Source organism: Halomarina pelagica (assembly GCF_024228315.1).
Taxonomy (GTDB): domain Archaea; phylum Halobacteriota; class Halobacteria; order Halobacteriales; family Haloarculaceae; genus Halomarina; species Halomarina pelagica.
Genome location: NZ_CP100454.1, coordinates 1,606,783 through 1,659,392 on the forward strand (window position 1 = coordinate 1,606,783; position 52,610 = coordinate 1,659,392).

The following is a 52,610-nucleotide window of genomic DNA, read 5'->3' on the forward strand; positions in this document are numbered from 1 at the left end:
CGACGAGGATCAGCGTCGTGAACGAGCCGAAGCTGAGGACGTAGAGCGACCCGGCGACGGCGTGGGCGAACCAGCTCATCCACCCGGAGACGAACGCCTGCGAGCGACCGAGCGCGGTCCGCACCCAGAGGTACCCGCCGCCGGGTTCCGGGATGGCGCTCCCCAGTTCGGCGTACACCATCCCCGTGAAGATGGTGATGAAGCCGTTGAGCGCGAACGCGAGCACCAGCGCCGGGCCGGACTCGCCCGCCGCGATCCCGCTCAACACGAAGATGCTCCCGCCGATCATCGCGCCGACGCCGATGAGCGTCACGTCGAACAGCGTCAGTTCGCGGGCGAACTCCGTCCCGCCCTCCTCGACGCCCTCGAAGGGGGAGTCGTCAGCGCTCATCGCGTTCGCGCCTCGCCTCGGCGTGCGTCCTGACGTGCCGCCGCGCCCGCCGTCGGACGTTCGCGCGGCCGGCGGCGACGGCGATCGCCAGACCAAGCCACGCGAGCACCGTCAGTGCCACGCCGAAGTACACGTCAGCACCGACCACTCCCGGTCACCTCCCGATACGACTCTCCCACTGCGTCGACCGCGACGCCGTTCATCCTCCCGACGATTGGCCCGCAGACACCTTGACAGTTTTACATCTTTGGCGGAGTGAACGGATCGCCTGTGACTCACGAACGAACGAACGTGTGCGGGAGACAGACGTAGCGGGACAGTCATCGCGGGCAGAGCGAGGATTGACGCCCTCGTGAGACGTATCCGGGCCGTGGCGACAGGGGTCAGAACCCGTCTCGGCCGCGCCTCCGTCGGGGAACTGCTGCCCGTGACGCGGTGGCTCCCGTCGTACGACCGACGGTGGTTCGACGACGACCTCCTCGCCGGGGCGACGGTGGCGGCGGCGCTGCTGCCGGAGAGCATGGCCTACGCGACGCTGGCGAACGTACCGCCCGAGGTCGGGCTGTACGCGAGCCTCCTCGCGGCGGTCGTCTACGTGTTCGTCGGCACCTCGCGTCAGTTGATCGTCGGCCCGACCTCGGCGCTCGCCGTCCTCGTCGCGGCGGGTGTCGCGCCGCTTGCGGCCGGGGAGCCGGGTCGGTACGTCGCGCTGGTGTCGCTGACCGCCCTCCTCGTCGGCGTCATCGCGCTCTTCGCGAGGCTGTTTCGCCTCGGGTTCCTCGTGAACTTCGTCTCCGAGTCGGTCCTCCTCGGGTTCTCGGCGGGGGCGGCGCTCTACATCGCCTCGACGCAACTCGGTTCGCTCGCGGGCATCGAGGGGGGAAGCGGCGAGTTCTTCGAACGACTCTGGTACGTCGGCGCGCACCTCGGCGCGATCCACCCCCCGACGCTCGCGCTCGGGATCGGGGGCGTCGTCCTGCTGGCGCTCGCAGAGCGGTACGCCCCGTACCTCCCCAACGCACTCCTGCTCGTCTCGCTGTCGATCGTCGTGACCTCGGCGGCGAACCTCGCCGACCGCGGCGTGTCGGTCGTCGGCTCGATCCCGTCCGGCCTTCCGACGTTCGGCGCGCCGACGGCGGATCCCGCGACCGTCGAGGCGCTCCTCCCGCTCGCGGCGGCGTGCTTCCTCCTCTCGTACGTCGAGGGGATCGGCGTCGTCGAGACGTTCGCCGCGCGCCACGACGATCGGAGCGACCCGGACCAGGAGCTGGTGGCAACCGGCCTCGCGAACCTCGCCTCGGGACTCGCCGGCGCGCTCCCCGTCGGCGGGAGCATGACCCGCTCGGCGCTGAACGACGGCATGGGTGCGCGGACGCAACTCTCCGGCGGCATCGCCGCCCTCCTGCTCGGGGTCGTACTGCTGTTCCTGACGGGGGCGTTCTCGAACCTGCCGAACGCCGTCCTCGCGGCGATCGTCGTCGTCGCCGTCGGCCGCCTCGTCGACGTTCGGGGAATCCGGCGCGTCTACCGCGTCAACCCGACCGAGTTCCCCGTCGTCGTCGCGGGCTTTCTCGGCGTCCTCCTCTTCGGGATGCTCGCGGGCGTGCTCGTCGGCGTCCTCGTCTCGGCGCTGATCGTCCTCGGCCACGCCGCCTATCCGCACACCGCCGTTCTGGGCCGCGTTCCCGGCACCGACCTGTTCGCCGACCACGAACGCCACCCGGAGTACGACCCGATCGAGGGCGTGCTCGTCTATCGCGCCGGCGCGGAGCTGTTCTACGCTAACGCGAAGACCGTCGAACGCGATCTGCTCGCGACCGTGGACGCCGCGAAGACGCCGCCCGACCTCGTCGTGCTGGACCTCTCGTCGTCGCCGACGCTCGACCTGACCGCGGCGGACGCCCTCGCTCGGCTGTGGCGTCGACTCGACCGTCGCGGCGTCGCGTTCCGGATCGCCGAGGCGGACGGACCCGTCCGGGACGTGCTTCGCGCCCACGGCGCGGGCGAGCGCCTCGGCCCGCTCGGACCGAACCGGACCGTCGCGGCGGTCGTGGACGACTGGCGACGCGACCGCTAACAGAAGTTCTGGGTGACGTACACCGTCGCCGGGAGGCCGCCGTCGACGGCGACGCCGATGCCCTCGCGCCGCCAGAACTCGGCGAGCAGGTTGCGCCGGTGGGGCGGCGAGTCGAGCCACCCCTCGACCGCGCGCCGGGCGATCTCCGCCTCGTCGAGCGTCGCGGCCGAGAACCGGACGTAGAACAGGTTCTCCCCGGCCGTCGCGTACTCGAACGCGTCCGTCGGGACGCGACACTCGTAGTCGAAGCGGTCGTACCGGTCCGCGACGGTCTCGCCGTCGGGCGACGTGTGAGCGAAGTACTCCCGCTCGGCCATGTCGGCGCTGTGGTAGCGCGCGATGCGTCGCAGGTCGACGTCGAAGGCGAGCGCCCCGAGGTCGCGCGCGGTGCGCGCGGCGTTCGCCTCGTCGTGGACGCGCCGTTCGAGCGCGACCGGGTCGATGCCCGCCGTCGGCGTCGGTCGCGGGACGCGAGGGGACCGGTCGTCGTCCCCCGACGCCCTCGGGAGTTCGGGGAGCGAGGGACCGCCGGGAGGAACGTCGAGGTCGGCGCAACCCGCGAGCGACGACGCGCCGCCGGCGAGCGCGGCGAGGAAGGTCCGGCGTCGCATCCGCTCACTCACGCCGGTCGCGGTCCCACCACTGGAGCCACTCCGCGAGCGTGGTGCGCATCCCCTCCACCCGGACCTTCACGGTGCCGTCGAAGCGCCAACTGGCGTGCTCGGTGTCCGGGCCCATCTCCAGCGGAACGTCGACCCGCACGTCCGAGAACGTCGCCTCGAGTTCGTCCGCGTCGTCGATGTTGGCGTCGAGGAGTTCGTCCACGACGTCGAGCCACGACGTCGTCCCTCGGGCACCGTCCGCGGGGGTGGGTTCCGCCAGCGCGTCGTCGTTCCGTTCCATACCCCCAGTACGACCTCCCCACCGATATGTCTCACCCGCGGTCGGCCCGCCGCGGCGACGCGCTCGAATCGGCGACAGACACGCGCGACGACCGGAGACGCGCCCCTTTTCACGTCGTTTGCCATACAGTGACACATGAGCGTAGCGCGCGAGGCGGCCGAACGCGTCCGCATCCAGATCGATCGGGCAGAGGCGGGGTGGTGGCTCCTGGCGCTCGTCGTGGCGGGGGTACTCCTCCTCGTGGGCTACCGGTTCGTGGGAACGCTCGTGCTGGGGCTGTTCGCCTACTACGCGGCGCGTCCGATCAACCGACGGCTGGCGGCGCGGATGGGCCAGACGAAGGCCGCGACGGTGACGCTGTTCGTCCTCGTGGTACCGTTTCTGGCGCTGCTCGCCGGACTGGTCGCCGCCGCGATCGGACAGCTCCAGGCGCTCGATCTCCTCGACCTCGGCACGTACGCCCAGTTCGTCGAACCGTACGCTGACCTCTCTGCGCTCTGGAACGATCCGCAACAGCTGTTCGCGCGGGCCCAGGAGCTACTGCGGGAGCCGATCGTCAAGCAGGGCGTCGACACCGCCTTCGGAGTCGTCGGGACGCTCGGGAGCGTCTTCCTGCACACGACGCTCGTGCTCGCGCTCGTCTTCTACCTCCTGCGCGACGGCGACGAACTGGCGGCCTGGTTCCGGAGCGAGGTGGCGAAGCCGGGGACGGTCCTGGAGCGCTACCTGGAGAGCGTGGACGAGGGGCTCTCGGCGGCGTACTACGGGCAGATGCTCACCGTCATCGTCGTGATGTTCGTCGCGGCGGTGGTCTACGTCGGCCTCAACCTCGTCGCGCCGCCCGGGCTGAGCATCCCCCAGCCGGTGCTGCTCGCCGTCCTGACGGGGCTGGCGACGTTCATTCCGCTGATCGGACGGGGCATCGTCTACACCGCCGTCGTGCTCCTGCTGGTCGCCCAGGCGCTCCGGCGGGGCGACCTCGCCCTGCTCTGGTTCCCCGCGCTGTACTACGCGGTGACGTTCTTCGGCATCGACTCGCTCATCCGGTACTTCGTCCGCCCGTACCTCTCGGGGCGGTCGCTACACACCGGCCTGATGCTGTTCGCGTACCTCCTGGGAGCCGCGATCTTCGGCTGGTACGGCGTCTTCCTCGCGCCGCTGGTGCTCGTCGGATCCGTCGAGTTCGTCCGGATCGTGTTCCCGCGCCTGCTCGCCGGCGACCTCGGCGCGGAACCGATCGCGAACGACGGCACCGCGCCGCCGGGCGCGGCCGTCGAGCGGGCCAGCCCCCCGCCGACCCGTCCGGACGACGAGGAGACGCCCGCGCCGGGCGACTGATCGAGGCGCGGCGGTCGTCAGTCGGAGAACGCGCGGAGCGACCGGCCGGCCGATTCGCCGGAGTGCACCTCCGCGGCAGGTTCTCCTCGAACGTCGACCGTCCCGTCGCTCTCGACGCGAACGAGGTAGCCGCGGTACTCGAAGGAGACGGCGAGGTCGGCGGGGCTCGACGCGCAGAGGTCGTCGAGCGCGTCGGAGTCGACGACGTCGTGGAGCGGTGGGTCGAGTTCGAGGGGGTCGGCCCCCTCGAGTTCGGCGATGCGTTCGACGAGCGCGACACTCGGGCGTATCGACTCGGCTCTCGGCGGTGAATCCATACGCGATAGTCGCGGGAAGAGCCACATAAACGCGCTGTCAATACGTATTGCGCGTCGAGGCGAGCCGACGTCGGCCCGCGATCGCCGACTCGCGCCGCCGCGTCCCTCAGAACGCTGAGAAGAACTCCGCCGGGGGCGGCGCGCGTCAGCGTCGACGGAGCGCGACCAGCGCGACGGCGAGCGCGGCCAGCGCGACCCCGCCGGCCGTGAAGCCGGGACCGCTCTCCTCGACGGTCCGCCGCTCCGGCGTCCGCAGTTCGACGTCGGACCCGTCGGACCCGTCCGTCTCCCCTCCCGCGGGCGATGCGGTCGTCTCGCCCGACGACCCGCCCTCCGTCCGCGCCGTCGCGTCGGTGCTCCCCGACGCCGTCCGCTCGGACGACTCGGTTGGCGTCGGGTCGGGAGTCGCTTCGGGCGTCGGCGTGGCGGTCCGGGTCGGTGCGGTAGTCCCGTTCGGTGTAGTGGTCCCGTTCGGTGCGGCGGTCCGGTTCGGCGTCGGCTCGGGCGTCGGAGTCGGGTCCGGGGTGGGCGTCGGGTCCGGCGTCTCCGTCGTCCGTCCCCCTCGGAGCGCGAAGTTCACGACCGTCCGGCCGCCCGCCCGCCACTCGACGGTCCGCGAGCGATCGCCGACGGAGATGGTGACGTCGCTCCCGTTGCCGTCGACCGCCCGCGGCGGGACGTCGAGGGCGTACCGCCCGCGGGCGTCCGTGACGGCGGTGGCGACGACCGAGTCGTCGTGCGTCGCCGTCACGATCATGCCTGGTGCGCCTTCGCCGCCGGAGTAGGTAACGGTGCCCGAGTAGCGGTGCGGTGCTGCGGCCGACGCGACGGCGGACGCGGACGCGACGGCGACGAACAGCGCCAGCGCCAGCGCGACCACCCCGCGGAACCGCGTCGGACGTCGCGTGCGTTCTTCGGTCATGGTAACGATGGCGGGTGGCGAACGACGGCCCCGCGGACCGGCCGCCGTCGGTGACCGTCCCGGGGTCGTGATCTACCTTCACGCTGGGAAACCGTCGACATGAACGAACCGGTTCCGGGATAGCCACAACGGTTATGAACTCGCTCACGCCGCCGGCGGACGATCGCTCCGACGGTGCACTTTACCCGTCCGGGCGGGAAGGAGGCGTATGACGCCGTTCGAACGTCGAGCGCGGGCCTGCCAGGAGCGACTCGACGCGCGCGACGCGGCTGCAGTCGTGCTGTTTCCGAGTCGCAACCTCTACTACCTCACCGGCTTCAGCGAGACGCCCGGCGAGCGCCACCTCCTGTTCGTCCTCCCGCGGTCGGGCGACCCCGTCTTCCTCGTCCCGGAACTCTACGGCGAGCAGGTCCGAGAGGGGACGTGGGTCGCGGACGTCCGGACGTGGGCGGACGACGACGACCCGCTCGTACACCTGGAGCGGGTCGTTGCGGACTGCGACCTCCCCGGCGGCCGCGTCCTCCTCGACGACACGATGTGGGCGCGGTTCACCCAGGACCTCCGGCGCGTCCTCCCCGACGCGTCGTTCGGGCTGGCGAGCGAGGCGCTCGCACCCCTCCGAATACGAAAGGACGAGGCGGAGGTGGACGCCCTCCGCCGCGCGGGGGCGACCGCCGACCGGGTGGTCGAGGAGGTGCGCGCGCTCGGCCCGGACGCCGTCGGGCTGACGGAGGCGGAACTCGCGCGGGAGATCGAGCGCCGCCTCGCGGACGCGGGGGGCGAGGGCGTCTCGTTCGAACCGCTCGTCGGCAGCGGTCCGAACGGGGCGAAGCCCCACCACGCCCACTCCGATCGTACCATCGAGGCGGGCGACCCCGTCGTGCTCGACTTCGGGACGCTGGTGGCGGAGTACCCGAGCGACCAGACCCGCACCGTCGTCTTCGACGGCGAGCCGCCGGAGCGGTTCGTCGAGGTACACGACGTCGTCCGCGAGGCGCAGGAGGCCGCAGTGCGAACCGTCGCGCCGGGCGTGACGGCGGGGGCGGTGGACGCGGCCGCCCGCGGGGTCATCGAGGACGCCGGCTACGGGGAGCGCTTCGTCCACCGGACGGGCCACGGCGTCGGCCTCGACGTGCACGAGGAGCCGTACCTCGTCGCCGGGAACGAGCGCGAACTGGAGCCGGGGATGGTCGTGAGCGTCGAGCCCGGGATCTACCTCCCCGGCGAGTTCGGCGTCCGAATCGAGGACCTGGTGCTCGTCACCGACGACGGCGCGGAGCGGCTGAACGACGCGGACCGCGGGTGGCGCTGTCCCGCCCCGAGCGCCTGATCGCCGGTCGACGGTCGAGAGTCGTCAGTCGCCTGCACGCTCCGTGACGCGCTCAGGCGTACTGTTCGGGGCTCTCCTCGAAGTCGTCCTGACAGTTCGGACAGCAGACGTAGTACGTCCCCCCGTCGCGTTCGATCTTCTCCTCCATGAGCTGTTCCTCGAGCGTCTTGCCGCAGACGGCGCATTCGGGCATACGGGCGAACCGTCTCGGGCCGCGGCCCTCAGTGCGGTGCCTTCAGATGCAGGCGCGAACGCGAGTCGACGACTGCGAACGCGTGAGCAGGCCGGGGGGTTTTCACGACGGCCGGTGAGTACGGACTATGTCGAACACCATCGGCTGGTCGCTGTTCAGCTCCGGCGTCGTGACGCTGCTGTTGCTCTGGCTGCCCGGCGACTCGCTCTACTGGGGGATCGGCCTGCTGATCGTCGGCCTGCTGCTGCTCGCGCGGCGGCTGTGAAAACGGAAAACGGAAAACGAAAGCGGGCTCGTCCTACCGTTCGTTGACTTCCAGCACCTTGCCGGCGGCGATGGTCTGGCCCATGTCGCGCACCGCGAAGCTCCCGAGTTCCGGGATCTCCGAGGATGGCTCGATGCTCAGCGGCTTCTGCGGGCGCAGCGTGACGATGGCCGCGTCGCCGCTCTTGAGGAAGTCGGGGTTCTCCTCTGCGACCTCGCCGCTCGCCGGGTCGAGCTTCTGATCGAGCGATTCGAACGTGCAGGCGACCTGCGCGGTGTGGGCGTGCACGACCGGCGTGTAGCCCGCCGTGATGACCGAGGGGTGCTGCATCACGACCAGTTGCGCCTTGAAGGTCTCTGCGACCTTCGGCGGATCCTCCGCCGGACCGCACACGTCCCCGCGGCGGATGTCGTTCTTCCCGATGCCGCGGACGTTGAACCCGACGTTGTCGCCCGGTTCCGCGCGCGGCACCTCCTCGTGGTGCATCTCGATGGTCTTGACCTCGCCGCTCACGTCCGAGGGCTGGAACGAGACGCTCGCGCCCGTCTCGAGGACGCCCGTCTCGACCCGTCCCACCGGGACGGTCCCGATGCCGGAGATGGTGTAGACGTCCTGGATCGGCAGCCGTAGCGGCGCGTCCGTCGGCGGCTGCGGTTCGGGCAGGTTGTTCAACGCCTCCAGGATGATCGGTCCGTCGTACCACGACATGCTGCCCGTGCGCTCGGCGACGTTGTCGCCCTCGAACGCCGAGCAGGGGATGAAGCTCGCGTCGTCGGTCTCGAAGCGGACCTGCCCGAGGAGCTTCTTCACGTCCTCGACCACGGCCCGGTAGCGATCCTCGTCGTAGTCGACGAGGTCCATCTTGTTGACCGCGACGATGAGGCGGTCGATGCCGAGCGTGCGCGCCAGGAAGACGTGCTCCTGGGTCTGTGGCTGGACGCCGTCGTCGGCCGCCACCACGAGCACCGCGTGATCCGCCTGGCTCGCGCCCGTGATCATGTTCTTCACGAAGTCGCGGTGGCCGGGCGTGTCCACGATCGTGAAGTAGTACTCGTCCGTGTCGAAGCGCTGGTGGGCGATGTCGATGGTGACGCCGCGCTCGCGCTCCTCCGCGAGGTTGTCCATCACGTAGGCGAACTCGAAACCGCCTTTCCCCTTCTCCTGGGCCTCCTCGCGGTACTGCTCGATGACGTGCTCGGGTACGTTCCCCGTCTCGAAGAGCAGCCGACCGACGAGCGTGCTCTTCCCGTGGTCGACGTGCCCGATGATGGCGAGGTTCTGGTGTGGCTTGTCGCTCATGGGTACCTCCCGTCGCGGGTCGCCCCGCTGGGTCGTATCGTCCATTGCGTAGCCGCGGGCAAAACGGTTGTGCAGATTACAGGATCAATCACGCGGCGGTGACTGTCGCGGGAGGTGACGATCTCCGTCGGTCCGTCGACCCTGCCGATCCGTCGCCTCTAGGTCGGCGGGCGGAAGGCGGCCGTCCGCCGGTTCGTCCGCGAAGTAGTCCCCTACGCGACGCCCGACTCGTCGAAGAACAGGACCTCGCGGACGAGGACCTCGTGTCCCCGTCGTAGCCGCTCGGAGAGCGCCTGGTGGGAGACGTCGAGTTCGTCCGCGAGGTCGGAGAGGCTGATCCGCCGGGGGACGTCGAAGTAGCCGAGTTCGCAGGCCGCGCGGAGCGCCTCGCGCTGCTCCTCGGTCAGGTCGTCGACGCGGTAGGGCGACGGCGTGAGGTCGCGCCCGCCCTTGCCCTCGTCGTTCAGCGTGCGGACGTGCTCGATCTCCATCGAGGGACCGTACCGCGAGCAGCGTTCGAACGCCTTCGAGAACGCCTCCCGTCGCGGGAACACGAGTCGGAGGTGCCACTCCCCGCCCGTCGCCGTGGCGCTCGTGAGGGAGCCGCCGCCGCGGGTGAGCGATCTGAACGCGGCGTCGACGTGCGGTGCCCAGTCGAAATCGTAGAGCCACCCGCCCTCGAAGGACGTGAGGAACGACCAGCGATCGACGCTCAGGTCGCCCTCGAGCGCGGTCTCGAGTTCCCCGCGGTCGCCCGCGATGGCGTGGAACAGTGACAGTTCGGCGTAGTCGCACAGAACGAGCGGCTTGCACTCCAGCGTGAGACCCGGGATCGTCGCGAGACAATCGTGCAATGCCAGCTCCTCCGTCGGGACGCGGACACTGGCGATGGTCGCCATGGGTGTCCACTGGGAGGGGGAGGGGTGTAAAGCGTGTGGGCTGCGATGTGCGATAGAGCATTAATCACACGAGCGCGGCCGGGCGAACGTCCGGCGATCGGGACGGTACTCGGGGCGAGTGGCGATCCGGGCGCGCGAGGGGGGATCGCCGTCCGTCGGTCAGCGACCGAGGGAGCGTCCGGTCCGGGGCTCGGTGGCGGTCGGAGAGGGAGGGACGCTCACCTCGTCGACGAGGGGGAACGCGTCGAAGTAGCCGCGGTCGGCGTTCTCGACGAGCGTCCCGTCGCGCGCGCCGTCGCGCGCGGCGTGCTCGGCCGCCTCCCGGGTCCCGTCCTCGTCGGCGAGCGGCACCATCGTGACGGCGGTGCCCTCGGGCGAGACGTCGAGCAGGAGGTAGGCCTGCGGGAACGAACAGCCCGCGGGGGTGGTGAGGTGCGAGACGCCGTCGACCCGCGCCGCGGCGGGCCAGTGGACGTGCCCCGAGACGACCAGGTCGACCTCGTTGCGGGCGAGCGCCGCGTTGACCGCGTCGGCGTCGGCCAGTTGCAGGTGTTCGGAGTCGGAGAACGTCGGGACGTGTTCGCGGACTCGAAAGACCGGGTGGTGGAAGACGACGACGGTGGGACGGTCGGGGTCGACCGTCGCGTCGAGCCACTCGATCCCCTCGTCGCCGACGCGCCCGCCGTGGGTGTCCTCCAGGGATCCGTCGGGGGCGGCGGCGCTGTCGAGACCGATCACGTCCACGTCGCCGAAGCGCGTCCGGAAGGGGAGCGACCCCGGCGTGTACGACGCGACGAACTCCTCGAGCGGGGGCGTCTCGTGGGGATCGAACGACTTCGGGACGTCGTGATTGCCGGGGACGGCGACGTACGGAACGGCCAGTTCGTCGAGCAGGGCGTCGACGGCGGCGAACTCCGCCGGCGACCCGTCCTTGGTGAGGTCGCCGGCGAAGACGACGCCGTCGAGGCCGAGGCGGTTCGCGTCCGCGATCGCCGTGGCGAGTCGCGCCTCCGTCCGGTGGAACACCTTCCAGGTGCCCGTCTCCTCCGAGGAGACGTGGACGTCGGACACGACTGCGAGCGTTACCCCGTCTGCGGTCGGTCGCGCGAACCGACCGAGGAGCCGGTCGCGCTGCGAGGCGTACGTCGATTGCGATTCCACGTGAGACGATAGACGTCCGACGCACTATAAATACAACGTATTTTCTATATAGTGAGGTACGTAGACACGGGAAGGGACGCTACGGAGGTCCGGACGGTCGCGTCAGCGAACACGGTCGGAGAGCGGTCGTCCGCGATCTCACCGTCGCGGACGACCGACGAAACGACCGGACGTGACGGCGAAAGCGTTTTTTGTCACGGACGATATCGACAGACGAGACAGGGGTCCCATGATCGACATCACCCTCGACATGGAGCAGTACGACTGCCCGTTCATCGACGCGAGCGACGAGTGTGCGGCGTCCTTCTCCGCGTCGCAGTGGGAGTTCGACCGCCGGACGGACTGCCTCGAGACGCGGATGATCGCCGAGGGAGCGGACAGGGACGCGCTCGACAACGCCCTCGGGGTCCTGCGGACGCACCCGCACCTCCACGAGTACGAGTTGCTCTCGCGGCGCGGCGCGGCCGCGCACATCCGCACGACCATCGACGAGACGGCGGCGATGCACACCATCCGCGAGTCGGGGGGCTACGTTACGGGGCCGTTCCACATCGAGAACGGGAGCGAACTCTGGCACGTCGGGTTCGACCGCGAGGACGGCGCGAACGGGACGCTCTCCCGGTTGGAGCGGGACAACGAGTTCGACGTCGTCTCGCGACGGAGCGTCGAACTGGCCGACCTTCGGGGGTTCGTTCGGAACGCGCCCGCGGCGATGACGCTGATCCAGGGCTGTCGCGACCTCTCACCGACCGAGCGCCGGACGCTCGAGGTCGCCGTGAACGAGGGCTACTTCGAGAGCCCCCGCGGCGCGACCCTCGGAACGCTCGCCGAGCGCTTCGATGTCTCGAAGCCCGCCGTCTCGAAGACGCTGCGCCGCGGGCAGTCGAAGACCATCTCGCGCATCACGGAGGCGCTCGAGGCCCTCGAGTGACGACCCTCACGCCGGCCGTCAGTTTCACTTTCACTCCGCGCATGGCTGACGTTCAAGTCCGTTCCCGCGAACCGACAGGTATGGACATCGACGTCGTCAGGACGCGTGCCACGGGCGAGAACGGCCTCGCGGGGTCGACCGACCAGTGTCTCGATCGCATCGGGGAGACGGGCGACCGTCGCGCGATCGACGTCACCGACGTGACCGCCGCGCGCGTCGAAGAGTACGCCCGAACCGCCATCGATCACGACCGCGTCCACCTGGAGCAGAGGGGCGGTCGAACCTTCCTCGTCGCCGACGGCTGAGCGCCGAGGAGCGCCACCCCGCGGTGCGCGACCTGCCGATCGAGAGCGTGGCGATGAGACTCATCAGAGACGGTGAAGGAGGATCGAACGCGGACGCTACATGATGGACCGTTCGTCGGACCCGATGCGATCCTCGTCGAGCACCGCGATGAGGTTCGCGTAGGGAACGAACGCGATGAACTCCTCCGCCTCGGTGTAGAGTTCGACCCCGTGATCGCGCTCCTGATACTGGCTGCACTCGATGTCCCCGTCGGGGAGGATGGCACGGTACACCATACCCTGTCGTCGGACCTCGACGCACTTGAACGTACCACAACGTTCACCTACGAGGTACTATCTGACTTAGAGATGTTTTTACGGCGATGAGTCTCCGGGGGCGCTCCCCGAGTCGAGGTGTTCCGCGAGCCCCCACTCGGCGGCGCGCCGCTCGGCCTCGACGCGCGCCTCCTCGCGGATGGCGGCGATGCGCGCCTCGTCCGCGAGAAACGCCTCGAGCGCGTCGAGGCCGTCTCCGTCGTCCCCCAGCCGGTCCGCCGGCGCGCGCGCTCGCGTCCGGTCTGCGAGCGCCGGGTCGCCGGCGAGCTGTTCGGCCGGCATGCCCGGCGGGACGCGCACCTCCGGGGTGTCGTGCGCCTCGCTGAGGTGTCGCGGCGCGAGTTCGTACAGGTCGAGGCGGCAGGGACCGGAGGGCGCGAGGTCCGCGAGCGCCCGCGGGCCGCCCGCGTCGGTGCCGACGTGGTAGGCGAGCACCGGCACCCCGTCCTCGAACGTCAGGACGGCGCGACCGTCGTCGCCGAGCAGGAGCGTCTCCTGGGGGGCGAGCACAGCGTAGCCGGTCAGCGCCCGCGAGAGCGCGTCCTCGAGGAGCACCCCGACGCCCTCGATCACCCGCGAGCGGACGAGACGGCCGCGCGGGATGGACAGCGCGTCGACGCTCATGGCGTGTCGGGGATCACCGCGCTGCGGAAGCGGGCGGCCACGTCGTCGGCGTCGCCGACCCGCACGTCGAGCGCCCCGGCCGCCTCGCGGAACGCGCGGGACGCCGGGGCGTCCGGGGCGTGCGCGAGGAGGGGCTCCCCCGCACGCCTGGCCGCCCCCGCCGCGTCGCTCTCGGGGACGGTCCCCAGCGTCGGCCCGTCGAAGTAGCGCTCGACCTCGGCCGCGATCCGGTCGATCGCGCCGTCGTCGCGCACGCGGTTGAACAGCACGCCCGCCGTCCCCGTGCCGTAGGAGCGGGCGTACTCCTGGACCTTCAGCGCGTCCGACAGCGAGGGGATGGTCGGCTGGAGGACGACGACGATCCGATCGGCGAGCACCACGGGCAGCACCGCGCTCTTGCTCCCCAGCGCGGCGGGCGAGTCGAGCAGGAGGACGTCCGCGTCGTCCGCCAGCTCCGCGACGACCTCGCGCAGGCGGGTCGGGTCGGCCTCCCGGAAGGCCGCGAGGCTCGTCCCGCAGGGGACGACGCGCATCCCGAAGCGGTCGTACGTCGCGCGCTCGACCGGCGCGGCCCCGAGCAGCACGTCGTGGAGCGTCGCGTCCGCGTCGTCGAGACCGGTGTGAAAGAGCAGGTTCGCCATCCCCGTGTCGGCGTCGACGACCGTCACGTCATACTCCTCGGCGAGCGCCATGCCGAGCGCGAGCGTGCTCGTCGTCTTCCCCGTGCCGCCCTTGCCGCTGGCGACCGCGAACGCCTCGACCATGACCCTCACTGGGTGCCCGATACTACCTAAATCTTGATATTCACTCCCTGATGTCTGTCGTCTCGAGCAAGAGGTCGAGCACCTCGGCCGGGTCGTCCTCGGGGGCGAGTCGCTCGACGTACCAGCGCAGGAGGTCCGCGAAGATCGCCCGCACGTCGTTCGCGCGGAACCGCTCGTCGGCGACGCCGCGATCCGTCTTGACCGCGACGTCCACGGCGTACCGCTCGGGAACGTCGGCGAGCGAGAGGCGAGAGGTTGTAGGAACGGAATCGGGGACGGGAGCGGGAGCAGCCGGTTCGCCGTCGCGCTCCGGCCTGATGAGGAAGCGTCCGTCCCCGAGGGCTCTCGCGCGCGGATCGTCGAGCGCGAGGTCGTCCGACGCGAGGACCCCGTCGTCCCCCGGCGGACCGTCCGAAGTGCGAGCGTCGATCGGTCGCGGTCCGGGCGGGCGGGCGTCGGTCCGCCGAGCGTCGGTGGCGGTGCGGGCGTCGCCGTCCGTGCGGGTCTCGCGGTCCGGGCGGGCGTCGGCGTCGGTGTCGGTGTCGGTGTGAGTTCGCGTCATCGTCTGAGGGTGAGCGTCGTCTCGAGCAAGTCGGCGAGCGGCAGGGCGAAGGCCCGGCCCGCGCCGAGGTATTCGATCCCGGAGAACAGCGCGAAGAGCGCCATCGCCGCCAGGGAGGTCCCGAGCGCGACGGCGAGGGCGGCGTCCGCCGCGCCCGACCGATCGCCGATCCCCGCGGCGGCGGCGCAGACGGCGAGCGTCGCCGCGACGGTCAGGTTCGCCACGGCGTGCGCCTGCATCAACGCCCCCGCGGACAGTCCGGCACCGGCGAGCCCCACACCGAGGACGAGCGCCCCCGCACCGGCCGCGACGAGCGCCGCGACCCACAGCGCTCGCCAGCGGTCGGTCACCGCGCGGGACACGGGCGAGGAGAGGCACGCGACGAACAGGAGCGCCGGGACCGTCGGCGCGAGGTACCGGACCGTGACGGTCGAGTGCAGCGGCAGCCGCGGGAGGTACAGGAGGGTACAGAGGACGGCGAACGCCCCGACGAACGCCCCCGTCCCGATCGCGGGCGAGTCGAGGGGCGAACCGCCCGACGATCGTCGACGGCCGATCGCGACGGGAACCGCGGCCAGGCACGCGAGGACGGGCGCGACCTCGAGCAGCGCCAGGTCGATCGTCTCGCCGCCGGTCTGGGAGTAGTCGACGCCGGGGATACGGCCGCTGCGCACGAAGACGTGGTAGAGCCGCGAGCCGTCGGTGACGACCGCGTAGCCGCGCCCCAGCAGGCCGGAGAGCGTCGTCAGGGCGTCTCCGCCCGCGGCGACGACCGATCCGACGGCGGCCACCGTCGCGGTCACGGCGGCCGAGAGACGCTCGACGAGCGAACGGACGGGCGCGCCGTTCGACGTGCCCCCGCCGCCCCCGCCCGCGGTTCCGGGCGACCCCCCCGGGGACGCCCCGTCCGCGCCGGCCGTCGGGCTCGAACCGCCTGCGCCGATCGACGGCGCGGGCGACCCGGGCGACGCCGCGAGGTCCTGTCCGACGTAACTCGGTAGCATCCGCGGCGGGACGAGCGGGTTCCCGGCGACGAGCAGGTTCGTGAGGAGGAAGGGCGCGAGCGCGAGCGCGAAGACGCCCGCGACGACCGCCAGCCGCCGTCGGTCGTTCGAGCGTGCCGTGAGCAGGTCGAGGGGGACGAGCGCCGCGAGGAGCACGACCGCGTCGGGCGCGCTCACCCAGGCGGCCAGCGCGACGGCGGCGTACGCGAGCGCACGGTGGCCGAGCGCGTCGACGGCCCGGCTCCGGTAGAAGCCGTACACCGCGACGAGCGCGAGCAGCGCGAGCAGGACGTGGCGCTTCGGCACGACCGCCCAGAACCCGACGGGACCGAGCAACCCCGTCGCGCTCGCGGCGAACGCCGCCGTCCGACGGCCGCGAGCCGCGAGCGCGAGCCGATAGGCGACGACCACGACGAACCCGGCGGCGAGGAGCGTGCTCGCCTGGAGCGCGACGAGCGGGAGCGCCCGATCGGGCAGGGCCGTCGCGGTCGCGAGGTTCGCGACGAAGAGCGCCGAGGCGAGTCCGACGCCGACGGTCGCGGCCCTCCGCGGTCGCCCCAGTTCGCGACCGGCGAGGGCGACCGCGCCGTAGACGGCGAGCGACCACGCGCCCGCGACGGCGAGGCGCACGTCCGCGACGAGCGCGACGGCGCGCAGGAGGAACAGGACGGGCAGGGCGAGCGCCACCTGTCCGTAGTTGCGCCCGTAGCGCCGGCCGTGCGCGTAGTACGTCCCCGGCGTCGCGCCGCCGTCGGGTCCGTAGACGACCGTCTCGATCGCCAGATGGCCCCGTTCGAGGTTGGCGAGCGCGTTCGCCAGCGCGAACGTGTCGACGATGAAGACGTCGACGCGCCAGTAGAGCGCGTAGAACGCCACCGCGCCGAGGAAGAGCGCGACGCCCGCCCGGTCCCCGAAGACCGCGCGGACGAGGCGGGCACGGGTCGGTGACGCCCGGGGCGTCGGTAGCGGGAGGCGAGGAGTCACCCGCGCACCTCCACCCGGACGGTGCGGTTCAGCAGCGTCAGTTCGCGGTCGCCGTAGGCGACGGCGACGACCAGGTCGGCGTCGTAGCGATCAGCGCTCACGGCCGACGACGCCACCGGACCGCCTCCGGGGGTGAGCGCGAGCGTCCGCGAGTCGAGCGCCGCGACGCCCTCGTCCGTCTCCCAGGAGCGGTTCAGCGCGGGGATCGTCAGTCGGGCAGTCACGCGGACGGGCGTCTCGCTCGTCCGCACGGCGAGTTCGACCGTCGCGTCCCGGAGTTCGTAGCCGTCGGTTCGCCGCTCGAGCGCGACGCGCTCGGGCACGGCGATCGGCGCGGCGGAGAGGCGGTGGACGACGCCCATCGTCTCGTCGCCGCCGAAGCCCCGGTACAGGTCGTCAGGATACGTGTCCGTGGGAGTATAGTCGACGAACGGCACGAACGGACCGGACGCGACGGCGACGACGCCGAACGCGAGCGTCAAAAGAATCGCCGGAGAGCGGTCTGAGGTCATTACGTCTGTTCGTCAGGTGGTTCAGACGCTGACGTAGTCCTTGCCGGTGAGCACGTCGGGGACGTTCACGCCGTAGATGGACGACGCGCCGGACTGGTCGACGAGCTGGAGTTCGACTTCCTCGCCGGCGGCGATCCCGGTACCCTCGATGTCGTCGGCGCTGACGGTGATGACGAGCTTCTCGCCGGTGTCGAGGACGGTGTCGGACGCGGCGCTACCGTCGGTGTCGTTGACGCTGAACGCGGTTCCGTTCGCGGTCGCGGCCTGCGTCAGCGTCGCGCTCGCGGTGTCGCTGGTGTACTGGACCGTCGCCTCGGAGAGGTCGATCGGATCGGCACCGGCGGCCTTCTTCACGACGAGTTCGACGTCGTTGACGTCGCCGTTCGCGGAGTCAACGACGCCGGTCGCGCTGATGACGTCGATGTGGTTGCTGACCTGTGCCCGTGCGTCGGCACCGGTGTCCTCCGCCTGCGACTGCAGCACGCCGGACGTGTTGATGAGCACGCCCGCGGCTACGGCGGCGACGAGCACCAGCGCGATGAAGATGATGAGCGTGCCGATACCGACCTGGCCGCGCTCATCCGCGGTTTCGTTGTTGAACAGTTTCATTGGTGTACCTGTGCCGCTCCTCGACCCCGGGCGCGTTCGCCCGCGCGGGCGCGGTCCGCCCGCCGCCGCCGAAGCGGGAGCGGCGGGCCGACGGTGCCGGAGCGGAGCGGTCTTTCGGGTAGGGTTGCCCCCGGAGAGGGCGACCCCCCGCGACGTATTCAATCGGGGGACGGACTCGCGATCCGAATCGAACCCGGTATCGAGTCTCGAAACGCGACACGAGTCGGAGTCGGCAGTTATACCGCCCGGTCAGGTAGCGGGCAAGTGAGAGTCCCGCTCGTCCGCCGACGGCGAGGGGACGGGTGACACATGTTCAAGGCACTCACACAGCTCTTCGGCGGCGCGCGAGACGGCGAGGACGCCGACGGCGACGACGACGCCGACGACTCCGGGACGTCGCCGGCGGAGGCCAACGACTCCGACGGGCCCCCGGAACCGGGCCGCGACGCACCGGACGGGGAGTCCCGAGTCGGGGGAGGGGACGGCGGCGGGGGTAACGGCGGGACGATCGACGCCGAGACCGGCGACGGGACGCCGGAGGGCCCGACGACCGTGGACGACCTCGAGTACCGACTCGGCGAACTCGAATCGGAGCTTGAGGCGGCGATGCGGTCGGTCGAGCGCACCGAGCGCGCACAGGAGGACGTGGAGGAGACCGTCGAGGAGGTCGAGGACACGGTCCGCCGCCTCCTCGGCGTCTACGACCGACTGACCCGCGAGGCGAACCCCTTCGCGGACGGGGTCGCCAGGGAGGGAGGGCGGTTCGGGGTCGTCGGGCCGGTCGACGGCGATGGCGACCTCGACTCGGCCGACGGCGCTGACGAGACCGACGGCACCGACCAGACCGACGGTACTGACGAGACCGGCTCAGTCGGGCGCACCGACCCGGACGACGCGCCCGGGGCGGGGACGGAGGCGGGCGCGGAGAGAGCGGAGGGCGTGGAGAGAGCGGAGGCGGACGGAGCGCCGGGGACGGGGAGCGGCGACGGCCCACCCGGTGCGGACGCCGACGCGAGCGGGGACGAGGGTCGGCACGACGACCCCCCGTCGTCCGACGGCGTCGTCACGGTCGACGACCTCAAGCGCGCGGCGGCCGACGGCCCGCCCGATGCGAGCGACGGTCCGGTCCTGCTCGCGACGGTCGCGGAGACGTACCCCGCGGACGCGCTCGCCTTCGAGTGGCTCTCGACGCTGGTCGAGACGGCCGGACCGGCCGGCGCGGTGAAGGCGCTCGGGTACTACGAGACCGTCGGCTGGATCTCCGACGACGTGCGTTCGTACCTCGAACAGGCGGTCTCGGGACCCGGCATCGACATCGACGTCGATCCGAACGACCCGCGGGACGTCACCGCCGCGGATCACGCGACGAGCTACGACTACGTGATGAAACTCCGGGTCGTGGGCGACCTCGAGACCGCCGGCGCGGCCGCCGTCGAGGGGTGAGATGGGCTTCAGTGCGAGCGGTGCGACGGCCGTCGTCTTCGTCGGACTCCTCGTGAGCGTCGGCACCCTCGCGCCGGTACTCGACGCGAGCTACGAACGGCGTTCGGAGGCGCAGGACCGACGGGCGGAACGCCTGCTCGACCGCCGGGAGACGGCCGTCGAGACGGTGAACGCGACCTACGACAACTCGACCGGGGAGGTGACGCTCGTCGTCGCGAACGCCGGGACGACCGGGCTGTCGGTCGACGACACTGACCTGCTCGTCGACGGGCGGTACGTCGCGAACTGGACGGCGAGCGTCGAGGGTGATCCCGGGCGGACGACGTGGCTGAGCGGCGAGAACCTGACCGCGACGGCGACGGCCCCGACGAAGCCCGAGCGCGTCGTCCTCGTCACCGAGACGGGGATCCGGGCGGTCGCGACGGACGTCGTGGAGGTGCCCTGATGGCGAGCGTCTCCGTCTCGAACCTCGTGCTGTTCATCGCGGCGCTGACCGTCGCGGTCGGCGTCTCGGGGACGATGGCGTCGAGCGTGGCGGACATCAGCGAGGCGCTCGACGACAAGAGCCTCGACGTGAGCCGGGACATCGACACCGAGATCGAGGTGATCAGCGACGCCGGGAGCGACGCGGTGTACGACGACTCGACGGGGACGGTCACCCTCCTCGTGAAGAACACCGGCCGCGCGACGCTCCCGAGCGCCCCCGACCGGATCGACGTGCTCGTCGACGGGCGGTACGTCGAGGCGAGCGCGAAGTCGACCCGCGTGCTCGACGACTCCGCGTGGACGAGCGGGAGCGTCCTCGAACTGACCGTCGATCGGTCGCTCGCGGCGGGCGAACACCGCGCGGCCGTCGTCGTCGACGGTGACGAGGAGGTATTCGAGTTCCACACCGGACCATGACCGACCACTACTCCATCGGACTGGAAGCGCGCGATCGCGTGAACCACGCTATCGGCGGCGGACTCCCCGCCGGGCACGTCGTCCTGATCGAGGGACCGGACGGCGGCGGCAAGAGCGTGCTCGGCCAGCGGTTCGCCTACGGACTGGCCTGCGAGGGGACGCCGACCGCGTACGTCTCGACGGAGCTGTCGAGTTCGGGGTTCGTCGATCAGATGCACTCGCTGTCGTACGACGTGGTGGATCACCTGCTCGCAGAGCGCCTGCTGTTCGTCCGCGCCGACGTGACCGGCGAGCGCCGCCTGCTCGCGCGGCTGATGGACGACAGCCCCCTCTGGCGGGCGGACGTGCTCGTCGTCGACGGGCTCGACGCCATCCTCAGGAACGACCCCGAGGTGGTCGCGGCGCGCTCGCGCGGCGAGGACGGCCGCGTGCTCCAGTCGTTCGTCGCGCGGCTGGGGCAGGCGACGGCCGCCGAGAAGACGGTCGTGCTGACCGTGAACCCGGAGCCGGTCAGCGAGCGCGCGATGCGCCCGCTGCGCGACGCGGCCGGCGTCTACCTGGAGATCGAGACGACCCCCGTCGGCCAGGACATCAGGCGTAGCGCCCTCGTCCACCGGTTCGCCGAGATGGCGAACCCCGTGAACGACACCATCGGGTTCTCGGTCCAGCAGGGGCGCGGGATCACCATCGAGAGCCGGACCGTCGCATAATGGCGGAGTTCGGGACGCGACACCTCGGAGGGGAGCTTGCGGCGGCGGCGCGACGCCACCGTCACCTCGCGGAGCACCTGGAGGCGTTCTACGACCGGGTCGGGGAGTACCCCCTCCTGATCGACGGCCCGACGAAGGAGTACGCCTCGCGCCGCCCGAACGTCATCTACCACGCCGACGGCCCCATCTACAGCCACGTCCACGGCGACCGGGGGACGGCCACCCGCTACTACTGCGTCGAGCCGACGCTGACGGCCGAGGGGCGGGCGCTCTACGCCGAGGTGCGCGAGCGCGTCCTCGATCTGAGCGCGACTCGACCGCCGCCGAACGCCGAGGAGGCGTTCACCGACTTCGTCGACGACATCCTCGACGACGTCCTCCGGATCGACGACGGCGGGGCCGCCGGCCCCCTCGCGACCCTCCGGGACCGCCTCGGCGTCGGTCGCATCCGGGTCGACGAGGAGACCGCCTCGCGGCTCCGCTACTACCTCCGGCGGGACATCGTCGGCCTCGGCCCGCTCGAACCCGTGATGGCCGACGACGCGAACGAGGACGTCCACGTCATCGGGCCGGACGGCTGCTACGTCGACCACGCCGTCTACGGGATGCTGGAGACGACCGCGACCTTCGAGAGCGACGAGGCGTTCCAGAACTGGATCCGCAACATGGGCGAGCGGATGGACAACCCGGTGAGCGACTCCCAGCCGATCGTCGACGCCACCCTCCCGAACGGCTCGCGCATCAACGTCATCTACTCCGACGACGTCTCGATCAAGGGGCCGTCGCTCACCATCCGCCAGGGCGAGGACGTCCCGCTCTCGATCCTCCAGATCACGAAGTGGGGGACGCTCTCGCCCGAACTCGCGGCGTACCTCTGGCTCTGCCTGGAGAACGAGCGGACGGTCTTCGTCGTCGGCGAGACCGCGAGCGGGAAGACGACGACCCTCAACGCCACGTTCTCGTTCATCCCCCGCGACCACAAGATCTACACCGCGGAGGACACCGCCGAGGTGATGCCACCCCACGACACCTGGCAGCAACTGCTGACCCGCGAGGGACAGGGCGGCGGGGACGCCGACGTGGACATGTTCGACCTCGTGGCCGCCGCGCTGCGCTCGCGACCCGACTACATCGTCATGGGCGAGGTGCGGGGCGCGGAGGGACAGATGGCGTTCCAGGCGGCCCAGACCGGCCACCCGGTACTGCTCACCTTCCACGCGAGCGACATCGTCTCGATGATCCAGCGGTTCACCTCCAACCCGATCAACGTCCCCGAGACGTTCATGGGCAACTGCGACGTGGCGCTGTTCCAGAACCGCGTCAAGCGCGGCGACGACGTGCTCCGCCGGGTGACGAGCGTCCAGGAGATCGAGGGCTACTCGAAGCACGAGGGGGGCGTCATCACCCGCCAGGCGTTCGGCTGGGACCCCCGCGACGACGAGATCGTCTTCCAGGGGCGGAACAACTCCTACGTCCTCGAGGAGGGGATCGCGCCGCTGCTCGGCTACCACGACGTCCGCGAGATCTACGACGAACTCGACGAGCGCGCGGGGATCGTCCGCGCGCTCATCGACGCGGACGTGCTCGGGTACCACGAGGTGAACGCCGCCATCGAGGGCTACCAGCGCGACGGCCTGGAGGGCCTGCCGATCGACGTCGGCCGGGCGGGGGTGCGCTCGTGAACTCGGAGCGCGCGTTCGAGGTGAACCTGCGCCGGGCGGTCGCCGCCGTGATCGACTCGTACCGTCACCTCGGGACGTCCCTCCGTCGGTACGTCCTGCTCGCGCTCCTGCCGTCGGCGCTGTTCGCGCTCGGGGGCGTCGGCGCGACGGTCGCGCTGTCGCTCCCGCTCTCGATCGGCGGCCCCCTGTCCCTCCTCGGGACCTTCACCTTCGTCGTCGCCGTCGCCTACCCGAAGGTGGTGGAAGACCGGAAGCGAAAGCAGGTCCGCGAGCGGTTCCACCTCTTTCTGACCCACGTCACCGTGCTGTCGATGACGAACATCGACCGCGTGGAGGTGTTCCGGACGCTTGCGGCGGAGGAGGAGTACCGCGCCATCGCCGAGGAGATGGCGCGGATCGTCGCCCTCGTCGACACCTGGAACCAGAGCCTCGACGACGCCTGCCGGATGCGCGCCCGGCGCGTCCCGAGCGACCTGCTCGCGGACTTCCTCGAACGGCTGGCCTACACCGTCGGTGCGGGCCAGGAACTCGGCGACTTCCTCGTCGCCGAGCAGGACAGCATGCTCCAGCAGTTCGCCATCCGCTACGAGGGTGACCTCGCCAAGCTGGACGTGCTGCGCGAACTCTACCTCTCGCTGATGCTCTCGGTGACGTTCATCCTCGTGTTCGCCACCGTCCTGCCGATCATCGTCGGCGTCGAGCCGACGCTGCTCGTGGGCGGGGTCGTCGGCCTGCTCGCGGTCGTCCAGTGTGGCTTCCTGTTCGTCGTCCACACCGTCGCGCCGTACGATCCCGTCTGGTACGCCTCGGGGATCGACCGCACGCCCGCCCGGCGGGTTCGGCGGACGCTCGTCGCGGGCGTGGCCGGCACCGCGCTCGCCGTCGCGGGGGCCGCCGCGGTCCGCCTGGGGGTCACCCCCGTCGATCCCGCCGGGGTCCCCCTCGCGGCGTACGTGGCCGTACCGGTGACGCCGCTGCTCCTGCCGGGACTGGCGATGCGTCGCGAGGAGAACCGCGTGAAGGAGCGTGACGAGGGGTTCCCGCCGTTCGTCCGGGCGCTGGGGAGCGTCGAGAGCGTCAAGCAGACCTCGACCGCGAACGTCCTGCGGACGCTCCGGCGGAAGGACTTCGGCCCGCTCACGGAGAACGTCGATCACCTCTACCGGCGGCTGAACACGCGCATCGACACGACGCGCGCCTGGCGGCTGTTCGCCGTCGAGACGGGGTCGTACCTCATCCAGAAGTTCGGAGACATGTACGTGATCGGGCGGCGGATGGGCGGCGACCCGAAGCGCCTCGGACAGGTCATCAGCCGGAACATGACGGAGGTGCTCAAGCTGCGCGAGCGGCGCGCCCAGGAGACCGCGACGTTCGTCGGCGTCGTCTACGGCATCACCGCCGCGAGCGTCTTCTCCGCGTTCGTCGGCCTCGAGATCGCCGTCCTCCTGACGGACATCGCGAAGGGGTTCGACGCCGACAACCCGATGATGCACACGCTGTTCAACCCCGAACGCTACGACGTGGCGACGATGGAGTTGCTCCTGCTCTTCGTCGTCCTCCTGAACGCGCTCGTCTCGGCGGTGATGATCCGCATCATGGACCGCGGACACACGGTCAACGCCTACCACCACTTCGTGCTGCTCACGTGGCTCGGTGCGGGCGTCGCCGTCGTCACCGGAGAACTCATCGGGAGCCTGATCACCGTGTGAGCCGTCGGGAAGAAGCCGTGACGCGGTCGACTGCGACAGCTGCGTCGGCGAGGACCGTCCCGACCGCCGACTCGAACCTCGATATCGGGCGGACGTTCATACCCCGCCTGCGAGAGGCGTAGGCAGGGACACCGCCATGGGAACGACGAAGCCGTACCTCACGAACCTTCACAACTCGCCCGAGCAGACGCCGTACGTCCTCGAGTGGACCGAGTTCCTCGGCGGGACGTTCGGCGCGAGCGGCGCGCTGAACGCGCTTCAGTACTACGAGCTGCTCGGCTGGATCACCCCCCGCGTTCGCCGCCAGATGGCTGAGTACCTCCAGGGGCTGTCGACGGGCGAACTCCACACCAAGAAGTACGACGAACCGGCGGCGGTCGAACTCCCGCTGGAGTCGCTCTCCGGGACGCCGTTCGGCGTCCACGCCCGCTCGCTCGCCTACGTCGCCGCCATCGCCGGGGACAACCTCGGCTCGGAACTCGCCGCGGTCCAGGTCGCGGAGAGCCGGATCGAGGAACGGGGTCGCGCAGAGCGACGGGAGGAGTCGGCTTCGAAACGCGACGGGGTCGCGCGCTCCGTCCCCATCGAGGAAGACTAGGGACGAAGGGAGCTACGGGAGCGAGAGCGCCGCCAGGTCGACGTGCTCCCGGACGAGGCGCGCGGCGCGGTCGTACGGCGACGGCGACGTCACCGCACGGGGGCGTTCTACCCCCCGATGCGCGTAGACCGCGTCGAGGAACGCCTCGCGCGCGATCCGGTTCTCGAACAGTCCGTGGAGGTACGTGCCGAACACGCGGTCGGTCGCCGCGCCCTCAGCTCCGCGCTCCCCCTCCGCGGGGAACGGCCGTTCGATCGGCGCTCGCGGCCGCGTCCGACCCATGTGGATCTCGTACCCCGACACCCGACCCGACGCGCCGGCGAGCGGACCGCACCCCGTAAGGGTGCGCGTCACCGGTTCGACCCGCTTCGCCCCCTCGAATCGGGTCTCGACCGGGAGGAGGCCGAAGCCGTCGAGTTCGTCCGCGTCGCCCGTCCCCTCGACGCTCGCGTTCGCGAGCCGTTCGCCGAGCAGTTGATAGCCGCCGCAGAGCCCGACCACGGGCCCGTCGAAGGCGGCGAGGCGGTCGCCGAAGCCCGCCGCGCGGAGCGCGAGCAGGTCGTCGACGGTGTTCTTCGTCCCCGGGAGCACGAGCGCGTCCGCGCCGTCGAGCGGCGCGTCGAGCGGGAGGTAGGTGACCCGGACGCCCGGTTCCCGCGCGAGCGGGTCGAGGTCGGTGAAGTTCGAGATGCGCGGGAGCCGGGGGACGGCGACCGTGACCGCGCGGTCGTCGGGGACGCCGTCGTCCGCACCTCGAACCGCCGCCCCGCCTCCCGCCGGGAGCGAGACGCTGTCCTCCTCGGGGAGGCCCGGGTCGTCGTAGGGGAGGACGCCGAGGACCGGTACGCCGAAGCGGTCCTCGAAGGCCTCGACGCCGGGATCGAGCAGCGAGCGGTCGCCGCGGAACTTCGTGATCACGCAGCCGACGACCCGCTCGCGGAGGTCGTCGGGCATCAGTTCGAGGGTGCCCGCGAGGCTGGCGAAGACGCCGCCGCGCTCGATGTCGGCGACGAGGACGATCCGCACGCTCCCCGACCCGCGGTCCGCGAACCGGGCCGTCTCGACGTTGGCGAGGTCGCGGTGGTGGAGGTTGATCTCCGCGACGCTGCCCGCGCCCTCGGCGACGATCACGTCGTGGTCGGCGGCCAGCCGTCGCCAGGACGCCTCGGCCGCGGCGCGGGCGCGCTCCCAGTGCTCGTCGTAGTAGTCGCCCGCCGCGAAGTGGCCGACCGCGCGCCCGTCGATCACCAGTTGCGACTCGCCCCCGCCGCGCGGTTTGAGGAGGACGGGGTTGTGGTCGGTCGTGGCGGGGATCCGGGCGGCCCGCGCCTGCACGTACTGGGAGACGCCGATCTCCCCGAACCCGCCGTCGGGCGTCGCGACCGCGCGGGCGTTGTTCGACATGTTCTGGGCCTTGAACGGCGCGACGCGCACGCCGGCGTCGGCGAGGACGCGACACAGGCCGGCCGCGACGGTCGACTTGCCGACGTGCGAGGCCGTGCCCGCGATCAGGTACGTTCTGACCATCGATCACCGGGAGCGCGTTCAAGCGACGGGGACGTTCGTGCTCGCGACACGTCTCCGACGTGGGCGTCGGTCGGCCTGAACCTGTCGGCGCGAGCCGCACGATTCTACGGGAGTGAGAACCAGGAACCGGGTATATCCGACTTCCCGGACTACACTTATCCGTAAGGTGAGAACGATGACGAAAACGACTGCGAACCGGTTCGAGACCCGCCTCGGCGGCGTGACTGTCACCGGCCGCGCGCACGGCCTCAGCGCGTGGTTCGTCCTGGCGCTCCGGCTCATGATGGGCTACGCGTTCCTCCACGCCGGGTGGACGAAGCTGTTCGCCGCCGAACCGTTCGGCGCGCGCGGCTACCTGCTGAAGGTCGCGGCGACCAACGGCAACCCGCTCGAGGGGGTGTTCTACTGGATGGGCACCACCGACTGGTTCGTCGCGGTCGCGAACCTCGCCGTCCCGTGGGGCGAACTGCTCATCGGCCTCGGGCTCCTCGTGGGTGCGCTGACCCGCCTCGCGGCGTTCTTCGGCGCGCTGATGATGCTCACGTTCTACTTCGGGAACTGGGACGTCGCCCACGGCCTGGTCAACGGCGACCTGGCCTACATGCTCGTGTTCCTGACCGTGGCCGCCCTCGGCGCGGGCCGCATCCTCGGTCTCGACGCGCTCATCGAGCGCTACGAGATCGACGGCGAGGCGCTCATCGAGCGCTACCCCGCGCTCGAGTACGTCCTCGGCTGACCGTCGGCAGACCCTCGGCCGACGCCGGGACGACGCCGAACCGGTCGCCCCTCTTTTCCGCGGCCGAACGCGACCGTCAGTACTCCGTCCCCTTCCGGGCGCGCTGGCCGGCGTCGATGGGGTGTCGCTCCTTCGCGACGCGCGTCACGAGGTCGGCGCGCTCCGCGAGGTAGTCCGGTCGCGCGTGGCTCCCGGTGAGGACGAGTTCGAGCGCGTCGGGCTTCGACTCGACCAGTTCGACGACCGCCTCGGGCGGGACCAGGTCGCGGTCGGCGGCGTAGAGCAGTTCGTCGAGGATCAGCATGTTGACCCCCGCCTCGGGCGGCCCGTCGGGGTCGAGCGGCCGCGAGAGGTCCGCGTCCCGGGCCGCCTCGACGAGGTCGGTCGCGCGCTCGAAACCCGCCCGCGCCTCGCGCAGGTGGTCCTCGTCCGCGCTCCCGTCGTTCATCGCGTGCCAGCCGTAGTGGCCCGCGTTCTCGTAGGAGAACCCGGGGAGGGCGGCGATGGCGTTGTACTCGCCGCGGACGGCCTCGACGCTCGACGCGCCGCCCTTCATGAACTGGAGCAGGTGCACTCGATACCCGTGGCCGACCGCGCGCATCCCCATCCCGAGGGCGGCGGTCGTCTTCCCCTTCCCGTCGCCCCACCAGACCTGCACCAGGCCGAACTCCTCGGGGGCGGCGGGGTCGATAGTTCGTGCTTCGGGCGTGACACCACGCCCGGGCGTGGCGTCGAGCCGCGCGTCGCGGGCGTCGGCGTCTGGATCGTCGGTCACGGTGGGTCGGTACGGCGAGGGTCGAGATGAGGGTACCGACTGCCCAGGGCGAGTAACGAGACGGCTAACCCCGACGGCGATCGGTTACGCGTCGGATAACTATGGCCGACCGCGCTCTCCGACGTGTCGTGTCTCTGAATATTTCCATCGAATGTCCGAACTGTCGTGCGGTCGTGGAGGCCGAACCGGAGGACGCCGGATCGACGCGCCGGCTCCGCGGGCGGGAGGTCGGCTGCGACTGCGGTCACCGGATCGACCTCTACTACTACTGACGGGAGCTTCCGTGCGCGGTCGTGCACACACCGCACAACCCTTTTCAGGACCCGATGCCTACCACGGATCGAGATGGCAGATTCGATGAGCGAGTACCTCAAGCGGGACATGGAGTGCGAGGGCTTGCTCGAGTGCATTCACGGGCTGAAGGACCTGGACAGGGAGGTCTTTCGTATCCTCGTCGAGAGCGGCGAGTCGCTGACCGTCGACGAGGTGGCCGAGCGGGTCGGGCGGGAGCGTTCGACCGCCTACCGGGCGATCCAGCGGCTCCTGCAGGCGGGGTTCGTCCAGAAGGACCAGGTGAACTACGAGCAGGGCGGCTACTACCACGTCTACCGGCCGACCGACCCCGACGCGATCGCCGACGACATGCAGCGCATGCTCAACGACTGGTACGCCAAGATGGGCCAGCTCATCGGCGAGTTCCGCCGGAAGTACGACGACGCGGCCGCCTCCCCGCCGATCGAACAGTAGCGGGCGACGGGGCGACGAGCCACCGACCGAGAGACGATGGCCCGACACGACGACACCGACTCGGAGTTCGACCCGACCGGGGAGCGAGAGCGGAGCGTGGGCGAGGGGTTGTTCGACGAGACGATGAGTCCCGGATCGGCGTTCGCGCACCTCTACCGCGGCGAGATCCACCGCATGAAGTTCTGGCGCGAGCGCCTCGACCGCACGACCAACTGGGCGGTCACGATCATGGCCGCCGTCCTCACGTGGGCGTTCAGCAGTTCCGACCGACCCCACTACATCATCCTCGTCGGCGTGGCCGCGGTGACGATGTTCCTCGTCATCGAGGCGCGCCGGTACCGCGGGTACGACATCTGGCGATCGCGCGTGCGCCTGCTCCAGGAGAACGTCTTCGCCAACGCGCTCGACCCGAGTTCGGGCGTCGTCGACCCCCGGTGGCGACGGGAGTTGAGCCAGGACTACCGCCGCCCCGTCGCGAAGATCACCTGGGAGGAGGCGATCGCCCACCGCCTCCGGCGGATCTACCTCCCGCTGCTCTCGCTGCTCCTCCTCGCGTGGCTCCTCCGCGTCGTCGTCCTCACGCCCGACGCCGAGTGGCCGGCGAGCGCCGCGATCGGGGCGATCCCGGGGGCGCTCGTGACCGCCGCTGTCGTCCTGTTCTACGCGGCCCTCGCGGTCGTCGCGTTCCGTCCCCGGCGGTGGCGAGCGATGGGCGAACTCCGCCGACAGAACGTCGGCGCGTGGGAGGACGAGGACTAGAGCGAGTCGATGGACTCGACGAAGCGGTCGAACGCGCCGCTCTCGGCGTGGACGTGCGCGTAGGTCCCGAGCGTCCGGTACTCGAGGAGGCCGTCGCGCTCGCCGTCGATCCCCCGTCCGCGCGCCACGTCGAAGGCGAAGCGGGCGTCCGACCCCACGTCAGCCGCCGAGTAGTGGAACTCGTGACCGCGTAGCGTCTCGCCCGCCCGCGCGGTGGGCGCGTCCCGCCGCGCGGTCAGTTCGACGTGATCCAGCGCCTGGAATCGGTCGCACATCCGCACCTCGGCGGGGAGGACGCCCGCCATGCCGTGGGTCTCCCCGTCCACCTCGAGCGACTCCGCGAGCGCCATCAACCCCCCGCACTCCCCGAAGACCGGGAGGCCCTCCGGCGCGCGCTCCCCGATCGTCTCGAGCGCGGGGCTCGCGGCGAGCGCGGCGGCGTGGCGCTCGGGGTAGCCCCCCGAGAGGTACACCCCGTCGCAGTCGGGGAGGTCGTCGCCTGCCGTCGGCGCGAACGTCTCGACGACCGCCCGCTCGCGCAGGCGCTCGACCGTCGCCGGGTAGAGAAAGCGGAAAGCGTCGTCGCGGGCGACGGCGACGCGCGCGCCGGTCTGCGATCCCGGCTCCGGTGGCTCGGGCCGGGGCGGGGCGCGCGCCAGGTCGCGCACGCGCTCCGCGTCGAGGTGCGCCGCGGCGGCCGACAGCGCCTCCCGGCCGAGCGGCGCTTCGTCGCCCATGTGGAGGCCGAGGTGGCGATCGGGGATCTCGAGGTCCTCGCGCGGCGGGATCCGCCCGAGGTACTCGATCCCCTCGGGGAGCGCGTCGCGGATGCCCCGCTCGTGGCGGCCACCGTGGGCACGCTGGGCGACGATCCCGACCACGTCCACGTCGATCCCGGCGTGCGCCGCGTAGGCGCGGAACCCGAGCGCCGTCGCGGCGACGCTCTCCATGCCCGCCTTCGCGTCGACGACGAGCACGACCGGCAGGTCGAGGATCGCCGCGACCCGAGCCGTGCTCACGTCCCCGTCGTAGAGCCCCATCATCCCCTCGACGACGCAGACGGGGGGCGACCCCGCGCTCCCGGCGGCCGAGCGCGCCCCGCCGGCGTCGTCCGCGCCGCGGTAGTAGTTGCGACGCATCCCCTCCTCGCCCTCCAGCCACGGGTCGAGCGTCCGCGAGGGGCGACCGGTGACCGCGGCGTGGTGGCTCGGGTCGATGAAGTCCGGGCCGGCCTTCGCGGGCCTGACGTCGTATCCGGCGTCCGAGAGCGCACGGCAGAGCGCCAGCGTGGCGACCGTCTTCCCCGCGCCGGAGTGTGTCCCGGCGACGACGATACCGTCCATGGCCGGGGGTTCGCGTCGGGGGACAAGGAGGCTACGGGTCGAGGCGAAAGGTGACTTGGACTCCGGCGAAAGTGCGCTGGGATATCTGGTAAACTACTTGCGCCGGGGGACGCAAAGGGGGGTATGACAGACGGCGACCGCGACGTCTCGGTCCTGCGGAACAAGCGGGACGCCTCGCGCTACCAGATCCTCGTCGCCATCGCCGCCCGCCAGCCGGCGGTGAGCCAGCAGGAGATCGCCGACGCCGTCGGCGTCACGGCGCAGGCGGTGAGCGAGTACGTCCGCGACCTCGTCGACGCGGAGTACGTCGAGAAGCACGGCCGCGGGCGCTACGAGGTGACGAAGGAGGGCGTCGACTGGCTCATCTCCCGGACCGAGGACCTCCGCGATTACACCGAGTTCGTCACCGAGGAGGTGATCGGCCAGGTCGAATCCGAGACGGCGATCGCCGAGGCCGCCGTCGCGGCCGGCGACCGCGTCGCCCTCTCGATGCGCGACGGGACGCTCCACGCCGCCCCCGAGGGGACGGACGGCGCGCGGGCCGTCGCCATCACCGACGCCGAGGCGGGCGAGGACGTCGGCGTCGCGGAGTTCGAGGGGTTGCTCGACTACCGACCCGGCCGGGTGACCGTCGTCGTCCTCCCCGGCGTCCGCGAGGGGGGCAGTCGCGCGGTCGGCGCGGACCGCCTCGCCGCCCTCGCCGCCGACCACGACCTCGTCGCCGTCGCGGGGACGGAGGCGCTCGCGGCCGTCCGGCGGGCGGAGCGCGAACCCGACGTGCGCTTCGGAACCGCCCTCGCGGTCCAGGAGGCCGCCGTGCGGGGGCTGTCAGTCCTGCTGGTGCTCACGGCGCGCGAGCGCTCCGCGCACACCGACCGCCTGCGCGAGCACAACGTGAGCTACGAACTGGTGGACGCGAGGGAGTGAACGGCGGACGACTGACCGCGCCCCGTCGTCCGGCGCTACTCCTCGCCGGCGTCCCACCGCTGCGCAACCCGCCGTTCCACCGCCGCGAGTACCGTAGACAGGACGTCGAGCGGGTGGACCGACTCCAACGAGAGGCCCTCGACGCTCGTTCCGTCGGGCGGTCGATGAAAGTGAAGCCGAGGGTCGTGCGAGTTGGGGTGGCGATCCCACCGACAGGTCCAGCGCACGCCGTTCGCCGCCGTCTCGACGTACTGAACGGAGAAGTCGCCGCTCGTGAACCACCGGACGTCGAGCCGAGCGGCCTCGACCGTCGACGGATACCGCGCGGCGTCGAGTCGCGCCCGCAGGAGTTGCGGTTCGTACGCGTCAGGATCGAACGCCGTCGTCTCGACCAGCGGCTCGTCTGCCAGTCGTCGTTCGAGCAGGCGGAGCGTCTGTCGGTCGGGCGGACCCGTCGTCGGAGGCTCGTCGCCCGACACGACTATGCGGGGAGGAGGTGGCCGTCGTTCTGGGCGAGCCGACGCGCGAGTTCGTACAGGCGAACGTCGCGGTCGATGGCCCGCCACTCGCCGATCGCCGCCATCCGCTCGTGGATCGCCTCGTGGTCGTCCGAGTCGAACACCGAGACGGTCGTCGGATCGGTAGCCCCAAATCGCTCCTCGAACCGACGGCGGCGCTCCTCGAACCGCTCGACGCGCTCTACGATCTCGTCGATCGAGAGATCGGCGGCGATGCGACTGGCCTCCTGCCACTCTAAGTAGGCGTCGTTGCGCTCGTAGCGCGCCGGGCGACTCCCACGGTCGGCCCGGACGATCCCCATGTCCGCGAGGCGGTCGAGGTGTTTCTTCGCCGCGTTCGGCGAGCACTCGGCACGCTCGGCGATGCGGGGATACGGCGTCGGTTCCGAGATTCCGAGGACGGCGTCGTACACCCGGCCGAACGTGTCGGTCCGATCGCGCCAGCGACGACGAACCTCGTCGACGGCGTCCCGCGAGGGCACGGGATCGAAGTCGCTCATACGGGACGTACGCGCTACGTCGCAATATAGATTTAGAACGCGCAAATATCTGAGAAGAGGGCGAGGTGATCGGGGCGGAATCAGGGTCACCAGCGCCGCGGTCGACGACAGTGAGTCGACCGCGAGCGAGGCGTCCCGGCAGGAGTCGAACCTGCGGACGGATTCCCGACCGGCGGGCGGAACGCGCGACCCGAGTTCTCGATCGGGGTCACGCCTCCGCCTCCACCGTCGCCTCGATGACGCCGAAGCCCGCTTCGAGGTCGGCGGCCTCCGCGTCGGCGACGAGCGCGACCTCCGCGAGGAGGTCGACGCGGATGTCCGTCGCCGTGGGGCGAAAGCCGCGGACGTCGAGCGAGTCGACGCGTTCGATCGCCGCTACGCCTTCGAGGACGCTCCGCGCGCCGCCGGCGAGGTCGCCTGCGGCACCGCGGGGCACCCAGAGCCTGACGGCCACCGACGTGGCCGCGAGTTCATGCAGGGGCATGAGGCGTCCGCCGGGGGTCGAACCCGGAGCGTGGCCGTTCCACGCGGACGCGGCCCACTGCGCGAGTCGCGGTGACTCGCGTCTGCTCGCGAAGACTGATGTCGGGGAGAACGCTAGCGCACTCGGTCCCACCCGACACCGTCCGGACGGGGCGTCGCCGTCCGGTTACGCGAGACGGGTGGACCGAGTGCAGCGGTGCTTCGCCGCGTCGACCACGTACCCCCCGCTGACCGGGACAGCGAGCGTCGGGATGTGGTTGAACGCGGTCATGGACGAGCACCGGCGCCCTGAGTCGGGCGCGTGGCACGTCCTCTCGTATCGGCGGCACCCTCTTAGTCGTTGTGTAGGATTGACACGAAGTGACACACCCCGGCGCTTTTCGTCGTCGGGCGCGGTGTCACGGCACATGGAACCGGTCGCACACACCGTCGAGGCCCGCGACGGCCTCGCGCTGAACCTCTGGGAGCGGACCGCCGCGGACGCCGAGGAGGCCGTCCTCTACGTCCACGGGAGCATCACCTGCTCGCGGGCGCTGTTCGACCCGCCCGTGCCCGGCGACGACTCCCGCTCGTGGCTGGCCGCGACGGCCGATTCGGGTCGGACGGCGTTCGCCCTCGACGTGCGGGGGTACGGCGACTCCGAGCGCCCGCCCGAACTGGACGAGCCGCCGGAGGAGAACGACCCGCCCGTGCGCGCCGACCTCGCGGCGAAGGACGTCGCCGACGCCTACGCGTTCGTCCGCGAGGAGTACGACGCGGTCCACCTCGTCGGCGTCTCCTGGGGAACGAACACCTGCGGGCGGTTCGTCGAGCGCGACGCGCCCGACGTGCGCTCGCTGACGCAGGTCGCGCCGGTCTACGAGGTACCCTACGACGTGGAGGAGGGCCTCGCCGCGCTCGGCGTCGACCCCGACTTCGGCGCGTACTACTACCAGGAGTACGAGACGGTGAAGGAGCGCCAGGGGGAGGCCGACGACCTGTTCGAGGCGATCTGGCGGACGCAGGTGGAGTCGAACCAGGGCGTCGACGAGGACCGCTACCTCGCCCAGACCGGCGCGCTCGCGGACTACTACGACTGCGGGCGGGGCGAGCCGCCGTACGACGCGGCGAACGTCGAGGTGCCGACGCTCGTGATCCGGGGGAGCGCGGACGCCATCTCGGTGCGCGAGGACGCGACGACGCTCTACGACGAACTGGGGTGTCCGGACGACGCGGCCGAGTACCACGAACTCGCGGGCGCGGACCACTACGTCATGCACGGCCATCGTCGACGGGCGCTGTACGACGTCGTGGGGGAGTTTCAGGATCGGGTCGGACGGATCTGATCGAGGCTGGATCGCTCTCGCGTCCGCAGCGGCGGCTTCGCCGGACGACCGACGTAAATCTCGGAGCGCTGGGCGGCGGCCAGCGCCGACGGTCAGCCGAGTTCGAAGACCGCGGCCCGCTCGTCGGTCACGACGCCGTACTCCGCCGCCGCGACCGTCTCCGGGAGTTCCCAGCCGTCCTCGGCGTAGCGCGAGGCGAGGCTCGCCCTGACGGCCTCCCTGACGCACGCCCGCGCCGCGCCGCCGACCGCGGTGGCGCTGCCGGCGAACGAGTCGGGATCGTCGCCCGGCGGACAGCCGACGACCGCGGCGTCCGTCGTCGTCCCCGGAAAGCCCGTCTCGGCGAGCAGCGCGGCCGTCTTCGCCTCGACGACCACCCCCAGCAGCGACGCGAGCGCCCCCTCGGTCAGGGGCGTCTCTGCGCCGAGGAGGACGTTCACCGTCCCCGGCGGTTCGTCGTCCGACGAGGCGTCCGGCGGAGCGTTCGGTGGGGCGTTCGACGAAGCGGGAGGCGGGTCGGGCGAGTCCGCCCGGGCGGTCGCCTCCGCCGCCTCCCGCGGCTCCATCGGGAGCGACGCGGGGTTCGAGACGCCCGCCGTGGCGAGGCAGACGACCCCGTTGAGTCGCGCCCCGCGCGCGTGGCGGGTATCGACGCCGGTGAAGAGCGTCGGCCCGGGGGCGTCGAACCCCGCCCGCTCGCGGCGCGAGTCCGCGTACGCGTCGAGGTCCACCTCGGGCCAGCCCTCGGGGACGCCGACGTTGTACGCCGCGCACGCCTCGCGAAAGCCCCCGCACCACCCCGAGGAGAGCCACCGGACCCGTCGGTCCGCCCGCAGGCGACACACCCCCTCGGTCGCGTCAGTCGAGTACACCGTCCACCTCCGCGAGCGCGTCGAGCAGGCGGTCGGTCGCCTCCGCCGTCCGCACCGCCACGCGGACGTGCGAGTCGAGCCCCCGGAACGTGGTCGCGTCCCGGAGGGCGATCCCGCGCTCGCGGAGGGCGGCGAGCAGCGGCGCGGGGTCGGCCCCCACGTCGCACAGCAGGAAGGGCGCGTCGGAGGGGTACACCTCGAAGTGCCGTGCGAGCCCCTCGCGGAGGCGCTCGCGCTCGCGGGCGACCCGGCGGCACGTCTCGCGGACGAAGGCCTCCTCGCGCATGCAGCGCGCGCCGACGCGCGCGGCGGGCGTCCCGAGCGCCCACGCCGGGACGGCCGTCCGCAGGCGCTCCCCGAGGCGGCCGTCGGCGACGGCGAATCCCGCGCGGAGGCCGGGCAGGCCGAACACCTTCGTCAGCGACCGGGCGACGATCACCCCCGACGCGCCCGCGAGCGACGGGCGGTCGGTGAAGTCGAGGAACGCCTCGTCCGCGAGGAGCGGCGTCCCCGCCGCGCGACAGCGGTCGAGGAAGGCGTCGAGGCGGTCGGGATCGGGGAGGTCGCCGGTCGGGTTGTTCGGCGCGCAGAGGACGGCGAGCGCGCGCCCGTCGGGGTTGGTGTCGAGGAGGTCCGCGTGCGGGACGAACTCGGGGACGCCGCCCTGCAGGCGCACCTCGCGGGCGTACTCGCCGAAGGAGGGGTACGGGACGAGCACGGAGTCGCCCGGCGCGACCGTCACGCCGACCGCGAGGCGGATCGCCGCGAGGCCGCCCGGCGTCGGCACGACGTGCTCCGGATCGCACCCCACGTGGTCGGCGGCCGCCCGCCGGAACGCGGGGTAGTCGTCGCGGGGGTAGGTCCGGGAGGCGTCGAACGCCCGGTCGTACGCCGCGCGCGCGCCCTCGGGGACGAACGGGTTGCAGTTGGCGCTCAGGTCGAGGTCGACCGAGTCGTCGCTCCCGTGAGGCACGCGCGAGACGGAATCGACGCTCTCAGGGTCCATCGTCGGTCCCCGCGTCCCTCCCGGCGGGAGCAGGTGATTCGGCGTCCCCACCCGCGAGCAGGCGGTCGTAGACGATCCGGATCCGGTCGCGGACCGCGGGGAGCGCGCCGCGCTCGGCCGCGAGCGCCAGCGCCCCGCCCATCCCGACGCCCTCCTTGCCGACGCCCGCCAGGTAGTGGCGGGTCGCGACGTGCTCGTCGGTGAACCCGGGATCGGTGATCGTCGGGTCGAGGTCGAGCGCGGCGCAGGCCCCGCGGAGGTCGGGCGTCGAGTCCGCGACGAAGGAGGTGGTGGCGAGTTCGAGCGGCCCGTCGGTGAACCCTCTAGCGACGGCGGCCGCCGCGAGCATCTGCGTCCCGCCGCCGAGGACGACCTCGGTCCCCGAATCGAGCGCCCCCACGGCGAGGCCGGCCACGCCGGCGAGGACGGGATCGCCCACCGCGCGGACGGCGAGCAGCGGGTCGTCCGCCGCGTCCCCGGGTTCCAGTCCGGAGGCGTCGAGCCCCGAGGCGACCACCTCCCGCTTCAGTTCGAGGGGGTTCTCGGGGAGCGAGGAGGAGACGCCCGCGTCGCGGCCGAGCGCGGTGAGCGTCCCGAGAGCGGTGGTCGTCCCCCCGGGGATCGTCTCCGCGAGGACGAGCGGCCCCGGCAGGGAGCGGCCGAGGCGGCGCGCGCGGTCGAAGACCCCGTCGGCGTCGGGGACGGCCACCGGGGCGCGCACGTCGCGGCCCGGTTCCGCGCCGAGGGAGACGACCGGCGCGCCCGTCGGCGCGGCGAGGCCCGCGTCCACGACGGTCGCGTCGAAGCCGAGCACCTCGCGGGCGGCGCGGGTCATCACCGCGGGCGTCGGACAGCCCTCCGGGCTGACCGGCGTCGGGTGGGTCGTCCCGTCCGGGGCGGTGACGGGCGCGCCGTAGGTCAGGATCTCGGCGTCGGCGCTCGGCGTGTGGCGCATGAGCGCGGGGTGCGCCCCGGCGGCGCTGATCCCCTCGACGGCGGCAACCTCGGTCGCCCCGGCGACCAGGACTAGTCGCATCGTTCCTCCGCGATCCGGACGTCTCTCGGGCGGTTCACGTTGACGGCGAGTCGATCGTTTTCGGTGATCATGATGGAATCGGGGTCGTCGGCGACGACGTTGCAGCCGGTCGGGGCGAGTTCGCGCCCCTCGTGCTCGAACGCGGTATCGACGCTCGCGCCGAGGGCGCGCTTCAGCGAGGCGGGGACGCAGACGGCGAGCGACCCGCGCTCGGCGGCCGCGTCGAGCACGGCGTCGAGCGTCGGCCCGTCGAGCAGCGGGAGGTCCGCGACGACGGTGAGGACGGGCGGCTCGACCCGCGGGTCCGCGAGCGCGCGGTCGAGGTCGGCCACGTAGCCCTCGCCGGGCGTCCCGATCGACGGGAGGTCGAGGCGCTCGCGGGCGACGCGGACGGTCTGGGGGGCGTGCGGGGAGGTGACGGCGTAGGTCGCCTCGACGCGCGATGCGGCGCAGGCGGCGGCGACGCGCGCGACCATCGGTTCGCCGCAGACCTCGACGAGGGGTTTCTCGCCGCGGTCGAGGCGCGTGCCGCGCCCGCCGCACATCAGGAGAGCGTCCACAGGACCACCCCCGCGTGGAGCGCGCAGACGCGCCCGACCTCGTTCGCCGCGCCGAAGACGTCACCGTTCGCGCCGCCGAGCGCCCCCCGCGCCCACCAGAGGACGGCGAGCCCGCCCGCGAGGCCGGCGAGGACGGCCCCCACCGCGGCGAGGGAGAGGCCGGTCAGCGCGAGCGCGGGGACGGCGGCGACGGCAGGCCCGACGAACTGGGCGGCGTCGGCGCGGCGGGTGAACCCCGCCCCGAGACCGTCGTGGGTCGCCTCGCCGAGGCAGGCGACGGCCGCCATCGAGAGCTTCGCGCCCACCTCCGCGGCGATCACGACGCCCGCGAGCGCGAGTGGCGGGAGCGCGGCGAGCGCGATGCCCGCCAGCGCGAGGCCGACGAGGACCGTCCCGAGCGCGAGGACCGCCCCGACGCCGACGGTCGTGTCCTTCAGGACCGCGCGACGCTCCGCCGGGTAGCCGTGGACCGCCGCCGCGTCCCCGAGGTCGGCGACGCCGTCGGCGTGGTTCACCCCCGTCACGAGCGCGAGCGCGGCGAGCAGGACGAACGCGACCGTCGGCCCGGGGAGCGAGAGCGCGGCGGCGAGCGCAACGGGAAGCGCCGCGAGCGCGCCGATGGGGTACGCCGCGAGGACGAAGGCGACGGGCGCGCGCCGGAAGGCCTCCCACGCCGCCTCGGTGCGGCCGACGGGGAGCCGCGAGAGGAAGCCGAGCGCGCCCGAGAGGGCGGTCAGGACCACCCGATCACCCCCGGGAGGGCGGGGAGGGCGAGCGCGAGCGCCGACAGCGCGAACGCGAGCACCCCCGCCCGGTCCGCGACGCGGATCCCCCGCTCGGCGGCGGCCCGCGAGGGGAGCGGGGCGTCGGGGTTGAGGGCGTAGACGTCCGGCTTCTCGAGGCGCGCGCCGGTCGCCGCCGCGAGCGTCCCCATCGGCCACCCGGAGTTGGGCGAGGGGACGCCCGGGAGCCACGGCCGCGCGGCCGCAAGCGCCGCGGGCGAGCGCGCCGACAGCGCGAGCAGGAGCGCGCTCGCGCGGGCGGGGAGCCACATGACCGCGTCATCCAGGCGGGCGCTCGCGGTGCCGACCGGCTTCGAGCGGTAGCCGAGCATCGAGTCGAGGGTGTTCACCGCCTTCACCCACGCGGCGGCCCCCGCGCCGAGGGCCGGACCGCCGACGAGCGACCCCGCGACGAACGCGAGCAGCGGCGCGACGAGCCCGTCGGCGAGGTTCTCGGCGGCGCTCTCGACGGCGGCGCTCCGGACCTGCCCGGCGGAGAGGGTGGTCGAATCGCGGCCCGCGAGCGCGCGCAGTTCGCGGCGCGCGCGCGGCAGGTCGGCGGCGGACGCGGCGACCACTTCGCGGGCGACGTCGACGAGCATCCGCCTGCTCGTGGTCGAGAAGAGGACGAGGGCCGCGAGGAGCGCCCCCGCGAGCGGGTCGAGCGTGGACGCGGCACGCACCGCGGCCCACGCCGCGCCCGCGGCGAGCAGCGGGAGCGCGACGGCGACGCACGTGCCGACGAACCGCGGACGGGCCCACTCGCGGTCGAAGGGGGCGACGAGGCGGCCGAACCGGGCGACGGGGTGGAGGCGCGCCGGCGGCTCCGCGAGGAGCGCGTCGAGCGCCCCGGCGAGCAGGACCGCGCCGGCGGCCGCGAGCGACATCTATCGCCCCTCCAGCCAGTCGGGGAACCCGGTCAGCGGGACATCCGCCACGTCGAGAAAGCGCCCGCCGACGGCCTCGACGCCGGCGTCGGTCCGGGGGTCGTCGCCGACGTGGAGCAGCGAGTCGGGGGGGACGTCGAGCGTCCGGGCGGTCGCCTCGAACGCCCGGGCGTCGGGCTTGCGCCAGCCGCAGGCGACGCTCGTCACGACGGCGTCGAACAGCGACCGGTCTACGTCCGCGCGGATGAGCGCGCGGGCGACGAGTTCAGGGACGCTACAGTTCGAGCAGACGGCGACCGGGCCGCTGGCGGCCGCGGCGGCGACCGCCGCGGACGCGCCCGGGACCGTCTCAACGTCGGGGTCGAAGGCGGCGACGACCGCGCGGCGGGCGACGTTCGCGGGCGCGTCTACCCCCCGACTGCGGAGGGCCGCCGCGACGTGCGCGGGGAGGGGGACCTCCGCGCCCTCGGGAGCGTCGACGTGCCGCTCGCGGTAGGCGTCGCCCCAGTCGTCGGGAACGGCGACGCCGCGGGCGGTCAGCTCGTCGGCCACGGCGCGGGCGGGATCGTCGGGCGTCGTCGCCCGGACGAGCGTTCCGAAGAGGTCGAACGTAATCGCCACTGCCGTGTGATTAGCCCAATTCGACTTGAACGCGACGGTCGCGCGCCAGGGCGGACGGTATCGCCGACGCGCCTGCGTGCGACCATCGCCGTCACGCTTGCTACCGTGTGGCAAAGTGCTATAGTGGGAGGGGTCGAATCGGCGGTATGCATCGACCAGCGCTTCGGGCGGCGAGGCGCGAACTCGTGACCGCCGCCGGACGGACCGAGGGCCGCGTCGAGCGATGTCTGCACGGACAGGTGATCGAGCTGACGAAGCTAGTCGTGGAGGGGATCTCCGACCCGGAACGCCTCGATGCCCACGTCGAGGCGCTCGAGGAACTCGTGCCGGACGCGGGCGACGGGGCCGACCACGTGGAGCGGGCCATCGCCCGCGTCCGCGAGGTGCGCCGCGCGGCCGAGTCGACCTGAGAGTCGAGTCGACGTGAACGGTTTTGTCGGACGGTCGCGTAGCGGTCGCTATGGTTCGAGAGGAACTCCAGGCCGCGAGCGACGAACTGAACGAGGCGGCGTCGATGGCCGACGGCGAGACGAGAGAGCGCATCGAGGGGCAGGCCGACGAACTCGCCACCCTCGCGAGCGCCGAGCGGGGTCCCGATCAGGGGCGACTGGACCGACACATGAACATCCTGCGCGAGCTATCGGGCGACGCGGGCGACGGCGCGGAGCACGTCGAGCGCGCCCTCGAACACGTCGAGGAGTACCGGAAGGGCGTCAGCGGTATCTAGCCTCCGACGCGCCCTCCTCGAGCATCTTTCCCGCCGAGACGGCGATCTCCTCGAAGGCGTCGATGTCCATCTCGTCGGTCGTCATGAGCACGCCGTGGTCGCCCACGAGCACGCGGCTAATGAAACCGTCCGAGAAGACGCGGATGGTGAACTCGTACTCGCCGATCTCCGGTTCGGTGTCGGGTTCGAGCGAGAGTTCGGTGTAGCTGTGCTGGGCGTCGAATCCCTCCCGTTCGATCTCGACGAACCGCTCTTTCACCTCTCGAGCGCGCTCCTCGTTCGGGTAGAGGTCGCTTCGGAGGTAGAGCAGATCGAACGCGTCCGGCGTGAAGTAGATCACGCTACGGAGCGTGTCACCGACACCGGTTCGGCACGTGCTGACGAGTCCCTCCGCGAAGTCGACCGAGATGTCGGTTGACATACCGCCGATAGATCACGGGCGAGTATGAGCACATCGTACGTCGCCACCGCGGCCCGCGCGGTGAAGCGAGCGACGAGACGGCGACTGATACTGTCGGACGGACGCCGGGTCAGCCGTCCGTCACGTCGTTCGAGTCGTCCCCGCCCCGCTCGGACGCCCGCTCCCGTCCCTCGTCCGTCTCGCTCTCCGCCCTTCCGTCACCCGCCTCGCTCCCCCCACCCACCTCTCTCTCGCTGGCGGGCGCGTCCGCCGGAACGTCGAGGACGCCGTGCGGCGAGACCGCGAGCACCGGGATCGACGACGCGAGGAGGACCCGCTCGGTGGTGCTCCCGAGGAAGTGTTCGAACCCCTCCCGACCGCGGGTCCCCATCACGATGAGGTCGACGTCGTGGTCTTCGGCGTACTCGACGATGGCGGCGTGGACGTACAGGCCGTGTTCGAGCACCGGCACCGCGTCGACGCCCATCTCCTCGGCCTCCGCGACCAGGGCGTCGAGCGCGGCCTCGCCCGTCTCGCGAAACTCCTCGAGCGTCGTGCGCATGCTGTGTGCGCTGAAGAGCATCTTCTCGACGCTCTCGTCGACCACGTACAGGAGGTGCACCGTCGCGCCGACCGACCGGGCCAACTCGAAGGCGTGCTCGGCCGCGGCCGTCGCGATGTCGCTGCCGTCGGTCGGAACGAGGATGACGTCGTACATGGGCGACGGTGCGCGAGGACGGCACTTATACTGTCGGCCGTATCCGCCCCATCGTTCGGACGCGATCGAAACGGACGTAGTCGAAACGGACGCAGTCGATCGAACCGAGTGGGGTCGACGGTGCGACCGCCACGACCGACGACGTAGCCGCCTCCGAGCGGCGGGGGTATGCGTATAGCGCCAACGCCTATGCCAGTGCGTCGCACTGCTCCCCGTGGGCGTCGCTCCGCCGGGGAGCACTCCCAGTATCGGCACACGATTCGTGGTGGAGACGTGTCACACGTCATACGTTCCGGGGGGAGACCCTCCCCCACCCCACCGTGGACCGACGACGTTCCGTCGGAGAGACCGTTCTGGATCGCCGTCCGACACCTCGAATCGAGCGACCGCCGGCCCGAACACGTCGACTGGATCGTCGCGGGAGGGCGGTGGCCGCACCCGGACTACGCGGACTCGTCGGGGACCCGCCGGTAGTGCGTCCCCCTGACGACGACGCCGTCCTCCACGACTCGTACCTCGCGCAGGGGAAGCTCGCCGGCGAGGTGGGCGTCGCAGATCTCGCTGCCGGTGACGCGCGTCCCATCTGCCGCCTCGTAGAGGGGCATGTACGACGGGAGGGCCCGGACGCACTTACGCTGTCGGCCGGTCCCCGTACCGACCGGTCGGCACCCCGGACATCGACGCTCGCGAACCGGAGCCGGCCGACGGGCGTGGTCCCGGCGACGACTCGACGCCGGTGAACGGCGTCGGCTCCGTTTACACGCTGTGGCCGACCGTCTCGTCCCGCGTCGAGGAGACGTTCCGCCCCTTGCGTCGGTTACGGGGAGGGTCTGCGTCCCTCGATCGGGACGCTGTAAGACGCACCCGATTCGCCGTGGGACTCACTGGTTCGAATCGGCTCAGGGGGGCGTTTCACTGCTCACTGCATCCCCGGGAGAAGTCCGCCCTCCCCGATTTGAACGCCGGAAGACGGTTCCGCTCGCTACGCTCGCGGACTGCGACTTCCGAGCACGAAATCGGCTCGGCCGGATGTACACGACAAATCCGCCCTCCCCGATTTGAACGGGGGGCAAGTCGATCTACAGTCGACTGCTCTGCCAGACTGAGCTAAGGGCGGTCCATCGGATAGGAGCGGCGCGCGGAATTTAACCCTTATCCTTCGGTCGCGTCGGTCACGTGTCCGACGGAGGAGGAAGATTCATATATCCTAACCAATATACGATACACGACCGGATGAGCAAGATCACGTTCCGCGCCGACGACGATCTCATCTCGCGATTGGAGGAGTACGACGCCTCCAAGAGCGAGGTCATGCGCGAGGCGCTCCGCGCGTACCTCGACGACGCGAGCGGCGCGTCGCGGACGTCGGGCGCGTCGGGCGCGTCGGACGCCGCACACGACCGCGAGCGTGATCCCGACCTCGATTCCCGCCTCGACGAGCGCGTCCGCGAGCGGGTGGACGCCGCCATCGACGAGCGCGTAGACGACATCGTCGCCGCCGTCCTCCCCGAAGTCCTCGCGCACGTGCGAGGGGACTACGCCCGACAGCCCCCGACCCGCGGGGCGCAGGACGTCAACCTCACCATCGCGGTGGAGGGGGCAGGTGCGGTCAGGGGGGCGCCCGACCGGGTCGACGCGGCTGGCACGCACGACGCAACCGGGACGACCGACGCCACCGACGCGACCGACGCCGCCGACGCGACCGCACGTAAGACACCGAACGACGCCGATCCGCGTCCGTCCGACGCCGCGCACGATCGTGACCGCGAGCGTGAACGCAAGCCTGAACCCGAACGCGCCTGCGGCCAGTGCGGCGAGGGGCTGTCGTCGTCGCACGTCTTCTGTCCGAACTGCGGCGAGAAGGCGAGCCACCGCGTCTTCTGCGAGTGCGGCGACGAGGTCCGCTCGGACTGGAGCTTCTGCCCGGGGTGCGGTCGTCGCACGCCAGCGGCGGACGTCCTCGACCGCCAGTAACGCCCGACGTTTACGACCTGTCCCGGACCGTGTCTTACATCAGGGCAAAGATTTATTATACGCCGGTATATGTAAACACCTGCGTAAGACGATCGTCTTACACGGGGCGGTCGCGGGGGGACGACCCGCGCCGTCTTGCGGTTTCGACGTGTAAGACGGATGGGCCGGTGTGACACGTGGCCCGCCGTCTTACCGGACACAAGGGGAAAACAACAATGGAGCGTGTGACACTACGGATTCCGAAGCAGCAGATCGAAGAGGTCGAACGCATGGTCGAGACGGGCGAATACCCGAACCGGAGCGAAGCGATCCGGGCCGCCGTGCGCGACATGATCAACGAAGAGAACGCGGAACGCCAGCGGCAGAACAAGCGTCCGTGGGCGAGAGCGTAGATGCAGGACATCGTCAACTCGGCGCTCGAGAACGCCGAGAAAGAGCAGCGCAAGATGTCCGGCGGGTCGGACGACGAGGAGTTCGGTGAACCCCGGATCGTCATCGTCGGCTGCGGCGGCGCGGGCAACAACACGGTCAACCGCCTGTACAACATCGGCGTCGACGGTGCCGAGACCGTCGCCATCAACACGGACAAGCAGCACCTCAAGATGATCGAGGCCGACACCAAGATCCTCGTCGGCAAGTCCCTCACCGCCGGGCTCGGGGCGGGCGGCGACCCCGAGATGGGCGAGCGCGCCACCGAGATGGCACAGGGGACGATCAAGGAGGTGCTCGGCGAGGCGGACCTCGTGTTCGTCACCGCCGGGATGGGCGGCGGCACCGGCACCGGTGCCGCGCCCGTCTGCGCGAAGATCGCGAAGGAGCAGGGCGCGATCGTCGTCGGGATGGTCTCGACGCCGTTCAACGTCGAGCGCGCCCGCACCGTGAAGGCCGAGGAGGGGCTCGAGGAACTCCGCAACGAGGCCGACTCGATAATCGTCCTCGACAACAACCGCCTGCTCGACTACGTGCCGAACCTGCCCATCGGCAAGGCGTTCTCCGTGATGGACCAGATCATCGCGGAGACCGTCAAGGGCATCTCCGAGACGATCACCCAGCCCTCCCTGATCAACCTGGACTACGCGGACATGTCCACGATCATGAACCAGGGCGGGGTCGCGGTGATGCTCGTCGGCGAGACCCAGGACAAGAACAAGACCGAGGAGGTGGTCAAGGACGCGATGAACCACCCGTTGCTCGACGTGGACTACCGCGGCGCGTCCGGCGGCCTCGTCCACATCACGGGCGGCCCCGACCTCACGCTGAAGGAGGCCGAGGGCATCGCCCAGAACATCACCGACCGCCTGGAGGCCAGCGCCAACGTCATCTGGGGGGCGCGCATCCAGGAGGAGTACAAGGGGAAGGTCCGCGTCATGGCCATCATGACCGGCGTCCAGTCGGCCCAGATCCTCGGGCCCACGACCCAGAAGCAGGCCGACGCCTCCCGGCAGGCGCTCGACAGCGACACCGCCGAGAACTACACCTACGGCGAGACCGACGGCGGCACGCCGGAACTCGAACAGAACAACGGTCTCGACGTCATCCGCTGATCGGCGTCGCGGCCGCGGATACCACCGATACCACCTGCGGATACCTTATTCCACCTCACGCGCCGAGCGCCGACAGCGTCCGTGCCGACGGTGCGACGCCGAGGCGTACCCGACGCGTCGACGCTGCCGCCGGCGAAAACGGACGTTTACGCTACGCGTCCTCGACCGCCTCGACCAGCTGGCACTTCCGGCACAGTCGGCGCGTCGTCGTCCCGCCGCAGCGCTCGCACTCGCGCATCTCCGGGCCCTCTCCCTCGCGGTAGCGCTCGGCGGCGATGCCAGCCAGTTCCTCGTAGCCGGCCATGATGGAGTGGCGCGTTCCGGGGTGGTTCTCCTCCAGCTCGAGGAGGAGGCGCTGGATCTCCCCGCGGTAGGCCTCGCTCGCGTGCGGGCACTCGGTGATGTGCGCAGGGAGGTCCCGCAGGTGGGCGTAGAGGGCGACCTCCTTCTCGGGGACGTCGCGCAGGGGTTTCGCGCGGGGGACGAACGCCTCGACCTCGGCGCGCTCGTCGAACCCCCCGAGGCTGGCGTCGAAGTGCTTCGCCACCTGGCTCACGTCCCCCTCGAGGACGTTCATCAGCGCGGTCTGGGCCTCGTCGTCGAGGTTGTGCCCGGTGAGGAGTTTGTCCGCGCCGAACTCCTCTGCGTACCGCGAGAGGAGGTCGCGGCGGAACACCCCGCAGTAGGCGCAGGGGGCCATCCCCATCGGGTCGGACTCGGCCACGTCGTCCATGCGGAGGCCGAACTCGTCCTCGTAGGTCACCACCTCGTGGCGGAGATCGAGGTCCGCCGCGAGGTCGAGGCAGGCGTCGAGCGACGCGTCGCGGTAGCCCTCGATCCCCTCGTGGATCGTGAGCGCGATCAGCTCCACGCGGGGGTCCTTCGCGAACGTCCCGTGGAGGAGGTGGGTGAGCACGACGCTGTCCTTCCCGCCGGAGAGGCCGACGACCCACGTCTCGGGGTCGTCGGGCGTCGCGTCCGGGGAGAGGAGGGCGTCCTCGCGGACGCGGCGGCGGACGCGCTTCTCGACCGACCGGCAGAAGTGCTTCTCGCAGAGGTGCAGCCCCGAGTACGCGGCGTGCATCACCGCCGGATTGCCGCACTTGTCGCAGTCCATTACCCCCGGCTATCCGATCGAGGGCAATCACCGTTACGCATACGGAGAAGCGAGAGGGGGGGTAGAGAGACAGAGCGTAGAGAGCCACGACGGAGAGAAGCACGGCATAGAGAGCGAGGGGGACGACGAGGGCAGACGGACGGTCGCGACCCCCGCCTCAGTCCAGGAGCCGCTCCTCTCGGGGGCCGTCCTCACCCGTCCCTTCCTCGTCGAAGGCGGCGAGGAGGACCGCCGCGAGCGCCCCCATCACCAGACAGAGCGCCGCGAGCACGACCGCCGCGAGGAGGTGGAGCTGCGCGAGTTCGACGACCACCATCAGCGCCCCGGCGAGCAGGAACGCCCCCGTCGGCGAGGGGAGCGACGGACCGACGCCCGGGAGGTCCGTCCGCCGCCCGATCGCCGCGAAGACGAGCGTGAGGAGCGTGACGACGACGAGGTCGAAGCTGAGCAACATGAACATCGCCGTGGCCCCTGCCGGCGAGGCGTCAGGGATCCCCACCTGCGCCAGCGACAGGGGCACCTCTACAGACAGCGGGATCATGACCGATGACACCCTCCGCTCGCGGAAATAGTTCGCGGCCAGTTGTTGTTCGAGACTGATTTCGTATCGCGACATATAATTTACCGAGTCGAACTGGTGCGAAAGAGAGCGGCGAAGAAACGGTTTTTCGTCCGCGGTGGTTACTGACGGCGATGACCCTCTCCCGCCAGGCGGCCGCAGAGCGCGTCGAGCGCCTCGTCGAGACGGTCGAGCGCGAGACGATGCCCGTCCCCGTCCGCGAGGTGTGGGTGTACGGCGACCTCGCGCTCGGCCTCGACCCGGTCGAGCGGATCGACGTCTACCTCACCAAGGACCTGCTCTTTCACGGCGACGCGGAGCGCGAGGAGGAATTCGTCGAGCGCCACGGCGTGCGCGGCGTCGGCAAGACCGTCTCCGCCGAGTGGGCCGACGAGCACCCCGAAGCCATCCGCGCTAACCGCAACGGGCACGTCGCCCCCGAGCGGTGCCTCGCCGCGCACCTCCTCGCGTCCGACGAGCCGATCCACCTCGAGGTGTGTAATACGGGGTTCGAGAACAACGTCACCCAGCGGCTGAAGGGTGCGGTCGCCCGCGAGGCGTACGAACAGATCCTCGACCCGCGCGGCGTCTGCCTGTGGGTCGACGGCACGCGCTCGGAGACGGCGTTCGAGAAACTGCGCGAGGGCGACCTGATCTTCCCCACGCTCGACGACGCGCTCGCGATGCTCGGCATGGACGAGGACGAGGCGCGCGAGGCCGCCGATGCGGTGAAAGCGTACCGCCGTGAGCAGGAGGGAATGACCGTCCGCGGCGACGTGGTCTGAGGGCGAACCAACGTCGTCCCTCGATCCGCTCGCTCGGCGCACTCGGTCGCGGACGGCTTCGTCGTCCGTTCGCGCTGTCCGCGGCCGCCACGCCGGCGTCGGCGGTGGCACTCGAATCGGTCGTTCGGCCCGTATATTTATGACAGAAAGCGGGACCAGAGCCCCCATGACGTGAGAGTCGTCGTGAGGTGCTCCGCGGTTGTGCGACGCCACACCTCACGGAATCGGTCGCGGCGTCGCCTGTCCGCCAGGACGTTTTGCTTCATGAGCGGCTGCGCCGCCCGCTAGCAAAGCGCCCACTGAAACCGCGGCACTCTCCGCGGTCGTTCGGCTCGTCTCCTCCGCTCACCCCGAGACGGACCGAACGGATCAGCCCGTCCGCCGACCGGGTCGGTCAGGGGACTCGCCCCACCGTCACGTGGAAGGGGACGACCTCCCGCCGCCGGTACTCGCCCCTCCCCATCTGCTCGACGACGCGCCGCCCCATCGCGCGCCAGTCCGCCCGGAGCGCGTCGTACTCGTCGTCGGTCAGACCGCCGGCGAGCAGCGTCTCGCGCTGGCTCCCCAGGCGCGACGCCGTCGCCTTGCGCCTCGCTCCCTCCAGCGCCCGCTCGTCGTACGGCGGTTCGACGATCCGCGCGTGGTCGTAGCGGCGCGTCTCGACGTCGACGAGCCCCGCCTCGCGGAAGAGTCCCGGCACCGCGCCGAGGGTCACGTCCGTCGGGACGCCGGCGACGTAGCGCTCGCGGGCGCGGGCGGCGAGGCGCTCCTCCGCCGGGACGGTCGAGTCGACCGTCACCGCCCCGTTATCCGGTTCGACCGCCGCCACGAGGTCCGACGACGCGCGGCGGAACTCGCGCACCGCGGCGACCGGGTCGGGGAGGTTGATCAGGAGGGCCTGACAGACCACCAGGTCCGCCGCCCCGTCGCGGACGGGCATCGAGAGCGCGTCGGCGCGAACGGGAGAGACCGGTTCGGAAACCGCTTCGAGGAGGTCGGCGTCGCGGTCGAGTCCGACTACGCGGGCGGCGTCGGGGGCGTCCGCCGCCAGCACGGCCGAGAGTTCGCCCGTCCCGCAGCCCACGTCGAGGATCGTCGCCCGGTCGGGCAGCGAGAGCGGTGCGAGCGCGTCGCGTGCCTCCCACATCCCCTCTCGGGTCGCGGCCAGGTAGTCGGCGGAGAACCGGCGCATTACCGTGTGGTGGAAGCGACGGCGTGAAAACGGTGCGGTTACGCGCCGAACCGGCGACGGGCGATCACGGAGGCGAGCACCGACCCGACGAGAGCGATCAGGACCGATTCGGGGTCGAACCCGTTCGCGACGACGGCGACGGCCGTGACTTCGAGGAATGCGACCAACGCGACGACCGACGTGACACCGACGGCGGCGAACCGGCGAGAGTCGAACTGGCGGGGGTCGAACCGGCGGCGCGCGAGGGTGCCGACGGCGAGTCCGACGACGAGCGGAACGGCGACGAGGATCGCCGCGGCCTCGACGACGGAGCGTCCGGTCAGGGCGGCGACGTCCGCGACCGACAGCGCGAGGAGGACGGCGAGGACGCCGTTCGCGAGGAGGAGTGCGAAGGGGAACTCGGAGTCGGAGAGCATGCGTTCCGGTGCGCGTACTGTCACCGCATAGTCGTTTCTACCCCGAGAGGCGAAACGGGGAGGGCGAGGTGCCGGTGTCGCCTCAGTCCTTCCGGAGTTCCCGGACGCGCTCGATGTTCCACTCGAAGCCCCTGCCGTCCTCGGTGGGCGTCTCGAGCACGAGCGGCACGTCCTCGATGCGCGGGTCGTTGACGAGCGCCTTCATGCCCTCGACGCCGATCTCGCCCTCGCCGACGTGGGCGTGTTCGTCCTTGTGCGTCCCGCAGGCGTGCTTCGAGTCGTTGAGGTGGACGCACTGCAGGTGCTCCAGACCGACCACGTCGTCGAACTCGGTGAGCGTGTCCTTCGCGCCCTTCGCGGTCGAGAGGTCGTACCCCGCGGCGAAGGCGTGGGCCGTGTCGAGACAGACGTCGAGGTCCTGGTCGCTGTCGTCGAGGACGGTTGCGAGGTGCTCGAACTCGCCGCCCAGCTTGGTGCCGCTGCCCGCGTCGGACTCGACGAGGACGGTGACGTCGTGTGGAACATCGAGTTCGGAGAGCGCGCTCGCGGCGTTGGCGAGGCCGGTCTCGACGCCCGCGCCGGTGTGCGCGCCGAGGTGGACGTTCACGTAGGGGATGTCCAGCTTCTCGGCGGCGTCGACCTCCCGCTGCATCGAGGCGATGGACTTCGCGCGCAGGTCGTCCTTCGGGGTGCAGAGGTTGACGAGGTACGAGGAGTGGATGACCCACGGCCCGTCGAGGTGGGCCGCGGTCCCCTCCCGGAACTCGGCGGCCTCCTCGTCGTCGATGTTCGGATCCTGCCACACCTGCGGCGAGTGGGTGAAGATCTGCCCGCAGTTGCCGCCGACCGCCACCTCGTTCTCGACGGCGTTGTGGACGCCGCCCGCGACCGAGACGTGTGCTCCGACTCGTAGCATTTCTAGCTATAACTACTCGTTGTCGGGCATAGGGACTTCGGAAATCGGCTAGCAGTTGCTGGAGGGGGCCAAAGAGACAGGAGCGAAAACGGCTGCAAAGCCCTCGCGCTCTCGACTCCCGCGGCTCGTTGCGCTCCTCGGGCGCTTCGCGCCCTGCGGTGCTTACGTCGCCGAGGTTCGCCGAGAGCGCTCGCCCTTTGCGATTCCGCCAGGAGCCGCGTCGGGATTCCTACTCGACTCCGTCGGGCGCGCACAGAAGCGCGCCCAGCCGCACGGCGACGTGGCCGGGAGGGCGGCTCGTCGCCCGACCCGGGGGAGGGCAGGCGTGCGGTGCGGTACGGTACGGTGCAATCCCTGGCGTCTCCGTGAGCGAGCCGTCAGGCGAGCGAACGGGGCTCAAGAGACGAGTACGACGAGTCTCCTGGTGGACTGAAAGGGCGAGGGCTCTCGGGGAAGTCCGACACCGCAAGCACCGGAACCGAGCGAGTGGCACGAGCGAGGTGAGGAGCGCAGCGTGTGGCGCACGACCCGAGAGCCCGAGGGCTTTCGAGATGGTATCGACACCGTCACAGCGTATCGAGGGCTTTCGAGGCAGTAGCCCCGTCACAGCCACCAATGAAAGATCACCGAAACGACTATGCCAACGGATCGACCCGCTCCCGGTTCCACGCGTCGCTGTCGAACTTCTCCGCGGCGATCTCCTCCGCTCGCTCCAGTTCCGCGTCGGTCCAGGTGCCCTCCTCGGCGTCGGCCCACTCCCGGAGCGACGCCTCCAGCGTCGCGACCGCCTCCCCCCGGGAGATGTCACTGTGCTCGTCGATGCCCGTGACGCGCTCGCGGTACGCCGCCGGCGTCACGTCCGCGCCGGCGAAACAGCCGAGGGTGCGCTCGGCGCGCACCGAGTAGGTGAGCGAGCCGTGCTGGATGACGCTGTCGCGGCGACGGTACTGCGCGTTGCCCGAGAGCTTGCGCCCCGCGTAGACCACGTCGTGGGCGGGGTGCAGCTCCCGGAGGTAGCACGCGGGGTGGTGGAGTTCGGGGCGCTCCTCCTCGGCGAAACCGGCGGGAACGCCCATCGCCGCGCAGGCGTCGAGGAGCGGGCGACACAGCAGCTCGTAGGTCTCCATCAGGTCGCCCGGGAGTTCCGCGGCGGGGGCGACGATCGAGTAGGAGACGTCGCCCTCGCGATCGTGGTAGATCGCGCCGCCGCCCGTCGGACGCCGGGTGACGGTGATCCCCTCGCGCTCGCAGAACGACCAGTCGATGTCGGCGGGATCCTGGTGGTAGCCGAGCGACAGGGTGCTCGGGTCCCACTGGTAGACCCGGACGGTCCGCGGCCCGCCGGCGGCGGCGGTCTCGGCCGCGACCGCGTCGAGCGCCATGCACATCGGCCCCGGCAGCGACTCCTCGCGGATCAACCGCCACTCGCGGTCGGCGAGGGAGTCCGCGTCGGTTGCGTCGGCCTCGGTTTCCATGCCCCTGCTACCGGGGCGGCCCGGGAAAGCGGTTGCGCCGCGCGGACGACGGACGGGAAGCGAGGGATGCGAGAGGGGGCGACGACAAGAGGGTGCGAGGGAGGACGACGAGGGGATGTGAGGGAGGACGAGAGACGAGAGGCGTCGAGGGGGCAGCTAAAGGGTTCTTTAGCGAGGGCTTATCCGCCGGGCGTACGCAGGACGAGTATGGAAAACGACGACGCGGTGCTGAAGACCGGCACCACCACGGTCGGCCTCCGGACCGCCGAGGGTGTCGTGCTGGCCGCCGACCGCCGGGCCAGCCTCGGCGGTCGGTTCGTCTCGAACAAGCGGGCGATGAAGATCGAACAGGTGCACCCGCGGGCCGCCGTAACGATGGCCGGGACCGTGGGCGGCGCGCAGGCGTTCATCCGCCAGCTCCGAGCGGAGGCGAGCCTCTACGAGGCCCGGCGCGGCCGACCGATGGACCTGGACGCGCTGGCACAGACCGCCGGACAGCTCCTGCGCGGAACGCCCGCCAGCCCGGTCCTGGGCGGCGTCGACGTGTCGACCGCGTCGGCCGGTCGGACCGGGTCCGACGGGAGAGCCGGGGGCGACGCGGACGCGAACGGCGAGCCGCGCGTGTTCAGCATC

General features: G+C 71.4%; 64 protein-coding genes and 1 tRNA gene (2 of these 65 only partly in view). 25 read left to right on the forward strand and 40 right to left on the reverse strand.

Features of this window, described 5'->3' with window-relative positions; all coding sequences use genetic code 11:
• Together NKI68_RS08305 and NKI68_RS08310 are read right to left on the reverse strand one after the other, a co-directional pair.
• On the reverse strand, positions 1-391 hold the 5' end (the start) of the coding sequence (locus tag NKI68_RS08305; protein ID WP_254546249.1) for an amino acid permease. Its footprint begins 2,003 nt before the window's first position; only the first 391 of its 2,394 coding nucleotides appear in the window; its start codon is at positions 389-391; the stop codon falls past the left edge of the window.
• The gene (locus tag NKI68_RS08310; RefSeq protein ID WP_254546250.1) at positions 381-539 is read right to left on the reverse strand and encodes a hypothetical protein; all 159 of its coding nucleotides are present in this window, start codon (positions 537-539) and stop codon (positions 381-383) included. The genes NKI68_RS08305 and NKI68_RS08310 overlap by 11 nt, the downstream gene beginning before the upstream one ends.
• Positions 540-761: 222 nt before the next feature.
• Between NKI68_RS08310 and NKI68_RS08315 the strand changes: the two genes are divergently transcribed.
• Positions 762-2,468: a SulP family inorganic anion transporter gene (locus NKI68_RS08315; RefSeq protein WP_254546251.1), complete on the forward strand. Its 1,707-nt coding sequence runs from the start codon at positions 762-764 to the stop codon at positions 2,466-2,468.
• Here NKI68_RS08315 and NKI68_RS08320 read toward each other — a convergent pair.
• Both NKI68_RS08320 and NKI68_RS08325 read right to left on the reverse strand, forming a co-directional pair.
• The gene (locus tag NKI68_RS08320) at positions 2,465-3,079 is read right to left on the reverse strand and encodes a CAP domain-containing protein (protein WP_254546252.1); all 615 of its coding nucleotides are present in this window, start codon (positions 3,077-3,079) and stop codon (positions 2,465-2,467) included. The two genes, NKI68_RS08315 and NKI68_RS08320, sit on opposite strands and share 4 nt — an antisense overlap.
• 4 nt (positions 3,080-3,083) lie before the next feature.
• Positions 3,084-3,371 carry a hypothetical protein gene (locus NKI68_RS08325; RefSeq protein WP_254546253.1) on the reverse strand — a complete coding sequence of 96 codons (288 nt, stop codon included), beginning with the start codon at positions 3,369-3,371 and terminating at the stop codon, positions 3,084-3,086.
• 135 nt (positions 3,372-3,506) lie between these two features.
• Between NKI68_RS08325 and NKI68_RS08330 the strand changes: the two genes are divergently transcribed.
• Positions 3,507-4,709, forward strand: a complete 1,203-nt coding sequence (locus tag NKI68_RS08330) for an AI-2E family transporter (RefSeq protein ID WP_254546254.1) — start codon at positions 3,507-3,509, stop codon at positions 4,707-4,709.
• 17 nt (positions 4,710-4,726) lie between these two features.
• Here NKI68_RS08330 and NKI68_RS08335 read toward each other — a convergent pair whose 3' ends face one another.
• Entirely contained in the window at positions 4,727-5,026 is a 300-nt protein-coding gene (locus tag NKI68_RS08335) for a HalOD1 output domain-containing protein (RefSeq protein ID WP_254546255.1), read from the reverse strand.
• Between the two features lie 145 nt (positions 5,027-5,171).
• A complete protein-coding gene (locus tag NKI68_RS08340) occupies positions 5,172-5,948 on the reverse strand; it encodes a carboxypeptidase-like regulatory domain-containing protein (protein WP_254546256.1) in 777 nt (258 codons plus the stop codon).
• Positions 5,949-6,156: 208 nt separating this feature from the next.
• On the opposite strand from NKI68_RS08340, the gene NKI68_RS08345 reads away from it, so the two are divergent.
• On the forward strand, positions 6,157-7,278 hold the full coding sequence (locus NKI68_RS08345) for a M24 family metallopeptidase (protein WP_254546257.1): 1,122 nt from the start codon (positions 6,157-6,159) through the stop codon (positions 7,276-7,278).
• A gap of 52 nt (positions 7,279-7,330) precedes the next feature.
• On the opposite strand, the gene NKI68_RS08350 is transcribed toward NKI68_RS08345, so the two are convergent.
• Positions 7,331-7,471, reverse strand: a complete 141-nt coding sequence (locus NKI68_RS08350; protein ID WP_254546258.1) for a YHS domain-containing protein — start codon at positions 7,469-7,471, stop codon at positions 7,331-7,333.
• A gap of 127 nt (positions 7,472-7,598) precedes the next feature.
• Here NKI68_RS08350 and NKI68_RS08355 point away from each other — a divergent pair, with 127 nt between their 5' ends.
• Positions 7,599-7,736, forward strand: coding sequence for a hypothetical protein (locus NKI68_RS08355; RefSeq protein WP_254546259.1), 138 nt, complete (start codon positions 7,599-7,601; stop codon positions 7,734-7,736).
• A 33-nt stretch (positions 7,737-7,769) separates the two neighbouring features.
• On the opposite strand, the gene tuf is transcribed toward NKI68_RS08355, so the two are convergent.
• The 3 genes from tuf to NKI68_RS08370 form a co-directional block, all read right to left on the reverse strand.
• Entirely contained in the window at positions 7,770-9,035 is a 1,266-nt protein-coding gene (tuf, locus tag NKI68_RS08360) for a translation elongation factor EF-1 subunit alpha (RefSeq protein WP_254546506.1), read from the reverse strand.
• Between the two features lie 212 nt (positions 9,036-9,247).
• A complete protein-coding gene (locus NKI68_RS08365) occupies positions 9,248-9,934 on the reverse strand; it encodes a helix-turn-helix domain-containing protein (RefSeq protein WP_254546260.1) in 687 nt (228 codons plus the stop codon).
• 159 nt (positions 9,935-10,093) lie between these two features.
• Complete coding sequence (locus NKI68_RS08370; protein WP_254546261.1) at positions 10,094-11,095, reverse strand: metallophosphoesterase family protein; 1,002 nt, start codon at positions 11,093-11,095, stop codon at positions 10,094-10,096.
• A gap of 229 nt (positions 11,096-11,324) precedes the next feature.
• On the opposite strand from NKI68_RS08370, the gene NKI68_RS08375 reads away from it, so the two are divergent.
• Together NKI68_RS08375 and NKI68_RS08380 are read left to right on the forward strand one after the other, a co-directional pair.
• Entirely contained in the window at positions 11,325-12,026 is a 702-nt protein-coding gene (locus tag NKI68_RS08375; protein WP_254546262.1) for a helix-turn-helix domain-containing protein, read from the forward strand.
• Positions 12,027-12,106: 80 nt separating this feature from the next.
• Positions 12,107-12,331: a hypothetical protein gene (locus NKI68_RS08380; protein WP_254546263.1), complete on the forward strand. Its 225-nt coding sequence runs from the start codon at positions 12,107-12,109 to the stop codon at positions 12,329-12,331.
• A 96-nt stretch (positions 12,332-12,427) separates the two neighbouring features.
• Here NKI68_RS08380 and NKI68_RS08385 read toward each other — a convergent pair whose 3' ends face one another.
• From NKI68_RS08385 to NKI68_RS08415, 7 genes are all read right to left on the reverse strand, one after another.
• On the reverse strand, positions 12,428-12,607 hold the full coding sequence (locus NKI68_RS08385; RefSeq protein WP_254546264.1) for a hypothetical protein: 180 nt from the start codon (positions 12,605-12,607) through the stop codon (positions 12,428-12,430).
• A 78-nt stretch (positions 12,608-12,685) separates the two neighbouring features.
• Positions 12,686-13,270, reverse strand: coding sequence for a DUF8054 family protein (locus NKI68_RS08390; RefSeq protein ID WP_368410940.1), 585 nt, complete (start codon positions 13,268-13,270; stop codon positions 12,686-12,688).
• On the reverse strand, positions 13,267-14,034 hold the full coding sequence (locus tag NKI68_RS08395) for a nucleotide-binding protein (RefSeq protein WP_254546265.1): 768 nt from the start codon (positions 14,032-14,034) through the stop codon (positions 13,267-13,269). The genes NKI68_RS08390 and NKI68_RS08395 overlap by 4 nt, the downstream gene beginning before the upstream one ends.
• A 40-nt stretch (positions 14,035-14,074) precedes the next feature.
• Entirely contained in the window at positions 14,075-14,596 is a 522-nt protein-coding gene (locus NKI68_RS08400; protein WP_254546266.1) for a DUF7500 family protein, read from the reverse strand.
• Positions 14,593-16,584: a hypothetical protein gene (locus NKI68_RS08405; RefSeq protein WP_254546267.1), complete on the reverse strand. Its 1,992-nt coding sequence runs from the start codon at positions 16,582-16,584 to the stop codon at positions 14,593-14,595. The genes NKI68_RS08400 and NKI68_RS08405 overlap by 4 nt, the downstream gene beginning before the upstream one ends.
• Entirely contained in the window at positions 16,581-17,096 is a 516-nt protein-coding gene (locus NKI68_RS08410; RefSeq protein ID WP_254546268.1) for a hypothetical protein, read from the reverse strand. The genes NKI68_RS08405 and NKI68_RS08410 overlap by 4 nt, the downstream gene beginning before the upstream one ends.
• A 21-nt stretch (positions 17,097-17,117) precedes the next feature.
• On the reverse strand, positions 17,118-17,705 hold the full coding sequence (locus NKI68_RS08415) for a flagellin (RefSeq protein WP_254546269.1): 588 nt from the start codon (positions 17,703-17,705) through the stop codon (positions 17,118-17,120).
• Between the two features lie 309 nt (positions 17,706-18,014).
• Between NKI68_RS08415 and NKI68_RS08420 the strand changes: the two genes are divergently transcribed.
• The 7 genes from NKI68_RS08420 to NKI68_RS08450 all read left to right on the forward strand — a co-directional run bounded on the left by NKI68_RS08420 (position 18,015) and on the right by NKI68_RS08450 (position 24,750).
• Entirely contained in the window at positions 18,015-19,148 is a 1,134-nt protein-coding gene (locus tag NKI68_RS08420; RefSeq protein WP_254546270.1) for a FlaD/FlaE family flagellar protein, read from the forward strand.
• Position 19,149: 1 nt separating this feature from the next.
• A complete protein-coding gene (gene arlF, locus NKI68_RS08425) occupies positions 19,150-19,593 on the forward strand; it encodes an archaellum stator protein ArlF (RefSeq protein ID WP_254546271.1) in 444 nt (147 codons plus the stop codon).
• Positions 19,593-20,051 carry an archaellum stator protein ArlG gene (gene arlG / locus NKI68_RS08430; protein ID WP_254546272.1) on the forward strand — a complete coding sequence of 153 codons (459 nt, stop codon included), beginning with the start codon at positions 19,593-19,595 and terminating at the stop codon, positions 20,049-20,051. The genes arlF and arlG overlap by 1 nt, the downstream gene beginning before the upstream one ends.
• Positions 20,048-20,761 (forward strand): archaellum protein ArlH, encoded by a 714-nt coding sequence (gene arlH / locus NKI68_RS08435; protein WP_254546273.1) that lies wholly within the window; start codon positions 20,048-20,050, stop codon positions 20,759-20,761. Before arlG ends, arlH begins: the two co-directional genes overlap by 4 nt.
• Positions 20,761-22,443, forward strand: a complete 1,683-nt coding sequence (flaI, locus tag NKI68_RS08440; protein WP_254546274.1) for an archaellum flagellar ATPase motor FlaI — start codon at positions 20,761-20,763, stop codon at positions 22,441-22,443. Before arlH ends, flaI begins: the two co-directional genes overlap by 1 nt.
• Positions 22,440-24,152: an archaellar assembly protein ArlJ/FlaJ gene (arlJ, locus tag NKI68_RS08445; protein WP_254546275.1), complete on the forward strand. Its 1,713-nt coding sequence runs from the start codon at positions 22,440-22,442 to the stop codon at positions 24,150-24,152. The genes flaI and arlJ overlap by 4 nt, the downstream gene beginning before the upstream one ends.
• A gap of 136 nt (positions 24,153-24,288) precedes the next feature.
• Positions 24,289-24,750 carry a FlaD/FlaE family flagellar protein gene (locus tag NKI68_RS08450; protein WP_254546276.1) on the forward strand — a complete coding sequence of 154 codons (462 nt, stop codon included), beginning with the start codon at positions 24,289-24,291 and terminating at the stop codon, positions 24,748-24,750.
• Positions 24,751-24,762: 12 nt separating this feature from the next.
• Here the strand turns inward: NKI68_RS08450 and NKI68_RS08455 are convergent, their stop codons facing one another.
• On the reverse strand, positions 24,763-26,277 hold the full coding sequence (locus NKI68_RS08455) for a cobyric acid synthase (RefSeq protein WP_254546277.1): 1,515 nt from the start codon (positions 26,275-26,277) through the stop codon (positions 24,763-24,765).
• A gap of 175 nt (positions 26,278-26,452) precedes the next feature.
• Here NKI68_RS08455 and NKI68_RS08460 point away from each other — a divergent pair, with 175 nt between their 5' ends.
• Positions 26,453-27,013, forward strand: coding sequence for a DoxX family protein (locus NKI68_RS08460; RefSeq protein ID WP_254546278.1), 561 nt, complete (start codon positions 26,453-26,455; stop codon positions 27,011-27,013).
• A 76-nt stretch (positions 27,014-27,089) separates the two neighbouring features.
• Here the strand turns inward: NKI68_RS08460 and NKI68_RS08465 are convergent, their stop codons facing one another.
• Positions 27,090-27,788, reverse strand: a complete 699-nt coding sequence (locus tag NKI68_RS08465; protein WP_368410941.1) for a cob(I)yrinic acid a,c-diamide adenosyltransferase — start codon at positions 27,786-27,788, stop codon at positions 27,090-27,092.
• Positions 27,789-28,133: 345 nt separating this feature from the next.
• Here NKI68_RS08465 and NKI68_RS08470 point away from each other — a divergent pair, with 345 nt between their 5' ends.
• Both NKI68_RS08470 and NKI68_RS08475 read left to right on the forward strand, forming a co-directional pair.
• The gene (locus NKI68_RS08470) at positions 28,134-28,535 is read left to right on the forward strand and encodes a helix-turn-helix domain-containing protein (RefSeq protein WP_254546279.1); all 402 of its coding nucleotides are present in this window, start codon (positions 28,134-28,136) and stop codon (positions 28,533-28,535) included.
• 36 nt (positions 28,536-28,571) lie between these two features.
• Positions 28,572-29,294 (forward strand): DUF2270 domain-containing protein, encoded by a 723-nt coding sequence (locus NKI68_RS08475; RefSeq protein WP_254546280.1) that lies wholly within the window; start codon positions 28,572-28,574, stop codon positions 29,292-29,294.
• Here NKI68_RS08475 and NKI68_RS08480 read toward each other — a convergent pair.
• A complete protein-coding gene (locus NKI68_RS08480) occupies positions 29,291-30,637 on the reverse strand; it encodes a cobyrinic acid a,c-diamide synthase (protein ID WP_254546281.1) in 1,347 nt (448 codons plus the stop codon). The two genes, NKI68_RS08475 and NKI68_RS08480, sit on opposite strands and share 4 nt — an antisense overlap.
• Positions 30,638-30,760: 123 nt before the next feature.
• On the opposite strand from NKI68_RS08480, the gene NKI68_RS08485 reads away from it, so the two are divergent.
• Entirely contained in the window at positions 30,761-31,564 is an 804-nt protein-coding gene (locus tag NKI68_RS08485) for a DUF7839 domain-containing protein (RefSeq protein WP_254546282.1), read from the forward strand.
• A 35-nt stretch (positions 31,565-31,599) separates the two neighbouring features.
• Here NKI68_RS08485 and NKI68_RS08490 read toward each other — a convergent pair whose 3' ends face one another.
• From NKI68_RS08490 to NKI68_RS08500, 3 genes are all read right to left on the reverse strand, one after another.
• The gene (locus NKI68_RS08490; protein ID WP_438267815.1) at positions 31,600-32,049 is read right to left on the reverse strand and encodes a toxin-antitoxin system TumE family protein; all 450 of its coding nucleotides are present in this window, start codon (positions 32,047-32,049) and stop codon (positions 31,600-31,602) included.
• A complete protein-coding gene (locus NKI68_RS08495) occupies positions 32,046-32,582 on the reverse strand; it encodes a DUF7342 family protein (RefSeq protein ID WP_254546284.1) in 537 nt (178 codons plus the stop codon). Before NKI68_RS08495 ends, NKI68_RS08490 begins: the two co-directional genes overlap by 4 nt.
• Positions 32,583-32,790: 208 nt before the next feature.
• On the reverse strand, positions 32,791-33,066 hold the full coding sequence (locus NKI68_RS08500; RefSeq protein WP_254546285.1) for a hypothetical protein: 276 nt from the start codon (positions 33,064-33,066) through the stop codon (positions 32,791-32,793).
• A gap of 406 nt (positions 33,067-33,472) precedes the next feature.
• On the opposite strand from NKI68_RS08500, the gene NKI68_RS08505 reads away from it, so the two are divergent.
• Positions 33,473-34,390 carry an alpha/beta hydrolase gene (locus tag NKI68_RS08505; RefSeq protein ID WP_254546286.1) on the forward strand — a complete coding sequence of 306 codons (918 nt, stop codon included), beginning with the start codon at positions 33,473-33,475 and terminating at the stop codon, positions 34,388-34,390.
• Positions 34,391-34,482: 92 nt separating this feature from the next.
• Here NKI68_RS08505 and NKI68_RS08510 read toward each other — a convergent pair whose 3' ends face one another.
• Genes NKI68_RS08510 through NKI68_RS08540 form a run of 7 tightly spaced genes read right to left on the reverse strand, consistent with a single transcriptional unit; the run spans position 34,483 to position 40,154 of the window.
• Positions 34,483-35,262 (reverse strand): adenosylcobinamide amidohydrolase, encoded by a 780-nt coding sequence (locus NKI68_RS08510; RefSeq protein WP_254546287.1) that lies wholly within the window; start codon positions 35,260-35,262, stop codon positions 34,483-34,485.
• A complete protein-coding gene (locus NKI68_RS08515) occupies positions 35,249-36,268 on the reverse strand; it encodes a threonine-phosphate decarboxylase (protein ID WP_254546288.1) in 1,020 nt (339 codons plus the stop codon). The genes NKI68_RS08510 and NKI68_RS08515 overlap by 14 nt, the downstream gene beginning before the upstream one ends.
• Entirely contained in the window at positions 36,258-37,304 is a 1,047-nt protein-coding gene (locus tag NKI68_RS08520) for a nicotinate-nucleotide--dimethylbenzimidazole phosphoribosyltransferase (RefSeq protein WP_254546289.1), read from the reverse strand. Before NKI68_RS08520 ends, NKI68_RS08515 begins: the two co-directional genes overlap by 11 nt.
• Positions 37,295-37,849 (reverse strand): NTP transferase domain-containing protein, encoded by a 555-nt coding sequence (locus tag NKI68_RS08525; protein WP_254546509.1) that lies wholly within the window; start codon positions 37,847-37,849, stop codon positions 37,295-37,297. Before NKI68_RS08525 ends, NKI68_RS08520 begins: the two co-directional genes overlap by 10 nt.
• Positions 37,849-38,607: an adenosylcobinamide-GDP ribazoletransferase gene (gene cobS / locus NKI68_RS08530; protein WP_254546290.1), complete on the reverse strand. Its 759-nt coding sequence runs from the start codon at positions 38,605-38,607 to the stop codon at positions 37,849-37,851. Before cobS ends, NKI68_RS08525 begins: the two co-directional genes overlap by 1 nt.
• A complete protein-coding gene (cbiB, locus tag NKI68_RS08535) occupies positions 38,598-39,533 on the reverse strand; it encodes an adenosylcobinamide-phosphate synthase CbiB (RefSeq protein WP_254546291.1) in 936 nt (311 codons plus the stop codon). The genes cobS and cbiB overlap by 10 nt, the downstream gene beginning before the upstream one ends.
• Complete coding sequence (locus tag NKI68_RS08540; RefSeq protein ID WP_254546292.1) at positions 39,534-40,154, reverse strand: HAD family hydrolase; 621 nt, start codon at positions 40,152-40,154, stop codon at positions 39,534-39,536. It abuts the gene before it with no gap.
• A 146-nt stretch (positions 40,155-40,300) separates the two neighbouring features.
• On the opposite strand from NKI68_RS08540, the gene NKI68_RS08545 reads away from it, so the two are divergent.
• Positions 40,301-40,564, forward strand: a complete 264-nt coding sequence (locus NKI68_RS08545) for a DUF7553 family protein (RefSeq protein WP_254546293.1) — start codon at positions 40,301-40,303, stop codon at positions 40,562-40,564.
• A gap of 50 nt (positions 40,565-40,614) precedes the next feature.
• Positions 40,615-40,881 (forward strand): DUF7553 family protein, encoded by a 267-nt coding sequence (locus NKI68_RS08550; RefSeq protein WP_254546294.1) that lies wholly within the window; start codon positions 40,615-40,617, stop codon positions 40,879-40,881.
• Here the strand turns inward: NKI68_RS08550 and NKI68_RS08555 are convergent.
• The 4 genes from NKI68_RS08555 to NKI68_RS08570 form a co-directional block, all read right to left on the reverse strand.
• Complete coding sequence (locus tag NKI68_RS08555; RefSeq protein WP_254546295.1) at positions 40,868-41,302, reverse strand: DUF7522 family protein; 435 nt, start codon at positions 41,300-41,302, stop codon at positions 40,868-40,870. The two genes, NKI68_RS08550 and NKI68_RS08555, sit on opposite strands and share 14 nt — an antisense overlap.
• A gap of 109 nt (positions 41,303-41,411) precedes the next feature.
• A complete protein-coding gene (locus NKI68_RS08560; protein ID WP_254546296.1) occupies positions 41,412-41,999 on the reverse strand; it encodes a universal stress protein in 588 nt (195 codons plus the stop codon).
• 443 nt (positions 42,000-42,442) lie between these two features.
• Entirely contained in the window at positions 42,443-42,604 is a 162-nt protein-coding gene (locus tag NKI68_RS08565) for a hypothetical protein (RefSeq protein WP_254546297.1), read from the reverse strand.
• Positions 42,605-43,042: 438 nt separating this feature from the next.
• Positions 43,043-43,116 (reverse strand) — tRNA-Tyr (locus NKI68_RS08570).
• 116 nt (positions 43,117-43,232) lie between these two features.
• On the opposite strand from NKI68_RS08570, the gene NKI68_RS08575 reads away from it, so the two are divergent.
• The 3 genes from NKI68_RS08575 (at position 43,233) to ftsZ (ending at position 45,517) form a co-directional block, all read left to right on the forward strand.
• Entirely contained in the window at positions 43,233-43,973 is a 741-nt protein-coding gene (locus NKI68_RS08575; RefSeq protein WP_254546298.1) for a double zinc ribbon domain-containing protein, read from the forward strand.
• Between the two features lie 215 nt (positions 43,974-44,188).
• The gene (gene cdrS, locus NKI68_RS08580) at positions 44,189-44,365 is read left to right on the forward strand and encodes a transcriptional regulator CdrS (RefSeq protein ID WP_254546299.1); all 177 of its coding nucleotides are present in this window, start codon (positions 44,189-44,191) and stop codon (positions 44,363-44,365) included.
• A complete protein-coding gene (gene ftsZ / locus NKI68_RS08585) occupies positions 44,366-45,517 on the forward strand; it encodes a cell division protein FtsZ (RefSeq protein ID WP_254546300.1) in 1,152 nt (383 codons plus the stop codon).
• Between the two features lie 151 nt (positions 45,518-45,668).
• On the opposite strand, the gene ncsA is transcribed toward ftsZ, so the two are convergent.
• Positions 45,669-46,634 (reverse strand): tRNA 2-thiolation protein NcsA, encoded by a 966-nt coding sequence (ncsA, locus tag NKI68_RS08590; protein ID WP_254546301.1) that lies wholly within the window; start codon positions 46,632-46,634, stop codon positions 45,669-45,671.
• Positions 46,635-46,791: 157 nt separating this feature from the next.
• Positions 46,792-47,175 (reverse strand): hypothetical protein, encoded by a 384-nt coding sequence (locus tag NKI68_RS08595; RefSeq protein ID WP_254546302.1) that lies wholly within the window; start codon positions 47,173-47,175, stop codon positions 46,792-46,794.
• Positions 47,176-47,327: 152 nt separating this feature from the next.
• Here NKI68_RS08595 and NKI68_RS08600 point away from each other — a divergent pair, with 152 nt between their 5' ends.
• Positions 47,328-47,978, forward strand: a complete 651-nt coding sequence (locus NKI68_RS08600; RefSeq protein WP_254546303.1) for a DUF7095 family protein — start codon at positions 47,328-47,330, stop codon at positions 47,976-47,978.
• Between the two features lie 394 nt (positions 47,979-48,372).
• Here NKI68_RS08600 and NKI68_RS08605 read toward each other — a convergent pair whose 3' ends face one another.
• The 4 genes from NKI68_RS08605 to NKI68_RS08620 all read right to left on the reverse strand — a co-directional run bounded on the left by NKI68_RS08605 (position 48,373) and on the right by NKI68_RS08620 (position 51,977).
• Positions 48,373-49,170: a methyltransferase domain-containing protein gene (locus NKI68_RS08605; protein ID WP_254546304.1), complete on the reverse strand. Its 798-nt coding sequence runs from the start codon at positions 49,168-49,170 to the stop codon at positions 48,373-48,375.
• A 38-nt stretch (positions 49,171-49,208) separates the two neighbouring features.
• Positions 49,209-49,586, reverse strand: coding sequence for a hypothetical protein (locus NKI68_RS08610; protein WP_254546305.1), 378 nt, complete (start codon positions 49,584-49,586; stop codon positions 49,209-49,211).
• Between the two features lie 82 nt (positions 49,587-49,668).
• Positions 49,669-50,502, reverse strand: a complete 834-nt coding sequence (locus NKI68_RS08615) for a deoxyribonuclease IV (RefSeq protein WP_254546306.1) — start codon at positions 50,500-50,502, stop codon at positions 49,669-49,671.
• A gap of 635 nt (positions 50,503-51,137) precedes the next feature.
• Positions 51,138-51,977 carry a lipoate--protein ligase family protein gene (locus NKI68_RS08620; protein ID WP_254546307.1) on the reverse strand — a complete coding sequence of 280 codons (840 nt, stop codon included), beginning with the start codon at positions 51,975-51,977 and terminating at the stop codon, positions 51,138-51,140.
• Between the two features lie 207 nt (positions 51,978-52,184).
• On the opposite strand from NKI68_RS08620, the gene NKI68_RS08625 reads away from it, so the two are divergent.
• On the forward strand, positions 52,185-52,610 hold the 5' portion of the coding sequence (locus NKI68_RS08625) for an Ntn hydrolase family protein (protein ID WP_254546308.1). The gene runs 252 nt beyond the window's last position; only the first 426 of its 678 coding nucleotides appear in the window; the start codon lies at positions 52,185-52,187; its stop codon lies beyond the right edge, outside the window.

Excerpts from the sequence above, each read along its gene's own strand:
- tuf (WP_254546506.1), bottom strand. The coding sequence starts at position 9,035 with ATGAGCGACAAGCCACACCAGAACCTCGCCATCATCGGGCACGTCGAC.
- NKI68_RS08345 (WP_254546257.1), top strand. The coding sequence starts at position 6,157 with ATGACGCCGTTCGAACGTCGAGCGCGGGCCTGCCAGGAGCGACTCGAC.
- NKI68_RS08520 (WP_254546289.1), bottom strand. The coding sequence starts at position 37,304 with ATGCGACTAGTCCTGGTCGCCGGGGCGACCGAGGTTGCCGCCGTCGAG.
- NKI68_RS08330 (WP_254546254.1), top strand. The coding sequence starts at position 3,507 with ATGAGCGTAGCGCGCGAGGCGGCCGAACGCGTCCGCATCCAGATCGAT.
- arlG (WP_254546272.1), top strand. The coding sequence starts at position 19,593 with ATGGCGAGCGTCTCCGTCTCGAACCTCGTGCTGTTCATCGCGGCGCTG.
- cdrS (WP_254546299.1), top strand. The coding sequence starts at position 44,189 with ATGGAGCGTGTGACACTACGGATTCCGAAGCAGCAGATCGAAGAGGTC.
- NKI68_RS08475 (WP_254546280.1), top strand. The coding sequence starts at position 28,572 with ATGGCCCGACACGACGACACCGACTCGGAGTTCGACCCGACCGGGGAG.
- NKI68_RS08525 (WP_254546509.1), bottom strand. The coding sequence starts at position 37,849 with ATGTGCGGCGGGCGCGGCACGCGCCTCGACCGCGGCGAGAAACCCCTC.
- NKI68_RS08600 (WP_254546303.1), top strand. The coding sequence starts at position 47,328 with ATGACCCTCTCCCGCCAGGCGGCCGCAGAGCGCGTCGAGCGCCTCGTC.
- NKI68_RS08620 (WP_254546307.1), bottom strand. The coding sequence starts at position 51,977 with ATGGAAACCGAGGCCGACGCAACCGACGCGGACTCCCTCGCCGACCGC.
- NKI68_RS08395 (WP_254546265.1), bottom strand. The coding sequence starts at position 14,034 with ATGGTCGAGGCGTTCGCGGTCGCCAGCGGCAAGGGCGGCACGGGGAAG.
- NKI68_RS08505 (WP_254546286.1), top strand. The coding sequence starts at position 33,473 with ATGGAACCGGTCGCACACACCGTCGAGGCCCGCGACGGCCTCGCGCTG.
- NKI68_RS08355 (WP_254546259.1), top strand. The coding sequence starts at position 7,599 with ATGTCGAACACCATCGGCTGGTCGCTGTTCAGCTCCGGCGTCGTGACG.
- NKI68_RS08350 (WP_254546258.1), bottom strand. The coding sequence starts at position 7,471 with ATGCCCGAATGCGCCGTCTGCGGCAAGACGCTCGAGGAACAGCTCATG.
- arlH (WP_254546273.1), top strand. The coding sequence starts at position 20,048 with ATGACCGACCACTACTCCATCGGACTGGAAGCGCGCGATCGCGTGAAC.
- NKI68_RS08385 (WP_254546264.1), bottom strand. The coding sequence starts at position 12,607 with ATGGTGTACCGTGCCATCCTCCCCGACGGGGACATCGAGTGCAGCCAG.
- NKI68_RS08380 (WP_254546263.1), top strand. The coding sequence starts at position 12,107 with ATGGACATCGACGTCGTCAGGACGCGTGCCACGGGCGAGAACGGCCTC.
- NKI68_RS08455 (WP_254546277.1), bottom strand. The coding sequence starts at position 26,277 with ATGGTCAGAACGTACCTGATCGCGGGCACGGCCTCGCACGTCGGCAAG.
- flaI (WP_254546274.1), top strand. The coding sequence starts at position 20,761 with ATGGCGGAGTTCGGGACGCGACACCTCGGAGGGGAGCTTGCGGCGGCG.
- NKI68_RS08410 (WP_254546268.1), bottom strand. The coding sequence starts at position 17,096 with ATGACCTCAGACCGCTCTCCGGCGATTCTTTTGACGCTCGCGTTCGGC.
- NKI68_RS08495 (WP_254546284.1), bottom strand. The coding sequence starts at position 32,582 with ATGAGCGACTTCGATCCCGTGCCCTCGCGGGACGCCGTCGACGAGGTT.
- NKI68_RS08550 (WP_254546294.1), top strand. The coding sequence starts at position 40,615 with ATGGTTCGAGAGGAACTCCAGGCCGCGAGCGACGAACTGAACGAGGCG.
- NKI68_RS08460 (WP_254546278.1), top strand. The coding sequence starts at position 26,453 with ATGACGAAAACGACTGCGAACCGGTTCGAGACCCGCCTCGGCGGCGTG.
- NKI68_RS08320 (WP_254546252.1), bottom strand. The coding sequence starts at position 3,079 with ATGCGACGCCGGACCTTCCTCGCCGCGCTCGCCGGCGGCGCGTCGTCG.
- NKI68_RS08400 (WP_254546266.1), bottom strand. The coding sequence starts at position 14,596 with ATGACGCGAACTCACACCGACACCGACACCGACGCCGACGCCCGCCCG.
- NKI68_RS08365 (WP_254546260.1), bottom strand. The coding sequence starts at position 9,934 with ATGGCGACCATCGCCAGTGTCCGCGTCCCGACGGAGGAGCTGGCATTG.
- NKI68_RS08605 (WP_254546304.1), bottom strand. The coding sequence starts at position 49,170 with ATGCGCCGGTTCTCCGCCGACTACCTGGCCGCGACCCGAGAGGGGATG.
- ftsZ (WP_254546300.1), top strand. The coding sequence starts at position 44,366 with ATGCAGGACATCGTCAACTCGGCGCTCGAGAACGCCGAGAAAGAGCAG.
- NKI68_RS08480 (WP_254546281.1), bottom strand. The coding sequence starts at position 30,637 with ATGGACGGTATCGTCGTCGCCGGGACACACTCCGGCGCGGGGAAGACG.
- cbiB (WP_254546291.1), bottom strand. The coding sequence starts at position 39,533 with ATGTCGCTCGCGGCCGCCGGCGCGGTCCTGCTCGCCGGGGCGCTCGAC.
- NKI68_RS08340 (WP_254546256.1), bottom strand. The coding sequence starts at position 5,948 with ATGACCGAAGAACGCACGCGACGTCCGACGCGGTTCCGCGGGGTGGTC.
- NKI68_RS08615 (WP_254546306.1), bottom strand. The coding sequence starts at position 50,502 with ATGCTACGAGTCGGAGCACACGTCTCGGTCGCGGGCGGCGTCCACAAC.
- NKI68_RS08515 (WP_254546288.1), bottom strand. The coding sequence starts at position 36,268 with ATGGACCCTGAGAGCGTCGATTCCGTCTCGCGCGTGCCTCACGGGAGC.
- NKI68_RS08470 (WP_254546279.1), top strand. The coding sequence starts at position 28,134 with ATGGCAGATTCGATGAGCGAGTACCTCAAGCGGGACATGGAGTGCGAG.
- NKI68_RS08555 (WP_254546295.1), bottom strand. The coding sequence starts at position 41,302 with ATGTCAACCGACATCTCGGTCGACTTCGCGGAGGGACTCGTCAGCACG.
- NKI68_RS08420 (WP_254546270.1), top strand. The coding sequence starts at position 18,015 with ATGTTCAAGGCACTCACACAGCTCTTCGGCGGCGCGCGAGACGGCGAG.
- arlF (WP_254546271.1), top strand. The coding sequence starts at position 19,150 with ATGGGCTTCAGTGCGAGCGGTGCGACGGCCGTCGTCTTCGTCGGACTC.
- NKI68_RS08335 (WP_254546255.1), bottom strand. The coding sequence starts at position 5,026 with ATGGATTCACCGCCGAGAGCCGAGTCGATACGCCCGAGTGTCGCGCTC.
- NKI68_RS08485 (WP_254546282.1), top strand. The coding sequence starts at position 30,761 with ATGACAGACGGCGACCGCGACGTCTCGGTCCTGCGGAACAAGCGGGAC.
- NKI68_RS08575 (WP_254546298.1), top strand. The coding sequence starts at position 43,233 with ATGAGCAAGATCACGTTCCGCGCCGACGACGATCTCATCTCGCGATTG.
- NKI68_RS08450 (WP_254546276.1), top strand. The coding sequence starts at position 24,289 with ATGGGAACGACGAAGCCGTACCTCACGAACCTTCACAACTCGCCCGAG.
- NKI68_RS08545 (WP_254546293.1), top strand. The coding sequence starts at position 40,301 with ATGCATCGACCAGCGCTTCGGGCGGCGAGGCGCGAACTCGTGACCGCC.
- NKI68_RS08415 (WP_254546269.1), bottom strand. The coding sequence starts at position 17,705 with ATGAAACTGTTCAACAACGAAACCGCGGATGAGCGCGGCCAGGTCGGT.
- NKI68_RS08560 (WP_254546296.1), bottom strand. The coding sequence starts at position 41,999 with ATGTACGACGTCATCCTCGTTCCGACCGACGGCAGCGACATCGCGACG.
- NKI68_RS08565 (WP_254546297.1), bottom strand. The coding sequence starts at position 42,604 with ATGCCCCTCTACGAGGCGGCAGATGGGACGCGCGTCACCGGCAGCGAG.
- NKI68_RS08375 (WP_254546262.1), top strand. The coding sequence starts at position 11,325 with ATGATCGACATCACCCTCGACATGGAGCAGTACGACTGCCCGTTCATC.
- NKI68_RS08500 (WP_254546285.1), bottom strand. The coding sequence starts at position 33,066 with ATGCCCCTGCATGAACTCGCGGCCACGTCGGTGGCCGTCAGGCTCTGG.
- NKI68_RS08610 (WP_254546305.1), bottom strand. The coding sequence starts at position 49,586 with ATGCTCTCCGACTCCGAGTTCCCCTTCGCACTCCTCCTCGCGAACGGC.
- ncsA (WP_254546301.1), bottom strand. The coding sequence starts at position 46,634 with ATGGACTGCGACAAGTGCGGCAATCCGGCGGTGATGCACGCCGCGTAC.
- NKI68_RS08325 (WP_254546253.1), bottom strand. The coding sequence starts at position 3,371 with ATGGAACGGAACGACGACGCGCTGGCGGAACCCACCCCCGCGGACGGT.
- NKI68_RS08595 (WP_254546302.1), bottom strand. The coding sequence starts at position 47,175 with ATGATCCCGCTGTCTGTAGAGGTGCCCCTGTCGCTGGCGCAGGTGGGG.
- NKI68_RS08390 (WP_368410940.1), bottom strand. The coding sequence starts at position 13,270 with ATGAGCGTCGACGCGCTGTCCATCCCGCGCGGCCGTCTCGTCCGCTCG.